Annotated in this window: 53 protein-coding genes and 2 tRNA genes (2 of these 55 running past the window's edge); 31 read left to right on the forward strand and 24 right to left on the reverse strand. The window is 33.7% G+C overall.

The window, feature by feature from the left end; all coding sequences use genetic code 11:
- Positions 1-1,031 carry the 5' portion of an L-glutamate gamma-semialdehyde dehydrogenase gene (gene pruA, locus ASD98_RS11700; protein WP_056204677.1) on the reverse strand. 595 nt of this gene lie to the left of the window's left edge, so 1,031 of the gene's 1,626 nt are visible here — the first part of the coding sequence; it begins with the start codon at positions 1,029-1,031; its stop codon lies beyond the left edge, outside the window.
- A 193-nt stretch (positions 1,032-1,224) separates the two neighbouring features.
- Here pruA and ASD98_RS11705 point away from each other — a divergent pair, with 193 nt between their 5' ends.
- The 4 genes from ASD98_RS11705 (at position 1,225) to pdeM (ending at position 7,120) form a co-directional block, all read left to right on the forward strand.
- Positions 1,225-2,280 (forward strand): ligase-associated DNA damage response exonuclease, encoded by a 1,056-nt coding sequence (locus ASD98_RS11705; protein WP_056204680.1) that lies wholly within the window; start codon positions 1,225-1,227, stop codon positions 2,278-2,280.
- A gap of 6 nt (positions 2,281-2,286) precedes the next feature.
- The gene (locus ASD98_RS11710) at positions 2,287-3,888 is read left to right on the forward strand and encodes an ATP-dependent DNA ligase (RefSeq protein WP_056204683.1); all 1,602 of its coding nucleotides are present in this window, start codon (positions 2,287-2,289) and stop codon (positions 3,886-3,888) included.
- A 103-nt stretch (positions 3,889-3,991) separates the two neighbouring features.
- Positions 3,992-6,481 carry a ligase-associated DNA damage response DEXH box helicase gene (locus ASD98_RS11715; protein ID WP_056204686.1) on the forward strand — a complete coding sequence of 830 codons (2,490 nt, stop codon included), beginning with the start codon at positions 3,992-3,994 and terminating at the stop codon, positions 6,479-6,481.
- Positions 6,482-6,487: 6 nt separating this feature from the next.
- Positions 6,488-7,120 carry a ligase-associated DNA damage response endonuclease PdeM gene (gene pdeM / locus ASD98_RS11720; protein WP_056204689.1) on the forward strand — a complete coding sequence of 211 codons (633 nt, stop codon included), beginning with the start codon at positions 6,488-6,490 and terminating at the stop codon, positions 7,118-7,120.
- A gap of 1 nt (position 7,121) precedes the next feature.
- Here the strand turns inward: pdeM and apaG are convergent, their stop codons facing one another.
- The 6 genes from apaG to map form a co-directional block, all read right to left on the reverse strand.
- Positions 7,122-7,508: a Co2+/Mg2+ efflux protein ApaG gene (gene apaG, locus ASD98_RS11725; protein ID WP_056204692.1), complete on the reverse strand. Its 387-nt coding sequence runs from the start codon at positions 7,506-7,508 to the stop codon at positions 7,122-7,124.
- A 79-nt stretch (positions 7,509-7,587) separates the two neighbouring features.
- Complete coding sequence (locus ASD98_RS11730) at positions 7,588-8,847, reverse strand: DUF5103 domain-containing protein (protein WP_056204694.1); 1,260 nt, start codon at positions 8,845-8,847, stop codon at positions 7,588-7,590.
- 78 nt (positions 8,848-8,925) lie between these two features.
- On the reverse strand, positions 8,926-11,826 hold the full coding sequence (locus tag ASD98_RS11735; protein WP_056204697.1) for a DEAD/DEAH box helicase: 2,901 nt from the start codon (positions 11,824-11,826) through the stop codon (positions 8,926-8,928).
- 125 nt (positions 11,827-11,951) lie between these two features.
- Positions 11,952-12,725, reverse strand: coding sequence for a class I SAM-dependent methyltransferase (locus ASD98_RS11740; protein ID WP_056204700.1), 774 nt, complete (start codon positions 12,723-12,725; stop codon positions 11,952-11,954).
- Between the two features lie 81 nt (positions 12,726-12,806).
- Positions 12,807-13,181: a GxxExxY protein gene (locus ASD98_RS11745; protein ID WP_056204702.1), complete on the reverse strand. Its 375-nt coding sequence runs from the start codon at positions 13,179-13,181 to the stop codon at positions 12,807-12,809.
- Between the two features lie 77 nt (positions 13,182-13,258).
- Positions 13,259-14,077, reverse strand: a complete 819-nt coding sequence (map, locus tag ASD98_RS11750) for a type I methionyl aminopeptidase (RefSeq protein ID WP_053472055.1) — start codon at positions 14,075-14,077, stop codon at positions 13,259-13,261.
- A gap of 255 nt (positions 14,078-14,332) precedes the next feature.
- On the opposite strand from map, the gene ASD98_RS11755 reads away from it, so the two are divergent.
- Positions 14,333-15,586, forward strand: coding sequence for a DUF445 domain-containing protein (locus ASD98_RS11755; RefSeq protein ID WP_056204707.1), 1,254 nt, complete (start codon positions 14,333-14,335; stop codon positions 15,584-15,586).
- Between the two features lie 183 nt (positions 15,587-15,769).
- On the opposite strand, the gene gpmI is transcribed toward ASD98_RS11755, so the two are convergent.
- Entirely contained in the window at positions 15,770-17,287 is a 1,518-nt protein-coding gene (gene gpmI, locus ASD98_RS11760) for a 2,3-bisphosphoglycerate-independent phosphoglycerate mutase (RefSeq protein ID WP_056204710.1), read from the reverse strand.
- Positions 17,288-17,428: 141 nt separating this feature from the next.
- Positions 17,429-19,858 (reverse strand): DUF5916 domain-containing protein, encoded by a 2,430-nt coding sequence (locus ASD98_RS11765; protein WP_056204715.1) that lies wholly within the window; start codon positions 19,856-19,858, stop codon positions 17,429-17,431.
- Positions 19,859-20,158: 300 nt separating this feature from the next.
- Between ASD98_RS11765 and ASD98_RS11770 the strand changes: the two genes are divergently transcribed.
- Complete coding sequence (locus ASD98_RS11770) at positions 20,159-20,884, forward strand: murein L,D-transpeptidase catalytic domain family protein (protein WP_056204718.1); 726 nt, start codon at positions 20,159-20,161, stop codon at positions 20,882-20,884.
- Here the strand turns inward: ASD98_RS11770 and ASD98_RS11775 are convergent.
- Positions 20,873-22,456, reverse strand: a complete 1,584-nt coding sequence (locus ASD98_RS11775; RefSeq protein WP_056204722.1) for a murein L,D-transpeptidase — start codon at positions 22,454-22,456, stop codon at positions 20,873-20,875. The two genes, ASD98_RS11770 and ASD98_RS11775, sit on opposite strands and share 12 nt — an antisense overlap.
- A gap of 1 nt (position 22,457) precedes the next feature.
- Positions 22,458-22,895 carry a GNAT family N-acetyltransferase gene (locus ASD98_RS11780; RefSeq protein ID WP_056204726.1) on the reverse strand — a complete coding sequence of 146 codons (438 nt, stop codon included), beginning with the start codon at positions 22,893-22,895 and terminating at the stop codon, positions 22,458-22,460.
- Between the two features lie 134 nt (positions 22,896-23,029).
- Here ASD98_RS11780 and ASD98_RS11785 point away from each other — a divergent pair.
- A tRNA-Gly gene (locus tag ASD98_RS11785) sits at positions 23,030-23,102 on the forward strand.
- A gap of 106 nt (positions 23,103-23,208) precedes the next feature.
- Positions 23,209-23,281 (forward strand) — tRNA-Gly (locus ASD98_RS11790).
- Between the two features lie 132 nt (positions 23,282-23,413).
- Here the strand turns inward: ASD98_RS11790 and pepE are convergent.
- Positions 23,414-24,121: a dipeptidase PepE gene (pepE, locus tag ASD98_RS11795; protein WP_056204728.1), complete on the reverse strand. Its 708-nt coding sequence runs from the start codon at positions 24,119-24,121 to the stop codon at positions 23,414-23,416.
- A 164-nt stretch (positions 24,122-24,285) separates the two neighbouring features.
- Here pepE and ASD98_RS11800 point away from each other — a divergent pair, with 164 nt between their 5' ends.
- From ASD98_RS11800 to ASD98_RS11830, 7 genes are all read left to right on the forward strand, one after another.
- Positions 24,286-25,053 carry a carboxypeptidase-like regulatory domain-containing protein gene (locus ASD98_RS11800; protein ID WP_056204732.1) on the forward strand — a complete coding sequence of 256 codons (768 nt, stop codon included), beginning with the start codon at positions 24,286-24,288 and terminating at the stop codon, positions 25,051-25,053.
- On the forward strand, positions 25,040-25,768 hold the full coding sequence (locus ASD98_RS11805) for a carboxypeptidase-like regulatory domain-containing protein (RefSeq protein ID WP_056205433.1): 729 nt from the start codon (positions 25,040-25,042) through the stop codon (positions 25,766-25,768). Before ASD98_RS11800 ends, ASD98_RS11805 begins: the two co-directional genes overlap by 14 nt.
- Positions 25,758-26,510 (forward strand): hypothetical protein, encoded by a 753-nt coding sequence (locus ASD98_RS11810; RefSeq protein WP_056204735.1) that lies wholly within the window; start codon positions 25,758-25,760, stop codon positions 26,508-26,510. Before ASD98_RS11805 ends, ASD98_RS11810 begins: the two co-directional genes overlap by 11 nt.
- The gene (locus ASD98_RS11815) at positions 26,510-27,016 is read left to right on the forward strand and encodes a DUF6702 family protein (protein ID WP_056204738.1); all 507 of its coding nucleotides are present in this window, start codon (positions 26,510-26,512) and stop codon (positions 27,014-27,016) included. The genes ASD98_RS11810 and ASD98_RS11815 overlap by 1 nt, the downstream gene beginning before the upstream one ends.
- Before the next feature lie 66 nt (positions 27,017-27,082).
- Positions 27,083-29,320, forward strand: coding sequence for a M1 family metallopeptidase (locus tag ASD98_RS11820; protein WP_056204742.1), 2,238 nt, complete (start codon positions 27,083-27,085; stop codon positions 29,318-29,320).
- 104 nt (positions 29,321-29,424) lie between these two features.
- On the forward strand, positions 29,425-29,784 hold the full coding sequence (locus ASD98_RS11825) for a twin-arginine translocase TatA/TatE family subunit (RefSeq protein ID WP_056204745.1): 360 nt from the start codon (positions 29,425-29,427) through the stop codon (positions 29,782-29,784).
- 1 nt (position 29,785) lies between these two features.
- On the forward strand, positions 29,786-30,349 hold the full coding sequence (locus ASD98_RS11830) for a phosphatase PAP2 family protein (RefSeq protein WP_056204748.1): 564 nt from the start codon (positions 29,786-29,788) through the stop codon (positions 30,347-30,349).
- A gap of 84 nt (positions 30,350-30,433) precedes the next feature.
- Here the strand turns inward: ASD98_RS11830 and ASD98_RS11835 are convergent, their stop codons facing one another.
- From ASD98_RS11835 to ASD98_RS11865, 7 genes are all read right to left on the reverse strand, one after another.
- On the reverse strand, positions 30,434-31,159 hold the full coding sequence (locus ASD98_RS11835; protein WP_056204751.1) for a phytanoyl-CoA dioxygenase family protein: 726 nt from the start codon (positions 31,157-31,159) through the stop codon (positions 30,434-30,436).
- Between the two features lie 60 nt (positions 31,160-31,219).
- Positions 31,220-31,861 carry an O-methyltransferase gene (locus tag ASD98_RS11840; RefSeq protein ID WP_056204754.1) on the reverse strand — a complete coding sequence of 214 codons (642 nt, stop codon included), beginning with the start codon at positions 31,859-31,861 and terminating at the stop codon, positions 31,220-31,222.
- 111 nt (positions 31,862-31,972) lie between these two features.
- Entirely contained in the window at positions 31,973-32,338 is a 366-nt protein-coding gene (locus ASD98_RS11845; protein WP_056204759.1) for a hypothetical protein, read from the reverse strand.
- Between the two features lie 189 nt (positions 32,339-32,527).
- Positions 32,528-33,079 carry a hypothetical protein gene (locus ASD98_RS11850; protein ID WP_056204762.1) on the reverse strand — a complete coding sequence of 184 codons (552 nt, stop codon included), beginning with the start codon at positions 33,077-33,079 and terminating at the stop codon, positions 32,528-32,530.
- Positions 33,080-33,083: 4 nt separating this feature from the next.
- Positions 33,084-34,475 (reverse strand): hypothetical protein, encoded by a 1,392-nt coding sequence (locus tag ASD98_RS11855; RefSeq protein WP_056204765.1) that lies wholly within the window; start codon positions 34,473-34,475, stop codon positions 33,084-33,086.
- A gap of 5 nt (positions 34,476-34,480) precedes the next feature.
- Positions 34,481-35,050, reverse strand: coding sequence for a YceI family protein (locus ASD98_RS11860; protein ID WP_056204769.1), 570 nt, complete (start codon positions 35,048-35,050; stop codon positions 34,481-34,483).
- A 252-nt stretch (positions 35,051-35,302) separates the two neighbouring features.
- A complete protein-coding gene (locus tag ASD98_RS11865; RefSeq protein WP_056204772.1) occupies positions 35,303-35,890 on the reverse strand; it encodes a YceI family protein in 588 nt (195 codons plus the stop codon).
- 255 nt (positions 35,891-36,145) lie between these two features.
- Between ASD98_RS11865 and rlmN the strand changes: the two genes are divergently transcribed.
- A complete protein-coding gene (gene rlmN, locus ASD98_RS11870; protein ID WP_056204775.1) occupies positions 36,146-37,198 on the forward strand; it encodes a 23S rRNA (adenine(2503)-C(2))-methyltransferase RlmN in 1,053 nt (350 codons plus the stop codon).
- A 244-nt stretch (positions 37,199-37,442) separates the two neighbouring features.
- Here the strand turns inward: rlmN and ASD98_RS11875 are convergent, their stop codons facing one another.
- Complete coding sequence (locus ASD98_RS11875; protein WP_056204778.1) at positions 37,443-38,303, reverse strand: hypothetical protein; 861 nt, start codon at positions 38,301-38,303, stop codon at positions 37,443-37,445.
- A 162-nt stretch (positions 38,304-38,465) separates the two neighbouring features.
- Between ASD98_RS11875 and ASD98_RS11880 the strand changes: the two genes are divergently transcribed.
- From ASD98_RS11880 to dnaG, 5 genes are all read left to right on the forward strand, one after another.
- On the forward strand, positions 38,466-39,443 hold the full coding sequence (locus ASD98_RS11880) for a polyprenyl synthetase family protein (RefSeq protein ID WP_056204782.1): 978 nt from the start codon (positions 38,466-38,468) through the stop codon (positions 39,441-39,443).
- Positions 39,444-39,643: 200 nt separating this feature from the next.
- Positions 39,644-40,204 carry an RNA polymerase sigma factor gene (locus ASD98_RS11885; protein ID WP_056204785.1) on the forward strand — a complete coding sequence of 187 codons (561 nt, stop codon included), beginning with the start codon at positions 39,644-39,646 and terminating at the stop codon, positions 40,202-40,204.
- Positions 40,191-40,910, forward strand: coding sequence for a hypothetical protein (locus ASD98_RS11890; protein ID WP_056204788.1), 720 nt, complete (start codon positions 40,191-40,193; stop codon positions 40,908-40,910). The genes ASD98_RS11885 and ASD98_RS11890 overlap by 14 nt, the downstream gene beginning before the upstream one ends.
- 176 nt (positions 40,911-41,086) lie before the next feature.
- Positions 41,087-42,115, forward strand: a complete 1,029-nt coding sequence (locus tag ASD98_RS11895) for a hypothetical protein (protein WP_056204790.1) — start codon at positions 41,087-41,089, stop codon at positions 42,113-42,115.
- Between the two features lie 129 nt (positions 42,116-42,244).
- On the forward strand, positions 42,245-44,317 hold the full coding sequence (dnaG, locus tag ASD98_RS11900; protein ID WP_056204791.1) for a DNA primase: 2,073 nt from the start codon (positions 42,245-42,247) through the stop codon (positions 44,315-44,317).
- Between the two features lie 87 nt (positions 44,318-44,404).
- On the opposite strand, the gene ASD98_RS11905 is transcribed toward dnaG, so the two are convergent.
- The gene (locus tag ASD98_RS11905) at positions 44,405-45,034 is read right to left on the reverse strand and encodes a response regulator transcription factor (protein WP_026730588.1); all 630 of its coding nucleotides are present in this window, start codon (positions 45,032-45,034) and stop codon (positions 44,405-44,407) included.
- Positions 45,035-45,126: 92 nt separating this feature from the next.
- Complete coding sequence (gene nadE / locus ASD98_RS11910) at positions 45,127-45,933, reverse strand: NAD(+) synthase (RefSeq protein ID WP_056204794.1); 807 nt, start codon at positions 45,931-45,933, stop codon at positions 45,127-45,129.
- Between the two features lie 101 nt (positions 45,934-46,034).
- Between nadE and gldB the strand changes: the two genes are divergently transcribed.
- Together gldB and gldC are read left to right on the forward strand one after the other, a co-directional pair.
- Positions 46,035-46,988 carry a gliding motility lipoprotein GldB gene (gldB, locus tag ASD98_RS11915; RefSeq protein ID WP_056204796.1) on the forward strand — a complete coding sequence of 318 codons (954 nt, stop codon included), beginning with the start codon at positions 46,035-46,037 and terminating at the stop codon, positions 46,986-46,988.
- Entirely contained in the window at positions 46,988-47,323 is a 336-nt protein-coding gene (gene gldC / locus ASD98_RS11920) for a gliding motility protein GldC (RefSeq protein ID WP_056204799.1), read from the forward strand. The genes gldB and gldC overlap by 1 nt, the downstream gene beginning before the upstream one ends.
- A 113-nt stretch (positions 47,324-47,436) precedes the next feature.
- Here the strand turns inward: gldC and yihA are convergent, their stop codons facing one another.
- Positions 47,437-48,069: a ribosome biogenesis GTP-binding protein YihA/YsxC gene (gene yihA / locus ASD98_RS11925; protein WP_056204804.1), complete on the reverse strand. Its 633-nt coding sequence runs from the start codon at positions 48,067-48,069 to the stop codon at positions 47,437-47,439.
- Positions 48,070-48,110: 41 nt separating this feature from the next.
- A complete protein-coding gene (locus ASD98_RS11930) occupies positions 48,111-48,875 on the reverse strand; it encodes an alpha/beta fold hydrolase (protein WP_056204807.1) in 765 nt (254 codons plus the stop codon).
- A gap of 378 nt (positions 48,876-49,253) precedes the next feature.
- On the opposite strand from ASD98_RS11930, the gene ASD98_RS11935 reads away from it, so the two are divergent.
- The 8 genes from ASD98_RS11935 to ASD98_RS11970 all read left to right on the forward strand — a co-directional run.
- Positions 49,254-49,727, forward strand: coding sequence for a division/cell wall cluster transcriptional repressor MraZ (locus ASD98_RS11935; RefSeq protein WP_056204812.1), 474 nt, complete (start codon positions 49,254-49,256; stop codon positions 49,725-49,727).
- Positions 49,702-50,610, forward strand: a complete 909-nt coding sequence (gene rsmH, locus ASD98_RS11940) for a 16S rRNA (cytosine(1402)-N(4))-methyltransferase RsmH (protein ID WP_199866289.1) — start codon at positions 49,702-49,704, stop codon at positions 50,608-50,610. The genes ASD98_RS11935 and rsmH overlap by 26 nt, the downstream gene beginning before the upstream one ends.
- Positions 50,611-50,626: 16 nt before the next feature.
- Positions 50,627-50,974 (forward strand): FtsL-like putative cell division protein, encoded by a 348-nt coding sequence (locus tag ASD98_RS11945; protein ID WP_056204815.1) that lies wholly within the window; start codon positions 50,627-50,629, stop codon positions 50,972-50,974.
- Complete coding sequence (locus ASD98_RS11950) at positions 50,965-52,974, forward strand: penicillin-binding protein (protein WP_056204817.1); 2,010 nt, start codon at positions 50,965-50,967, stop codon at positions 52,972-52,974. Before ASD98_RS11945 ends, ASD98_RS11950 begins: the two co-directional genes overlap by 10 nt.
- Positions 52,971-54,434 (forward strand): UDP-N-acetylmuramoyl-L-alanyl-D-glutamate--2,6-diaminopimelate ligase, encoded by a 1,464-nt coding sequence (locus ASD98_RS11955; protein ID WP_056204824.1) that lies wholly within the window; start codon positions 52,971-52,973, stop codon positions 54,432-54,434. The genes ASD98_RS11950 and ASD98_RS11955 overlap by 4 nt, the downstream gene beginning before the upstream one ends.
- 74 nt (positions 54,435-54,508) lie before the next feature.
- Entirely contained in the window at positions 54,509-55,741 is a 1,233-nt protein-coding gene (mraY, locus tag ASD98_RS11960; protein WP_056204827.1) for a phospho-N-acetylmuramoyl-pentapeptide-transferase, read from the forward strand.
- Complete coding sequence (gene murD, locus ASD98_RS11965) at positions 55,742-57,073, forward strand: UDP-N-acetylmuramoyl-L-alanine--D-glutamate ligase (protein ID WP_056204830.1); 1,332 nt, start codon at positions 55,742-55,744, stop codon at positions 57,071-57,073.
- Between the two features lie 72 nt (positions 57,074-57,145).
- Positions 57,146-57,671, forward strand: the start of a protein-coding gene (locus tag ASD98_RS11970) for an FtsW/RodA/SpoVE family cell cycle protein (RefSeq protein WP_056204833.1). It continues 794 nt past the right edge of the window; only the first 526 of its 1,320 coding nucleotides appear in the window; it begins with the start codon at positions 57,146-57,148; its stop codon lies beyond the right edge, outside the window.

Consider the following 57,671-nt stretch of genomic DNA (forward strand, 5'->3'; position numbering starts at 1 on the left):
TTTACAGCTGGCCATAAACTTTGCGGAATATAAGCTCTAGATGCAGCAGAACATTTTTGACCTTGGAATTCAAAAGCACCGCGCGTAATACCAGTAACAACTTGTTTTACGTTTGCGCTTGGGTGAGCAATGATAAAATCTTTACCACCAGTTTCACCAACGATTCTTGGGTATGTTTTATAATTGTGAATGTTTGCTCCAATTTTAGCCCAAATATCTTTAAACACGTGAGTTGAACCTGTAAAGTGAACACCAGCAAAATCACGGCTAGCTAAAACAGTATCTGTAATCATTAAAGCATCTCCAAAAACTACATTGATAACTCCGTCAGGAACTCCAGCTTCTTTGAAAACGTCAAGAATAATTTTTGTAGAAAATACCTGGCTGTCGCTTGGTTTCCAAACTACAACGTTACCCATCATAGCAGCACTTGCAGGAAGATTTGCAGCAATAGCAGTAAAGTTAAAAGGAGTAATTGCGTAAACAAAACCTTCAAGAGGTCTGTATTCTAAACGGTTCCAAACAGTAGAATCTGATTTTGGCTGATCGTTGTAAATCTGCGTCATGAATTCTACGTTGTAACGTAAAAAGTCAATTAATTCACAAGAAGCATCAATTTCTGCCTGGTGAATATTTTTTGATTGACCAATCATAGTTGCTGCGTTAATACGTGCTCTGTAAGGACCAGCGATTAATTCAGCAGCTTTTAAGAAAATAGCAGCACGTTGTTCCCATGCCATATTTGCCCATGCTTTTCTTGATTCAAGTGCATTTGCAATTGCTTTTTCAATATGTTGTTTTTCAGCTAAATGATACTTCCCAACGATGTGTTTGTGATCATGAGGAGCTGTAATATTTCTTGTGTTTCCAGTTTTGATTTCTTCACTTCCAATATATAACGGAACGTCAATTTGAGAGTTCCACATTGTAGTGTAAGCTGCCTGAACAGCTGCTTTTTCTGGTGAGTTCGGTGCGTAGCTTTTTACAGGCTCGTTTACCGCTTTTGGTACATGAAAGAATCCTTTTAACATGGGATAAATTATTTTAAAATTTACGAATTGTTTAATTTTTTACAAAAGTACAAATGATAATTTGATTATATCACAATACAATATTAAAAAGTTGTAATTTAATAATCTAATTGCACGAAGTTGTAAAATATAACTTCTCATAAAGGTTTAAATTTGAGTCACTTCTGAAAAGAATATTTTAAATGCAACATTTATGAAAATACCACTGCTAGCTTTTAATGATAAAGGTATTTACTGTCAGCAGGCAGATGTTTATCTTGATCCGTGGCGTCCTGTAAAGAATGCCATAATTACGCACGGACATTCTGATCACGCACGCTGGGGGCATCAAAATTATATTACACATCATACCAATATTCCCATAATACGCCATCGTTTGGGCGAAATAAATGTTGCCGGAAAAGAGTGGGGAGAAACCTTCGTTATTAATAACGTAAAATTTTCGCTTCACCCCGCCGGACATATTATTGGAAGTTCGCAGATTAGAGTAGAACACAAAGGCGAAGTCTGGGTTTTTACCGGAGATTATAAAACGGAAGACGACGGAATTTCAACTCCTTATGAAGTAATAAAATGCGACACTTTCATAACCGAATGTACTTTCGGATTACCCGCTTTTAACTGGACACCACAAGCTGAAGTTATTTCGGAAATTAATAATTGGTGGGCCGAAAATAAAGCCGAAGGCAGAACGTCAATTCTTTTTGGATATTCTTTAGGAAAAGCACAACGGCTTTTAAAATACTTAGATACCGATATCGGAAAAATATACACGCACGGCGCCATCGAAAACATGACGAATGTTTTACGGCCGATGGTTTACTTTCCTCCAACCGAATTAATTACAAGAGAAACAAAAAGAGAAGCGCTTTTAGGAAATATTGTTCTCGCTCCGCCAAGCGCACATGGAAGCATCTGGATTAGAAAAATGACACCCTTTGTAACCGGATCAGCCAGCGGATGGATGGCTTTTCGAGGCGCAAGACGAAGACGCGCAATTGACAAAGGTTTTGTATTAAGCGATCATTGTGACTGGCATTCTTTATTAGAAAGTGTAAAAGCAACGGGTGCAGAACGAGTAATCTGCACGCACGGTTATACCGATATTTTTGCCAAATATTTAAGAGAATTAGGTTACGATGCCAGAACCGAAAAGACACAATACGAAGGTGAAACTGCCGAAATGGAAAAAGAAGAAAAGGAAGTCGAAGCAGATCAAAACGAAACTTCGATTATTTCTGAAAATTAAATGTAAATGAAAAATTTCGCCCAACTTATAAAAACACTGGACAGTTCCAATAAAACGAACGTAAAAGTCGATGCTTTGACTACGTATTTTAAAAATGCATCGCCGGAAGATAAAGTATGGACTATTGCGATTCTTTCGCACCGTCGCCCTGCCAGACCGGTTAATACTACTTTGCTTAGGCTTTGGGCAAATGAACTGGCCAATATTCCGTTATGGCTTTTTGAAGAAAGTTACCATATCGTCGGCGATTTAGCCGAAACTATTGCTTTGATAATCCCAACGACAAAAGAACATTCTGATAAAAGTTTAACCGAATTTCTACAGGAAATCATCGCCTTAAAAAAGAAAACCGATTCCGAGAAAAAAGAATATCTGCATGAAAACTGGATGGCATTAAATTATTACGAACGTTTTGTTTTTACCAAACTAATTACCGGAAGTTTTAGAATCGGCGTAAGCCAAAAATTAATGACAAGAGCATTGTCAAAAGCAGAAAATGTTGATGAAGATGCATTGGCTTATAAATTAATGGGAAACTGGAATCCGAACACGATTACTTTTCAGGAATTGATTTTGGATGAACAAAGTTCCGATTATTTATCAAAACCTTATCCGTTTTATCTTGCGTACCCAATTGAAGGCGAAGTGGAAGATTTAGGAAATCCCGAAGATTGGTCCATCGAACATAAATGGGACGGAATTCGGTCACAGACAATCATCCGCGAAAGCGAAATTTATATTTGGTCAAGAGGCGAGGAGCTGGTTACGGATAAATATCCTGAGTTTAAATCTTTCGTCGGATTGATTCCAAACGGAACTGTAATTGATGCCGAGATTTTAGCTTTTCCCGAAAATGAAATCGGAACTTTTAATGATTTACAAGCCCGAATCGGACGAAAAACCATATCGGCAAATCTTTTAGAGAAAGTTCCGGTAATTCTTAAAGCGTACGATATTTTAGAATGGGAGGGAAAAGATATTCGAAATTTACCGTATATGGAAAGAAGAAAATTATTGGAAGATTTATACGATGAAATAAAAGATTATACGACTTCGTTTCAGCTTTCAAAACGAGTTGCTTTAACTTCCTGGGAAGATGTAGTAAAAGAAAGAGAATGCGCCCGCGAAATGAAAAGCGAGGGTTTGATGATAAAACGCAACAATTCGCCGTATCAGGTTGGAAGAAAAAAAGGCGATTGGTGGAAATGGAAAATCGAACCTCTAGTAATTGATGCCGTTCTAACGTACGCCATGCGCGGGCACGGACGACGTTCCAATTTATTTACTGATTATACTTTTGCGCTTTGGCAAAACAATGAAAACGGAGAGAAAGAACTCGTCACTTTCGCAAAAGCATATTCCGGTTTAACCGATGCCGAATTTAGAAAAGTAGATGATTTTATAAAGAAGAATACTTTAGAGCGTTTTGGTCCGGTGCGAAGCGTAACGCCGCAATTGGTTTTTGAAATTGGTTTTGAAGGAATTTCACTTTCCAAAAGACATAAAAGCGGAATAGCTACAAGATTCCCAAGAATTTTGAGATGGAGACAAGACAAAAAAATAGAAGAAGCCAATTCTATTGAAGATTTAAAAAATATGATTTCATAAAAGATTCAAAGGGACAAAGTAACAGAGTTTCAAAGAAAAAAACTTTAGGAAACAGCTAGACTTTGTCCCTCTGAGCCTTTGCAACTTTGAACCTTATAAAAAAATGAACAGGGACGAATTATATGTAGTAGCCGAAAACTGGTTTAAAAGTCAGGGTTGGAAATCTTTTCCGTTTCAGACTCAAACCTGGACCGCTTTTCTGCAAGGGAAAAATGGTTTGTTAAACGCGCCAACAGGAAGTGGGAAAACCTATGCTCTGTGGTTTCCTGTAGTTCTCGATTACATAAAAAAAAATCCCGATTATAAAACTACCCGAGGCGAAGCCGAACGGAGCTTAGCTAAACACAAGTCTGGATTAAAAGCCATTTGGATTACGCCATTGCGAGCACTTTCTGTAGAAATAAAACAGGCTGCAGAGCGAATTATTACAGATCTGGATTTGCCTTTAACTGTTGGAATTCGTTCGGGAGATACTTCGCAAAGCGAAAGAACGAAGCAGAAAAACAAAATGCCCGATCTTTTAATTATAACGCCTGAAAGTTTACAGCTTCTTTTGGCTTCAAAACAATACGAAAAAACCTTTGCCAATTGCGGCGCCATTGTAGTAGACGAATGGCACGAATTGATGGGAACCAAACGTGGAGTACAAATGGAGTTGGCGCTTTCGAGATTAAAAACAATCGCTCCAAAAATGCGAATCTGGGGAATTTCGGCAACTATTGGAAATCTCGAATTGGCGCAAGAAGTTTTGTTAGGTCATGATACAGAAGCGTATCAAAATTCAGTTTTGATAAAAGCGCACATCAACAAAAAAATAAAAATAGAATCGATTCTTCCTGAAAAAATGGAAACCTATCCGTGGCGCGGACACATGGGGTTGCATTTGATTGATGAGGTTGCCAAAATCATCCGAAGAAGTAAAACGACTTTAATTTTTACCAATGTACGTTCGGCTTGTGAAATTTGGTTTCAGGCCATTTTAGAAAGATATCCAGAATTTGCCGGGGAAATGGCAATGCATCACGGAAGCATCAGCAGAGAAACTCGTTTGTGGGTTGAAGACGCAATTCGAAACGAAGAATTAAAAGTGGTAGTTTGTACTTCGAGTCTGGATCTTGGTGTCGATTTTGCGCCTGTTGAAACGATTATTCAGGTTGGCGGTCCAAAAGGTGTTGCGCGTTTCTTGCAAAGAGCGGGAAGAAGCGGACACCAGCCCGGAAAAGAAAGTGTGATTTATTTTCTAGCTACTCATGCTATGGAATTAATCGAAGCTTCGGCATTAAAAAAAGCGGTTGCCAAAACAGTTGTCGAAGATCGAATGCCGTATTTAAACAGTTGGGATGTTTTGGTTCAATATTTAAATACTCTGGCAGTTTCTGACGGATTTTTTCCCGATGAAATTTACGAAGAAGTCAAAACAACATTCTGTTATCAAAATATAACCAAAGAAAACTGGAACTGGATTTTAAATTTCATCACCAATGGAAGTCAGAGTCTACAAGCTTACGATGAATTCAAAAAAGTAGAAATCGAAGAAGACGGACGCTATAAAATCAACAGCCGATTTATTGCCATGCATCACCGAATGCAAATGGGAACGATTGTGGGCGACGCAGTTTTGAATGTGAAATTTTTAAGTGGCGGTTTTATCGGAACAATTGAAGAATGGTTTGCCTCAAAATTACAACGAGGAGATGTTTTTACTTTTGCAGGAAGGCGACTCGAATTATTTCAAATTAAAAATATGCAGGTTTTAGTTCGAAAAGCGGATCCGAAGAAAACTGCGAGAGTCGTAAGCTGGATGGGAGGACGAATGACATTATCGGCACAAATGAGTGAATTGCTTCGGGAAGAATTGTATGCAGCAAACACAGACAATTTAACACCCGAATTAAAAGCTTTGAAGCCTATTTTTGACAGACAGCGAAAAGAAAGTATTGTGCCTAATAATGATGAATTTTTAATAGAAACCTTTAAAACACGCGAAGGTTTTCATGCGATTTTTTATCCGTTTGAAGGACGCTATGTTCACGAAGCAATGGCAAGTTTAATTTCGTATCGAATTAGTTTATTATCGCCAATCACATTTTCGCTTGCGTATAATGATTACGGATTTGAGTTGCTTTCGGATCAGGAAATTGATATGCAGTCTGTTTTTGATAATAATTTATTTTCTACAGAATATGTGCATCATGATTTGCAGAAAAGTTTAAATTCAACCGAAATGGCGCGTAGAAAGTTTAGAGATATTGCCGTAATAGCTGGTTTAGTTTTTACAGGAATGCCGGGAAAACCAGTTAAAACAAAACATTTACAAAGCGGTTCGCAATTGCTTTTTGAAGTTTTTAGAGATTATGAACCCGATAATTTACTTTTGCAACAAGCCTTTATCGAAACCTTTGAACATCAGTTAGAAGAAGGACGTTTAATTCAGGCTATGGAAAGAATAAATAACCAGAATATTGTCTGGAAACAATGCAAGAAACCAACGCCATTTAGTTTCCCGATCATTACAGATCGTTTAAGGGAAAAAATATCAAGCGAAACATTACAGGAAAGAATTAAAAAAATGACCGCAAGTTATATAAAATAAGGAATTATGAAAATCAGTATCAACAATCAAAATTTCGTTTTGCATCAATCTGGAGCAGCTTTTTGGGAAGAAAAGAAAATACTTTTTATTTCTGATTTGCACTTGGGGAAAATTGCACATTTCAGAAAACACGGAATGGCAATTCCGGAGAAAGCGGTTTTGGAAAATTTTACGAGATTAAATGAAGTTTTGAGTTTATTCGATGCTGAAACGATTATTTTTCTGGGAGATTTATTCCACAGTAAAATCAATAATGAATGGGATTTTTTTGCAGATTGGACTAAAACAGTTTCTCAGCAGATTATTCTAGTGGAAGGGAATCATGATATTATTTCAAAAAAAAACTACGCCGATTTAAATATCCAAATTTACGAAGAACTGATAATCAATGATTTTCTCTTAACGCATCATCCAACAACAAGAGAAAACTTTTTTAATTTTTGCGGACACATTCATCCCGGAATAAAATTGAAAGGATTGGGCAGACAGTTTTTGAGTTTATCTTGCTTTTTTAGAAAGCCGCATCAATTTATCTTTCCTTCTTTTGGGGAATTTACAGGTAATTTTTATTTAATTCCCGAAGAAAATGACCAAGTATATACCATTACAAAGGAAGAAGTAATAGAAATAAAACGCTGAATTAGTTTAAAGCAAAAGGAGCACACATTCTAAAAGTAGGAACAATTACTTTGAATGTTTTAGTCGTAGTGAAATTAATCATATTAAAATGACCTTTCATAGCACCATAAGGAGATGATAATAAACAACCAGAACTGTAAGTGTGATTTTCACCTGGTTTTAAAACAGGTTTTTTTCCAATAACGCCTTCTCCGTCTACAACATCCAGGTCGTTTAATGAATCATGAATTTCCCAATGACGAGAAGTTAACTGAACAGAATCTTTACTATGATTTTCGATTGTAACCACGTAACTAAAAGCAAAGTGAATCTTATAGTTCTTGAAGTAAGTGCCTTCAAAACTAGTTAAAACCGATATTTTTATGCCTCGTGTAATTTGAGAAACCATATTAACCTAGTAAATCTGTGTGAGTTATAGGCACAAAGCTACGAAAAAAAATTAGGAAACCTAAAACCTTAACAATGTTTTAATTAACGATGTTTATTGAGTTTGCATTACCTTTTCCTATAACTCTTTGATATCGATCTGTACTTTCTCTGTAATAAACTAATATAGTGTACTCGTTTTCTGTTTGATAAAAATTACCATCAATCGCATTTTCATAATCAATATTACCTTTTTTATCGGCAACAGTATATTGAAAATTAGTAAAACCCTGTTTGATCATTACGGCTTTTTCAAAAACGGCTTTATCAGTATTATAATCCAGTTTATATTCTGGTGATAAGCTGTAATTGTTGAACATTCCGGTTACATAAATATCTTTGTTGAGCCTGAAAACCGGAGCCGAAAGTGTAAAATAAACCCAGGCATAATCAGCTTCAATGCTGTTGTCTGAACCGTTTATGTTTTTAACAACAAAATTTCCGTTAACATCCTGATAATTGGTATAAATCTGATTTCCTCTTGCGGCATTGGTGTACAAATAGGCATTGTAAATATCATTGTTAGCGCCCACTCTTCCTACGTTATTATTTGCTGCACGAATGTCTTTATTTTCAAAATATAAAAATTCATTTCCACCCCAAAATTGCGTTTCAGCATCGTATTTATAAACCAGTTGATTTCCAATTGTGTACTGCGGTACAATATTTTTAATACCTGTATTGAAATTTCCGTTTTGGTATAAAAGAACTTTTACATTTTGAATTGGAGTTTGAAAAGTAATATCATTTGAAACAATCGAAAAATCCAAATTCTGTTTGTAATCAATATTGCTAAGGTTTCGGGTTCTTTTTACCTGTGCTGCAACGGTGCAATGATCTTCATATAAAATGAATTTTCGGGAGAAAACAACTTCTTTATCTTCATTTAAAATTTTCAGGATATAATTTCCGGACAATCTTAACTGCGTTGTAAATTGATTTGGAAACGCTAGTCGGTAATGTGAATAAACCTGAAGCGTGTTAAACGAGTTAGAATAATCTGTAATTCTCTGCCCGTCAAAACCTCGAAGATAATCTGTTTTCGGAATATCGGTTGGTTTCCAGTTATAATCGCAATGTGTGATTTCAAAATAATAATTGGCTTCGTTGCCAAATAAGTCATCAAACTGAAATTCAAACGTAGAATTCAATTCAAATACCGGAACAACATTATTGCCATTCTGAACAAAAGTAACGGTTTTGATATTGTATGGAGGAACTACTTCAGTTTGTATTTCCTGAGCTTTCGCGAAAGTAAAAACAAAAAACAAAAGCAAACTTTGATATAAAAATTTTGGCATCTTATTACGTTGTAAGATTGTAAATATAAGAATTTTATTAAACGTAATAAGATGCCATTTATTGGATGAAGCAATTTATTAAGAATTCAAAATGTATTCTAAATTAGCTTCAATCTCATCATTTATATAGCTTTCTTCTAAAAGGGAATCAGATAAAAGCTTTTTATTTTCCTGTAGTTTGATGATTTTTTCTTCTACCGTATTTTTCGAAATAAAACGAATCACGTTGACTTTATTTAATTGTCCAATTCGGTGTGCCCTTCCAACTCCTTGCTTTTCTGCAAAAGGATTCCACCACGGATCTAAAAATAAAACATAAGAAGCCTTCGTAATATTCAAACCAACGCCACCCGCTTTAAGCGAAATAAAAAATAACAAAGGCTCTTCTTTTTCCTGAAACAATTTTACCTGCTGTTCTCTTTTGCTGGCTGGGGTTTCACCTGTAATTTCACAATAGGCTATTTTGTTTTCCTTGCACCAATCGGTATAAAAATTCAAATTAGTAACAAACGAACTGAAAATGATCACTTTCTGTTTTGCTTTGACTAAATTTTCCAGATAATTGGTAACGGCGATATATTTCCCGGAATCAATTTCTGATTCCTGATCTACCATTTTCGGGTGATTACTCAACTGTCTTAATTTCATCAGCGTATTAATAATACTGATTTTGTCTGGACTTGAACCATCCATTTTCAATAAAAAGTTACGCGCTTTTGATTTTTCCTGTTCATATAATTTTTCCTGTTCAGGATCCATTTCGCAATAATAAATCTGCTCTGATAATTCGGGTAAATCTTTTAAAACCTGCTCTTTTGTCCGTCGTAAAATATAAGGCTGAACCAGGTTTTTTAATTCTGATAGAACGTCTTCATTTTGTTTTTTCTCAATCGGAATTTTAAAATTTTCTGCGAAAAAATTATAAGTTCCCAAAATGTCCGGATTTATAAACTGCATTTGCGACCATAAATCGTCAAGCGAGTTTTCGATTGGTGTACCACTTAAAGCGATTTTATGTCCCGTACTTATTTTATTTATGGCTTTAAAAATCTTAGAATTTTTATTTTTGATGTATTGACTTTCATCCAAAATCAAATAGCGGAAATCATATTTTTCTAAAATTGAAATATCACGATGAATAATACTGTAACTGGTAAAAATTAAATCTGTTGTTGCCAATCGGCTTGCTAATTGTTTTCTGTCATTACCCACATATTGCATTTTCGAAAAATGCGGAGTGAACTTTGCAGATTCGTTGTACCAGTTAAAAACCAATGAAGAAGGTAAAACAATCAAGGTTTTAAGCGGTTCTCTTTCTACAGTAGTTTCATTGGCGAATAAATCAAAATTGGTAGTTTTAGTCGTAAATCCTAATTGTTCCTGAACGGCAACCAGAACGGCCAAAGTCTGCAATGTTTTTCCAAGTCCCATATCATCTGCAAGACAAGCGCCCAAATTGGAATTAAAATGCCCTAAAAGCCATTTTACACCTTCAATTTGATACGGTCTTAAAGTTGCTTTTAATAAATCAGAAGCCACATATTCAGCCTTATACGTTACATCGTCTTTGATTTCGGCAATAGCATCAAGGGCAGTGAAATTACTTTTGCGTAAAAGTAAAGTTCCGCTTTCTATTTTGGCCAGTTTTGCCAGCGAACTGTATTTGCTGAACCATTCTAACGGAATCAAAAAATAATTTCCATCTGGCAAAGGAAAAAGCCTTTCTTTACTTTTTATATTCGGAATAATTTCGCTGAAATTAATTGTATATGACCCAATTGTAATGATAATTTTGATGTCAAACCAATCTCCATTTGTGTCTTTTGATGCAGAAACGGTATGATTTGATGTAATAATTTCTTTGCTTTCAAGTTTTAAATTTTGAATGTTAAAACCTAAACTTTCCAGCTTTTCTTTATTATCAATTATCAATTGAATGTTGATATAAGGATCTGAAGTTTCAGCCTCAGAATTTAATCCAAATAACTCGTTTTTGATTTTTATTAAACCAATTTCGGTTAATTTATCGACATACAAATTTTCATCAGCATTTCGTTTAAACTGAATGATTTTAGGTTCATTTGCAACACTGAAATCTACAAACGAATGTGTTTTCTTTGTTTTGCTCCCGTCAAATGAATAGCCGTTATAATCAAAATAAAGGTTGAGGTAATAACAGTTTTTAAAGAAATCGTAAACCGGCTGAATCGAGCAGGAAGTAATTTCATCACGCTGATCAATTTCAAAACCTGTTGCTTCAATATCAATTTTTTTAGCTATTTCGGGAATAAAATTCTTAAAATAATCATCAACTAATTTTGAAGGTATTTCAATTGATTTTTTCTTTAAAAAAGGCATCAGTTTTTTAGCATTAAGGGCCGTTAACTGACCTAATTTTTTATTGATAATTAACCAGCCCGGTTCATCCAAAAGGATATCAACATTGCTTTCCATGGGTAAAAAAGCCTTTTCATTTTCTTTTAAAGAAAGGGTATAGGTAATTCCTTCGGCGTGTTTGTCAAATTGAATTTGAGGTTCAAAATAAAGCGGACTTATATCAACTCTCGAGCGATAAAAATCTTTTTCGGGTCCAATGTTTATTGACAACGGAAATTGTCCTTCAACAATTAAACTGTAAAAAGAAGACAGATTTAATTTTAAATGCTGACGGATTGCAAATTCAATTTTAGAATCTTTTTGTAAATCAGCAATGGTTTTTGCCGATTTGATTTTAACACTGAATTTTTTGAATATAAATTCAGTTTTTAAAGACTCGCAGGCAGTCAGTATTTTTTTTGTATTCGAATCTAAATTGTCAAAAACAATTCCGAAACTTTGAATTATTCCGGCGGTTGCTTTTTTGTCCAGATATTTGATTTCATCGATATTCTCAACGATGTAGGATGTTGGAATATAAACATTCAGATTTTTTTCAAAACTGATGTCAAAACAGAACTGAAATGATTTTGTAGGTTCCAAGGTTTAGGGATTTGGGTTGGCTTGTAAATTAAGAATTGGGCTAAAAAAATAAAGAGTTTTCAAAATATCAATAATTTGAAAACTCTTTTTAAATGAACTTATATCACTTATATGGTGAAAAAAAATTAGTTTTCCTGTTTAAAGCAAAGCGGTATAATCTCGCCTTTTGCCAAACAGTATTTTTCTACCAATTCTGGTGCAATTTTATTGGTGTAATCTTCTTCAATGACAATAAAGCCAATGCTTCTTAACTTGTCGAAATAATCGCGCCCGTAAATACGAACGTGATCGTATTGTCCGAATATTTTAGCACGCTCTTTTTGATCTGTAATTGAATCGTCTGCAAAAGTAACTTCACGGTTTAAATCCTGTGGAATCTGTAAAATCGCCATTCCGCCCGGTTTTAAAACGCGGAATAATTCCTGCATCGCTTTTGTGTCATCCGGAATATGTTCTAAAACGTGATTACATAAAATCACATCATATTCGTTGTCTTTAAAAGGTAAATTGCAAATGTCTGCTTTTACATCGGCCAATGGCGAAAATAAATCAGTTGTGGTGTAATCAAGGTTTTTCTGCTTGCGAAATCTTTTATAAAAAGCTTGTTCCGGAGCAAAATGAAGTACTTTTTTCGGTGCTGTAAAAAAATCAGTCTGATCGTTTAAATACAACCAAAGCAAGCGGTGTCTTTCTAAAGAAAGTGTACTTGGCGAAAGTACATTGTTACGCTGCTTTCCGTATCCGTAAGGTAAAAATGATTTAAAGCTTCTGCCATCAATAGGATCTGTAAATTTATCTCCCTTTAATGAGAAAGCCAAAATGGGACGCGCCACATAACTCAAACGAATTAATAATGGACGCGGGATTGTATTAAGTACTAATTTAAAAAGTTTCTTCACGGTTAAATAAATTTGAACACGAATTTCACAAATTGACACGGATTAATACTGTGGTGAAATTTCACGAACTTTTGATTTGGGTTATAGTATTATTCTTTTGTATTTAAGGCTGTCTTCTCCAAAATTGACTAATAGGCCTAATTTATTTTTTGATGCAGCCAAATAATTTAATGTCTGCTTGATTTCACTTGTTGTTAATGTTGCAATCGCTTTAAGCTCTAAAATAATTTCATCGAAAATAACGAAGTCTGCAAAATAGTAACTTGGTAATACAATGTCTTTGTAAGCGATATTATATCTTAATTCACGATTATAAGGAATCTCATTTCGTTGAAATTCATATTCTAAAGCATCTCCATAAACCTTTTCACTATGTCCTTTTCCTAAAATTTTATGGACCTCCATACAAATCCCAATAATTTTATAGGATTCATCTCTTAAATATAATTCACTCATCATTCATTCTTCATTCAATCTTTCAATCCGTGAAATTTCACCACAGTATTAATCCGTGCAAATTCGTGAAATCCGTGTTATAATACTAACGGCACTTTTCTAAATTCGTCTTCTTCGTTGCTTTCGATTCCTAGAGCTTTGTAGATATATTGGAAAGTCGATAATAATTCTGGTTTGCCATCAATTAATGCCACATCGTGTTCGAAATGCGCACTTGCTTTTCCGTCTGCAGTTGTGATTGTCCAGCCGTCTTTATGCTGTTTGATGTTTCTTGTTCCCATGTTAATCATAGGTTCAATTGCAACCACCATTCCTTCAACGAAAAGTTTTCCCCGGCCGCGTTTTCCGTAGTTTGGCATTTCAGGTTCTTCGTGCATTTTTTGCCCTAAGCCATGTCCGACCAATTCACGAACCACTCCATAACCGTGAGATTCAGTATATTTTTGAATTGCATTTCCAACATCTTCTACGCGATTTCCAGCTTTAAATTCTCTAATTCCAACATAAAGAGATTCTTTAGTTATCTGCAAAAGTTTTTTAACTTCCGGTGCAACTTCTCCAATTTCGAAACTGTAAGCATGATCTCCATGATATCCGTTTTTGAACGCACCGCAGTCTACCGAAATTACATCACCACTTTGTAAAGGCGTATTATTCGGAATTCCGTGTACAACCTGAGAATTCGGACTCATACAAAGTGAATTCGGGAAACCGTACAATCCTAAAAAGCTAGGAACTGCACCGTGATCACGAATGAATTCTTCGGCTAATTTGTCCAGATATAATGTAGTAACTCCTTCTTTAATTTCAGAAGCAATCATTCCTAATGTTTTCGATACGATCAAAGCACTTTCGCGCATTAATTCGATTTCCTCTCTCGTTTTTTGGATAATCATATTTTTCAGATTTTCAGTTCGCAAAAGTACAATTTTAATATTATTTTTTATCTAAAATTTTTTAGCTGTGAATTAGGTTTTTTTGCCACGAATTCACGAATTTATCAAAATGAAAATTGAATTTTACGAATTTTAATATTTTTAATTTTATAGATAAAGTTTTGAATAAAATTCGTGAATTCGTGGCAGTTTAAAGAATCAGAATAACTAAATATTTCAGAAAAAGCCATAAATTAGTAGTAAAATGTGATAATCATGGAAACTGCTACAGATCAAGATATAGTTAAAATAAAAGCTTTAAGGAAAATGCAGGCAAGTGCTTTGGCGCTTTTAGGTTTTGCCGTGCTTCTTTTTATAATTGCTATTTATTTTAAAATTCCGATGCTGCAGGCTTTTAGCGAAGCGGCAATGGTTGGGGGAATTGCCGATTGGTTTGCGGTTGTGGCTTTGTTTCGCCATCCGCTTGGTATTCCGATTTGGCATACAGCTATTATTCCAACAAAGAAAAATGAAATTGGAGAAAATCTCGGAAATTTTGTTTCAGAAGAGTTTTTAAATAGAGAAAAACTGGAAATTAAACTCGATGAATTCAACTTTGCCACAAAAGCTTCGGAGTGGCTTTCCCAGGAAGAAAATGCAGATAAAATTGCCAATGCAGTTGCAGTAAATATTATTCCCGGAATTTTAAAAACGATAAAAGATGAAGATGTCAGAAGATTTATTCAGGTTCAATTCAAAGAAAAATTGGAAGGAATAAATTTTGGAGACTGGGTTGCACTTGCTCTGGAACCTTTACAAAAAGGAAATGTAAAAGATCAATTGCTTACTAATCTTCTGGAAGTTATAAGTTCTGAATTAACAAATAACAAAGATTTGATTCGGAAAAAAGTAAAAGCTTCAACGCCTTTTTTGAGTTTTGGTCTTGCTGATAAAAGTATTACGGAAGGTGTTTTTAATGGTTTGCAAGACTTTTTAAATGAAGCTAAAAAACCGGAAAGTGAAATTAGAATTAAAATTGATGAATACGTTTATAATTTTCTCGAAAAGGTAAAAAACTCCGAAGAAATGCGAATTAAAATCAACGATATGATTTTGAGTTTTGCAGGAAAAAAAGAAGTTCAGGATTATATCAATGGAATTTGGGATGAAATAAAACTTTCGATAACTAATGATTTAAAAAAAGGAGACGAATCTTCTATTAAAAATAGTATTTCGGGTTTAATTCAAACTTTCGGAAATGGTATTAAAGAAGACACGATTATGATTGACAAAATCAATAATTTCATCAAAAACGACCTATTATCGGTTCTTCTAAACAATAAAAAGGTAATTGGAGATTTAATTTCGTCAACCGTAAAAAGCTGGGACGGGAAAGAGGTTTCTGAAAAACTGGAACTAGAAATAGGAAAAGATCTTCAATACATCAGAATCAACGGAACTTTAGTCGGCGGTATAATCGGACTTGTGATTTATGGTGTTGAACAGCTTTATCATTATTTTATAGTTTGATATACACAATCTTGTCATTTCGAGGAACGAGAAATCTTCGTGAGAAGCTCTACAAAGATTGGCGACTTTAGGAATGGAGTTTCTCGCGAAGATTTCTCGTTCCTCGAAATGACAAGAATGTTTAAAAAACAAAAAGAGACTAATTCTAAAATTAGTCTCTTTTTTTATGAATAAAATGATCTATTACAATAATGAATGACAAGTCATTGCGTTTGGCTGCTGCACTCCCATTAATTCTAAAATAGTAGGAGCGATGTCACCAAGAACACCATCTTGAATATTTTTCAATTGTTTGTCAACTAAAATAATCGGCACTGGATTTGTTGTGTGCGCTGTATTTGGGCTTCCATCAGGATTAATCATTGTTTCGCAGTTTCCGTGATCAGCAATTACGATTGTTGTGTAATCGTTAGCAAGAGCCGCTTCGATTACTTTTTTCGCACAAGCGTCAACTGCTTCACAAGCTTTAATAGCAGCACTCATAATTCCGGTATGTCCAACCATATCTCCATTTGCGAAGTTCAAACAAACGAAATCTACTTCACCTTTGTTCAGTTCAGGAACAAGAGCATCAGTAAGTTCGTACGCACTCATTTCCGGCTGTAAATCGTAAGTGGCTACTTTTGGAGAATTTCTTAAAATTCTTGATTCGCCTTCAAAAGGAATTTCTCTACCGCCTGAAAAAAAGAATGTTACGTGAGGGTATTTCTCAGTTTCAGCAATACGTATTTGTTTTTTACCCGCTTTCTCTAAAACTTCACCAAGAGTTTCAGTGATATTATCTTTATTGTAAACCACTTTTACGTTTTGGTACGTTTCGTCGTAGTTTGTAAGCGTTACATAATACAAGTTTAACTTGTGCATGTTTTGCTCGTGGAAATCATGCTGAGAAAGTGCTTCAGTAAGTTCACGACCTCTGTCTGTTCTAAAGTTAAAGAAGATAACAACATCACCTTCAATAATTGTAGCTAAAGGTTTTTGTTCTTCGTTAACAATTACAACCGGCTCGATAAATTCGTCAGTAACATCGTGTGCATAACTATCAAGAACACTCGCTACGGCATTTGTAGACGGAATTCCTACCCCGTTAACTACTAAATCGTAAGCTAGTTTTACACGTTCCCAACGTTTATCACGATCCATCGCATAATAACGGCCAATGATAGAAGCGATTTTTACCGGAGTATCTTTAATATATTCATCTAAATCGTGAATGTATTTTGCTCCAGATTTAGGGTCAACGTCACGTCCGTCTGTAAAAGCGTGAATGTAAACCTGATCTAAACCATATTCTTGAGATGCATCAATTAATCCGCGTAAGTGAGAAGTATGAGAGTGAACACCTCCATCAGAAACTAATCCTAAAAAGTGTACTTTTTTATTATTGTTTTTCGCATAAGTAAATGCGTCGATTAACACTTGTTCTTTAGCAAGCGTTTTATGGGCAACAGCTAAATTAATTTTTGCTAAATCCTGATATACAATTCTTCCGGCACCAAGGTTCATGTGCCCAACCTCACTGTTTCCCATTTGCCCCTCAGGTAAACCAACGTTTAATCCGTCAGTACGCAATTGAGCGCTTGGGTAATTTTTGTAAAGACTATTTATAAATGGAACATTTGCATTGTCTATTGCAGATACTTTAGGGTCAGGAGATTTTCCCCAACCGTCTAAAATCATAAGGATAACTTTTTTGTTCATTACATTTTTGTTTTCTACAAATATAAGGCATTTCTAAAATTTGAAGAGAAAGCTGTATGACATTTATGTTTAATAAAATGAAGTGTAACAAAAAATACTAAATTAATTATAGAACTCTTTATTTTTTAAAATTAATTCACACTAAGCTCTTTTTCTAACCTTATTTTTGACAGCATTATAGTCTATAAAATATTTTACACTCACAGAAAAAATGTGTTTTAGGGCATCGTTAGTCAATAAGCTCGTTACGTTGTTTTTGAAATCCTTATCGATGATACGTTCAAAATTAGAAGCGTTGTTTCTGTACAAAGCCGAAAGCTGACTTCCGGGCGCAAACCACCAGGAATACGATAAATCTGCATTCCAGGAATAAAAACTTGAGTTTTTGTTTTCTGTATATTGCGGATACGGATCTAGAGTTCCATCAGCTTCAAGTTTTAAAATATCTTTATTTTCTGCTGAAGACCAATATTGGCGAACGGCTAAATTAAGTGTCATAGTGCTGTTAATGGCATATTTTCCTGATATGGTATTGGCGTATGTAATCACGTCACGATTAGCAAAAACAATAGTTTCGGGAGTATTCTCATTATCGTCATCATCGTAACCGTCGACATAACCTTTGTTATTGTTTCTTTTAAGAAAACTAAAAGTGTAAACTAATAACAGTTTATCATTAAAGCGATATCTCGGACTAATGTCGGTACCATAAGCTGCTCTTCCGGGTTCATCAGCAACAGATAAGGATGGATTTATATCAATAGCAAATTTGTGGTTGTAATTTGTTGAAATACTTCCCCAAAAATCAAATTTTCTAGGAATTATAACATACCTATTGTCTGCTCTTGGTTCGTAGTAATCATAGGATTCTAATGGTGAAACAGAAAGCCCTGCTCCGTAATAATTGTTTTTTACGGTACTTAAATTTACTTCGGCTTCAATTCGGTTTGCCTGAACTTTTCCAGAATCTTTATTGAATTCAGAATACATTTCATAGTCAATTCTAAAACTATTAAAAAGCTTCGTTGGGTTTAGAATTCTGTAATTCGCATTTCCATAAAAATTGTAATAATTAGTATAGAAATTAATTCCCAAATCATTCGGGTCAAAATCTTTCGAAACAAAATCAGTACCTAAACTATAACGATAATTACCGCTTGTTTCTGCAAAACTAACAGTTGAGAAAACACCTTTTGTATCTTCGGTATCATTTATTGTGCTGTACTTTACATTTCCAAACAAGCTGTAAGTATTCGCTTTAGTATTTAAATCCCAGGCTAAACCCGTTACATTCGCATCTTTATAATGACCATTTCTGGTAACATTTGTATTTATAAAAGTAACTGATGAATTTTTTCTGAAACGCTGATCCAGTACTAAAACATTATAATTTGTGAGCGGTTCTACGACTTCACGTCTCGTTTCGCCGGAAATAGTGTCTTTTATTGTCGCAAAAGTTTTTTCGGTAACGGCATTTAAAATTCCAACTCCCAAACCATTTTTAGTTCTTCCGGAAAGTTTTAATGCATTAATAAGATTGACGTTTTGTACTGTTTCGATAATTTCTTCATCGTCTTTTAAATCGGGTTCAACAGAAGGTTTACCGCCAATTCTTCTCGAATAAAACATGTTCCCTTTATTAAATAAATCCGTTCCTTCGGTAAAAAAAGCTCGGTTTTCATTGAACTGCTGTTCAAACGGGCCTAAATTTAAAATTTGATCATCATATTTTGTCTGCCCAAAATCCGGAATTAAAATAGCATCAACAGTAAAGGCATCTGTAATTCCGTATTTTATATCCATTCCGCCTTTTACGGTTCCGTATGTTTTTTGCCCTTCTCCTGCATTCAAATAATAAGAAGCATAAGGCATAAAAAACAATCGGGTAGGAGGTTTTATGTTTTCAATTCCTTCTAAAACTCCGGCTTGCTGTGTAAAAGTTCCAATTTTTTTATCGACAAAGTTCCAGGTATATTTATAGCGTGTACGTTTTACTTCTCTGAAAAAATTAATTCCCCAGGTTTGTTTGTTTTCCTGCGAAAAACGCAATGCAGAATATGGAATCTTTATTTCAACAACCCATCCGTTTTCGGTAATCGAAGCTTTACTTATCCAAACGGCATCCCACGAATAATCTTCACCGTTTGCATCTGTCATAATACAATCTCCCTGAACATCAGCCGCAGAAACATAAAACATAAAATCCTGCTGACCGTCATTAAAACCATTTATAAAGACACCAAAGATATCCGCAGTTCCAAAATTATCACGCTGTGAAATCTCTTTTAAAATTTTATCAGGTTCATCATCATACATCATTGCACCAATATAAATAGCATCATTATCATATAAAACCTTGATATTAGTTTTTTTATTCTCCGGAGCTGCTTTTCCGTTATCAGGTTCTAATGTGATAAAGTCTGAGGCAATTCCAACATTTTCCCACGCGCTTTCTTCTAGCTTTCCGTCAATAGAAATGTTTTGCGAAATAGACTTCGCCTGTAATGCTTTTTTTTGACTGAAACACAAAAAAGTAGATAAAAGAAACGTTAGAAAAACAAGTTTATTCATGAAAATTTGAGCGAAAAATGATTGTAAAAGTACTTTAATTTAGGAATAATAGACTTCATTTTCTTTCACTTGTTACACTTTAAGTTTCAAAATTTCCACTTTTTTCATCTTTTTTTAAGAAAAAGGGTCAAAACGTTGTGATTTTTTGCGTGAGAAAAAATCTTACATAAATATCGTTTTTATGTTAATAATGTTAAATTTTAAACAAAAAAAGCCTGATTAACAGGGTTTTATTTTGAGGCTTTTCAAAAATTTATACTTTTGCTCTACCCAAATTTATTATTAACCTAAAGAAATTCAATGATTTACAAAATGTATCCGCTGCTTGTGTTTTTTCTATTGTCTTTTGGTAAAGATTCAAAAAACACCACCGAATTAAAATCTGTAACAACAAAGAGTATTGCAAAAGTTGAAACAAACCTTTCTGTTGAAGCAAAAATTGAAAATGTTTATAACACATTAAATTCAAACAATTGTAAACTTCCTGAGTTTAGAACTTTTACAGAAGCAATGAAAGGATTTTATCTTTTGAAAGAAAGAGGAATTATTCAAAAAAACATTCTGACATTAATTGATTTTAGTCTTTCATCAAACACCAAACGTCTTTGGGTAATTGATATGACTACAAATACGGTATTATTTAATTCTTTAGTGGCTCACGGAAGAAATACCGGAGAAGAATTTGCTACAGCATTTTCAAACTTAAACTCTTCATTTAAAAGTAGTTTAGGTTTTTATGCAACAGGCGAAATTTATCAGGGAAAACACGGTGCTTCATTACGTTTAGACGGTCTTGAAAGAGGTCTAAATGACAACGCCCGCGAAAGAGGAGTTGTAATGCATGGAGCAGATTATGTTTCTGAATCATTTATCAGAGATCACAAAAGATTAGGCAGAAGTCAAGGCTGTCCGGCTCTTCCTGTTGAATTGACAGATGAAATAATCAAAACTATTAAAGACAAATCATGTTTGTATATCTATCATCCTTCAAGAAGTTTTACGATGGAAGAGAAGCTAATCTCTTAATTTAGCATACAAATCTGAATCAAGATTATAAATATCAGCTCTGAAAATGAGCTGATTTTTTTTGCTCCAGGCCGTCCAATACCATTGATATAAAGCATATTTTTTGGTGATTTTAAAACTCATTGTTTTTTTAGACGCAATTATGGTGTCAATCTTTACTTTTGAAAACCTCTCGGGATCATCCAAAATATGTTCGGCCAATTCCAACGGATTTTCAACACGAACGCAGCCAGAACTTAATGAACGATTATTGCGTTCAAAATAATTCCTGTGATTGGTATCATGCAGATAGACACTGTGGTGATTTGGAAATAAAATCTTCATTAATCCTAATGAATTATTATAACCCGGACTTTGAACATACCTATAATTATTAGGTTTGTTTTCGTTCCAGGCATGTGGCTCGACAACATTTCCAGATGTATCATAAATCGTTATGTTTTTCTTCGCTAAATAATTTCGGTTGCGTTTCATTGCCGGAACAACATCTTCTTTTAAAATTGTTGGCGGAACGGTCCATGTTGGGTTGAAAACAACCGTTTTTAAAACAGATGTAATAATAGGTGTTTTTCTTTTGCTGGTTCCTACCACAATATTTCGAACTAAAGTTGTATCCTGATTTTCGACAACATTTAAGCTGTAATCCGGAATATTGATAAGGAAATAATTTTCGGCAAATTCATTCGGATACCATCTCCAACGTTCTAAATTGGCAATAATTTGTTGTTTTCTTCTTTCTTTAGAATAGTTTAAAGCGCTGATCGTTCCCGGGCCAATAACGCCATCATCGGCTAAACCATGTCTTGCCTGAAATTTTTTAATCGACTCAAAAGTTTTTTGATCATATTTATCTGTAAGACTGTCTTTTCCAGTCATGTCTTTCCAGAATAAAAGTTTCTTTTTAATGTTGATTACCGCATTGTTTGTATCGTTTAAAGTAATTTTCTTTAAAGATTCAATAGTTGAAATATCTTCATCAGGAAAAGAATTGATTATTTCAAGTGACTTTAGTAACTGTTTGTATACGATAGATTTAGGTTGAATATTTTCAACAATGCTGTCTAATTTGTTTTTATTAAAGGCATTAATCAAAATACTATTTACATCAAATGTTTTTTCGTCTAAATCCCAGTCCGTATATAGTTTTTTAGGATCAAGTTTACCTTTGTATAAATGCTCTAAATATTTCTCAAAATTATAAGTTAGTAAAATATCATACGTTGCTAAGTCGGCATCGTTTAGTTTACCGATGCGTTTTTCTAATTGTTCTAATTTGGAAGCTTTATAATCTTCGGGATTAAGTCCTAATTCTTCCGATTTTTCTAATTGAGATAATACAAATTGTCTCTTTTTTAGATTTCCCCAAACGGTTTTATTTTCAGATGAAGTATAAAACTGCTTAAGAGTTTCACTTTTAAAAGTACTTAAAAGTGCCGTGTCAACTTCTACTTTTCGTTCATCAGTAAGTATAATTGGTGGTGCTTTTTTTACTGTAGCAGGAGCTGGTTTAGGAGCGTCTTTTTTACAGCTAATTAAACTTAATACCAATAAAAAAAAGTAAAGTTTCCTCATTTTATAATTTTTTAAACATTAAATAATGTTCGCCAACATCTTTAATATCAAATGGTTCACCTAGGGGCTGGTATCCCATTTTTCTGTAAAAGCCAACGGCGGCGGTTCTAGCATTAAACCAAATCAAATCGACTTTGTTTTCATTGCAGTAGGTTTCACAATGGTTAACTAAGGCTTCTCCAAATCCTTTTTTCTGATGCGTTTCCAAAACTGCCATCCCTCGAATTTGTGCTTGACTTTTTTCGGCAAATATAGGATTGATTTTATCGAATAACGAAATAATTCCTGTTAAATCTTGATTATTATATAAACCAAAATGATGTGTAGTCTCAAGATCGTCTCCCTCAAAGATACAGCTTTCGATAGGTTTGCCTTTTCTTAGAACAGGCTGACGAACGATATAGGTTTCTTTTGATGGGATTTCGTTAATAATATTCATGATTTTTTAAAAATAATTGATTTTATAACTTTTTAATTTTAAATAGGTTATAAGAAAATGTTGATTTTAATTAATTTTTTTTGCCAAAAAGCTTGTTTTGAACTTAACTTTATTTTTATATTTGCACCAGCAATGCGAAAGTAGCTCAGTTGGTAGAGCTCCAGCCTTCCAAGCTGGTTGTCGCGAGTTCGAGCCTCGTCTTTCGCTCTAAAAAACCGGAACTTAATTGTTTCGGTTTTTTTATCAAACTTAAATAATTTTTGATTTTTGTTTTTTAAAATGAATTAATTATTTATATTTGCACCCTGTTAATGCGAAAGTAGCTCAGTTGGTAGAGCTCCAGCCTTCCAAGCTGGTTGTCGCGAGTTCGAGCCTCGTCTTTCGCTCTTCAAAAGCCTCAAACATTGTTTGAGGCTTTTTTGTTTTTAGACTAATGCAAATTCCAATGTTTTTAAATTCCAAATACCAACTTTGTATTAATCCATTTTAATATTGGAATTTAAAAAATATTTGGAATTTTACTTTAAACTGCTCAAATCGCTTTCTGGTTCTAGTTCTTCCGGAGTTTGGTTTTGTTTAAAAAGTCTTGCTTTTAAAGAACCTTTCAGCGTTATTTTTTCTCCTTTTACCTCAAGCCAGCTTCCTTCTCTTAAACCTAAAACCGGAATTGCATTAAAAGCATGGAATTCTTTAATTCTGGTTTCACGTGTTTCGCCCATGTGCTGTGAATTTGCATCAGGATCTAAATAATGTGGATTTAAATTAAATGGAATTAATCCCAAAGTTTGAAAACTCGGCGGATAAATAATCGGCATATCATTCGTAGTCTGCATTGATAAACCGCAAATATTGCTTCCGGCACTTGTTCCTAAATAAGGAGTTCCGCTTTTAACTTTTTCTGCAAGCAATTGCATAATGTTGTTTTTATAAAGCTGTGAAACAAGCAAAAAAGTATTTCCGCCGCCGGTAAAAAAACCTTCGGCATTTTGTATCACTTTTTCAGGACTTTCAAATTCATGAATTCCCTGAAGTTTAATATTTATAGAGGCAAAAACTTCTGCGGCTTTTTTTGTGTATTCTTCGTGAGATATTCCGCCAGGGCGTGCGTATGGAATAAATAAAATAGTGGTACAGTTTTTAAAATGTAATTGTAGTGCAGGTAATAAATAATCTAAATAACTGCCGCCGTGCAGCGTAGATGTGCTGGCGATGATAATGCTTTTCATAATTCTAAACTCAAATTCTATTGGATAAAGATATTAAAAAAAGTCTGTCTAAGAGAATTCATAATTTGAAGTTTAATTAACATATTTTTACCAACTCATTAATACTAAATTTGGAAGACATTAGGATATTTTTACCTTTTTAATAATTTCCTAAAATTTTCATTTTGACAAAGAATATTGTATTTTTTTTAGTAGCAGTCATAAGTCAGAATTCCTGGTCTCAAAATCAGGAACGTACGATTATAAATGGAAAAATTACTGCAAATACAAATGATTTGGAAGGTGTTTATGTTGTCAATTCTCAAACCGAAGTTATGACAACTACAGATGCATCCGGGGCCTTTTCTATTTTGGCAAAACCAGATGATATGCTTATTTTTTCTTCAATTCAATTTAAAGAAAATAGAATTTCTCTTACCTGCGAAAATTTTACCGATTTGAATTTTACAGTAAGAATGAATTTAGTAGTGCATCAATTACAGGAAGTTATTGTAAAAAGATACGACAATATAAATGCTGTTTCTCTGGGAATTGTTCCGGCGGGACAAAAATCATATACAGAAGCTGAAAGAAAATTACATACCGCAACCGCATTAAATGCAACTGCAAATGCTGGAACTATGGCTGGCGGCTCAATTTCTGCAGATCCTTTACTAAACTTTTTTTCGGGTCGAACTGCAATGCTGAAAAAAGAAGTTGAGGTAGAGAAGAAGGAATTTTTTATGAGACTTTTAGAAAAAATGTTTACTCTGGAGCATTTTGTTGAGCGTTTGAAAATACCAGCTGAATATGTAAAAGGGTTTGAATATTATGCTGTCGAAAATAAACAGTTTACGAATATTTTAAATTCTAAAAATAAAACTTCGACTGAATTTTTGCTAGGCGAACTGGCAGTAAAGTATAAAGAAATAATTGCGAGTGAAGTTAAATAATACCTTACATATAATTTTAATTCTATTTTTTGTTCAAATTGGTTTTGGGCAAAATGTACCTTCTAAAGAAATTTTAGGGCAAATCTTCGAAAAATCTACTTCGGTTGACGGAGTAAATATTATTAATAACACCACACAAGTTTCGACTATTTCTGATGCTGAAGGAAGATTTTCTATTGCGGTTAAAGAAGGTGATGTTTTGGTTTTTTCGGCAGTAAATTTAGAACCTTATAAACGCCGAATTTCGGCTGAAGATTTAACTGTAAGTCTGCTTGTGATTAAAATGACGGCAAAAGAAATTGAATTGAAGGAAGTGAAGGTAAATGATAATTACGGAATTACGACTGAAAATTTAGGAATTGTTCCACATGGACAAAAAACATATACACCTGCAGAAAGAAAAGTGTATACCGCGACTTCGACTTCTATTGATAAAATCCTCAATAAAATTTCCGGACGTACGGCAATGTTAAAAAAAGAGGTAAATGTGGAGAAAAAGGAGATGCTTTTCAGAAAAATTGAGTATCTTTTTGAAGAAAATTATTATACCGAAAGATTAAAAATTCCGGTTGATGATATCAAAGGATTTCAATTATATTGTGTAGATGATGCCGAATTTGCCGTATCTTTGAATACAAAGAATAAAACAATGAGTATGTTTTTAATAACAGAGTTAGCTCGAAAATATCTAATAATTCTCGAAAATGAAAAATAAACTAGGAGTATTCGTTGTTTGCTTATTTTGTCAAATAATGCTTGGGCAAAATGGCTCAAGAAAGTCGCTGCACGGTCAGGTTACAAACAAATCGCTTTCTATAGAGAGTGGCTATGTCATGAATATTAATGCAAAATCCAGAACTTTTATAGGTCCGGGTGGATTGTTTGATATTTTGGCACAGCCAAAAGATACTTTACTTTTTACCGGTTTGGCTTTTCAGTCTAAAAAAATTGTTTTGACTGAGAAAGACTGCGCACAAATACTTTTTTCTGTGCCTTTAGATTTGGTGAGCAATGAATTAAAAGAAGTTGTGGTTCGTAAAGATTTAAAAGTAAAGTCATTAGATAGTAATACGCAGCAATATGTTGATATGCAGTTTGAAGATGATAAACAATCTACCGCAAAAAATACGGTAATGTATTCTGATCAAACTATTAAATACGGAATGGACTTTGTTCGAATTTTTAAAGATGTTAAAAAACTTCTTTCAAAAAATGATGAGGTAAAAGAAGAAGAAATCTCGGATATTGCCTTTGTAGAATATTCTAAAGCCAATTTTAAACCTGATTTCTTTACTAAAACTCTAGGTTTGAAAAAAGACGAAGTTGATTTGTTTTTGATGTTTTGTTCTAACGATCCGGAATCTAAAAGACATCTAAAAGAAGATCAAAAATTTGAGTTGATTGATTTTTTAATCAACAAAAATGCTGAATTTAAAAAAGTGAATGCCTCTCAATAATGAAAAAAATATTGATTTATCCTTTTATCGGGATATTGTTCTTGTCGCTTTCTTCCTTTGCATTTCATAAATTTTATGTTGGTGTTTTTCAGGTTGAATACGCAGCAGAGAAAAAAATGATTCAAATTACATCTCGCATTTTTGTAGATGATTTGAATAATGCACTGGAGAAAAAATACCATAAAAAAGCATTCGTAGGAACAGAAAAAGAAACTCCCGCAGATCTTGATTTGTTTAAAAAGTATCTTGCTGAAAATTTTACCATCAAGATAAACGGGCAGGCAAAACCTATCACTTTTTTGTCGAAAGAAGTGGAAAGCGGCGATGTTTTAATTTGTTATTCCAAAATAAAAGATGTCGATAAATTTAAATCAATCGAAATCTCAAATACTATACTCGTGGACTGGAGTTCTGAACAGCAGAATATTACACATATTTCAGCATTTGGTACTAAAAGAAGTGTCCTCTTTACAGAATCTTCAAGGAAAGAATTGTTAAAGTATTAATTAATATGTTAAATTAATATTTTAATTGTTATTTTCACACCCTGACAAAATTACCATTAGACTTTTATGAAAAAGCTTTCATTATTATTAATTTTTCCTGCAATGTTAGTTGCTCAGGAAAAAGCTGTGACACCTAAGCAGCAAGGCAAGTACGACACTAATAAATTCAGCCAGATGTACGATTTGCTGGCAACACCAAACATGTTTCGTACAGCGTCTGGAGCGCCTGGACCTGCATATTACCAACAGCAGGCAGATTATAAAATTGATGTTGAATTAGATGATAAAAATTCAAAATTAACGGGTGCTGAAACGATCACATATTCTAACAATTCGCCGGATACTTTAGAGTATTTATGGGTTCAGTTAGATCAAAATCAGGCTAGAGCTAATGGACAAACTTCTTTAGCCGAAGGCGAAAAAATAAATCAGGTTTTGGCTCTTGATGGTTTTTCATCTAAATATTTGAAAAAAGATTTAGAGCGTGGTTTTAATATTGAACAGGTAAAAGACGCAAAAGGAACTCCAATGTCTTATACGATCAACGAAACGATGATGCGTATCAATCTGGCTTCACCGTTAAAACCGGGAGAAAAAATTTCATTTTCTGTAAAATGGTGGTATAACATCAACAATTATAGAAAAGAAGGCGGGCGTTCTGGTTATGAATTTTTCGAAAAAGATGGAAATAAATTATATGTAATTGCGCAATTCTATCCTAGAATGGCAGTTTACAACGATGTTGAAGGATGGCAGAATATGCAGTTCTGGGGAAGCGGAGAGTTTGCTCTTCCTTTCGGGAATTTCGACGTAAATATTACAGTTCCTGCAGATCACATTATCGATGCAACAGGAGAATTAACGAACAGAAGCGAAGTTTTTACAGCAGAACAAGTTAAGCGTTACGAACAAGCTCAAAAATCATTTGACAAACCTGTTGTTATTGTAACTCAGGCAGAAGCTGAAGCAGCTGAAAAAGCTTTTTCTGAAAAGAAAAAAACTTGGAAATTCAGTGCGAAAAATGTTCGTGATTTCGGAATTGCCTCTTCAAGAAAATTCATTTATGATGCAATGGCTGTAAAAATTGGAAACAGAACTGTTATGGCAGAATCTGTTTATCCAAAAGAAGCAAACCCACTGTGGGGAGAAACTTCAACACTAACAGTTGCACATACTTTAAAAAGCTATTCTTCTCATACTTTTGATTATCCTTATCCAAAAGCTGTTTCTGTTTCTGCAGAAGATCAGGGAATGGAATATCCAATGATTTGCTGGAATTTTGGTCGTCCGGATGAAAACGGTGTAACGACTAAAGAGGTTAAAAACGGAATGATTGGTGTTATTATTCACGAAGTTGGACACACATTCTTCCCAATGATTGTAAACTCTGACGAGCGTCAATGGACTTGGATGGATGAAGGTTTAAATTCATTTTTAGAATATTTGGCAGAGCAGGAATTAGATCCAGCTTTCCCGTCTAGACGCGGACCTGCAAAAAATATTGTTCCTTATATGAGCGGTGATCAGAAATTTTTAGAGCCAATTATGTCTAACTCTGAAACTATTCACCAATTTGGAAATAACGCTTACGGAAAACCGGCTACTGGTCTTAATATTTTAAGAGAAGTGGTAATGGGGAAAGAATTGTTTGATTATGCTTTTAAAACGTATGCAAACAGATGGAAATTTAAACATCCAACCCCAGAGGATTTCTTTAGAACAATGGAAGATGCTTCGGCTGTAGATTTAGATTGGTTTTTTAGAGGATGGTTTTATTCAACTGATTTTGTAGATATCGGAATTAAAGAGGTGAAACAATATTATGTTTCTGAAACTCCAACTGCTGACATTAAAGATGTAAAAGTGAGAAAAGGTCGTTTTGGATTTGAAAAAGGTCCTTTTGTTTATTTAGTTTCAGGAGATAATCCAGAAGTTAACGCTTCAAGCAAAAAAGCATTAAAATTAGAAGATGTAAAACCATTGGCTGATTATGTTGACCAGACTTTTACTGCAGAGGAAAAAGCAAGCATCAAATCGCCTAAATATTTTTATGAAGTTGAATTCAACAAACCAGGTGGAATGATTATGCCAATACTTGTTGAAATTACTTATGAAGATGGTACAAAAGATAATTACCAATATCCGGCACAAATCTGGAGAAAAAGTAATGAAACTGCCAAAAAAGTTTATGCAACTACAAAAGCTGTAAAAAGCATTCAGATTGACCCAAAATTACTTACGGCTGATATCGATGTAACGAATAATTCATGGCCAAAAGTTGAACAAAAATCAAAATTTGACTAAGAACAAACTAAAAAGACTCTGAAAAGAGTCTTTTTTTTTAAGTAAATTTTAAAACTGTGCGCTTCAAAATTTAATATCTTTGTGGCACAACAAAAATAAAAGATATGTTTGGTATAGGAGGAGGAGAATTAGTTTTCATACTGTTTATAGTACTAATGCTTTTTGGTTCTGATAAAGTGCCGGAAATTGCCCGTACAATGGGTAAAGCGATGGCACAGTTAAAAAATGCAACCAACGATATAAAAAGTGAAATTCAAAAAGGAGCTGAGGCCAATGGTCTTGACACGAAATCTTTAACTGATATTACGGGTAATATTAACGCACAGATTAATGATGCAAAATCTAATTTGTTAGGCGATACTACTAATTTATCCGGTAATCTGTTAGGTGAAACTGCCACAGAAATTGACCAGGTAAAAGAAGATATTGAATCACTTTCTGGACCTATAAAACGCCAAAAATAATATGCTTGAAAAAATTGAAAAATTAGATATCAATTTGCTCGTATATCTAAACGGTTTAGGTTCTGAAACATATGATAAATTCTGGCTGATTATTACCGAACAGGTGTATTGGACACCGTTCTTTTTATTGTTGTTTTATCTTATTTATAAAAAGATAGGAGGAAAGCAAACTTTGTATATATTGCTTTTTGTAGCAATTTTGCTTGCTTTTACAGATCAGACCTGTAATTTGTTTAAACATACTTTTCAGCGTTTACGCCCTTGTAATAATCCCGATATAAAGGCAGATTTAAGAATTCTAATAATTAGAAATTCTTTTAGTTTCTTTTCAGGGCATGCTGCAAATACAATGGCTGTTGCTACTTTTTTATATTTGGCTTTAAAACGCCACTTTAAATATTTAGGCTTTTTATTCTTATGGCCTTTGATTTTCGCTTACAGCCGTATTTACTTAGGATTACATTATCCTGGAGATATTCTAACAGGATATTTCTTTGGAGCTCTTTTCGGTTTCTTAATTTATCTGGCTTATAGAAGATTAAAGCCTCAATATTTTCCGGGATAAGGATTTTTGAAAGGTTATGAGTTTTTAAGATACTAAGTTTCTAAGTTTTTTTTGAGAAAACTTAGAACTTTATTTATTTAATGTTTAATTATTTTCAAGAATTTTTCTTTCACTCCATTCTAATCCTGCAGGGAGTTGCTGTTTGCTGAATTCGATATGAATAACTCTTCTTCTTTTGTTGTTTGTGGTTTTGTTTGAAGCATGAAATAATAAAGGTTTCATAATCATAATACCGCCTTTTTCAACTTCGCAGATTGTTTCTGTTTCTTTTTCAAAATCAAGGTTTTCGATTCTCAAAATTCCTTTTGAATGTGAATTATTGATGACTTTTAAAGCGCCATTGTCTTTTGTAGTGGTATCAATATGAATCCTAATCGTAAAATTATCTTCTAAAATTTCTTTTGGCGGCTGTACCGCAAACTGATTGTGTTTTACAGTCCAGTTTTCAAAATTTTCAGTTTCAATTTTTTTATCTACAGAAATAGTTAAATCCTGATGATAAGCCACAAACCAATTCGACTTTTCAGGCTTGTCAAAATAAATGGATTTGGTTATAAAGTATCCTTTTCCAAAATTAGTCTCAATAATATTTTTTAAATTTTGATTGAAAATAAAATTTAAGGTATCTGGTACTTCTTTATGAAATTGTCTAATTGCAAATAAATCCTGAGATTTTCTAAAAGTTACATTTTCAGAATCATTTTCTGTTACGTTTTCGATTAATGAAATCAGCTTTTCGATCTCATTTTCAGTAAAAACATTGTTTATTATTGCAAAACCTTCATTATTTATCTGATTTAAATAAGTCATTCTAAATTGAGTAAAAGCATGAATAGAAAAAATCTTAGAATATCTTAGCAACTTATAAAATTACAATACTCTAGAAACCGTCAATCCATCACGAATTGGTAATAAAACCGTTTCAACTCTTGGATCATCTTTCAAAAGCTGATTATATTCAACAAGTACTTTTGTACTGACATCATTAGGATGAACCGGTTCAAGAATTTTTCCGCTCCATAAAACATTATCGGATAAAATAATTCCGCCTTTATTCATTTTGGGAACAATCATTTCCCAATAATTGAGGTAATTTTCCTTATCAGCATCAATAAAAACCAAATCAAATTTTACATCTATAGTTGGGATAATATCAACTGCTTCACCTAAATGCTGAAAAATCTGATTTCCCCAAGGCGATGCGTCAAAGTATTTTCTTTGAAAATCAACTAATTCTTCTTTAATATCTATAGTATGCAGTTGCCCGTTTTCCTGCATTCCTTCGCATAAACAAAGTGCGGCATAACCTGTATAAGTCCCGATTTCAAGAATATTTACAGGACGAATTAATTTTGATAACATACTTAAAACACGACCTTGAAAATGCCCGCTTAACATTCTCGGTAAAAGTATTTTTTGGTAGGTTTCTTTATTAAGTTTCGCTAATAATTCTGGTTCATTCTCAGAATGCTGTTCAATATAATCTTCTAATTCTTGTGATATAAAATGCATCTTGTAGTTGTTCTAATTTAAAGCAAAAATACAAAAAATATCCGCTGCCTATTTTGCATAAAAAAAACCATTCGTTTAGGCGAATGGTTTTTAGTTTTAGTTGTAATGAAATTATTTTTTCAAAGCTTCATTTACTTCTTTTGCTGTTTTTACAGTTCCGTCTTTAGCAGCTTTGGCCGCATTTTCAACTTTTTCAGCTCCTTTTTTAGTAGCGTCTTTTACATCAGTTGCCGCTTTTTTAGCTCCGTCTTTTACATCTTGAACTGCATTTTCAGTAGCATCTTTAGCTTTTGCAGCAGCACTTTCTGTTTTGCTTACAGCGCTGTCTTTTACTTCTTCAATATCTGTTGTTAATGAATCTACTTTGTTTCCAAGAGTTAATTCTTCATCTGCAGGTTTAGGCTCTTTCTTCTCACAAGATTGTAATCCCAAAGCTAATAATGCAACAACAGCTAAACTTAAAATTTGTTTTTTCATGATAAATTGTCTTTTTAGGTTATAAAATTTAAAAGGTTATAAAGTGGAATAATAAAAATACAAATTTTAAAACTATGGCGCGCTTTGTAAGATTACTTTTCTGTTGAGTGCAAGACAATTCTTGTGCCAATTTTTTTCAGTTTCTAAAAATTGAAGATTTTTTTGCTGAAATATTTTAGAAGTAAGTTTTTAGTTTTTGTAAAGGCTGAAATTTATCACAATCTCATCTTTTACTTTTATTAATCCAGCCATTTTTACCGGTGGTTCTAAGTCGATATCAGAGAATTTTAAATTTAGTGTTCCCTGAATTTTATCATCGGAATTGTACAGTATAAAATCTTTATATTTTAATGTTTTATCGGTGATATAAAAGTTTAATCTGCATTTGTAATTTTTGCCATTTGGCTTTACATCAGTAATACAAACGGTACTATTTGGAAATTGCTTCACCTTTACGGTTCCTTGTAAATCTTTCGTCATTATTTTGTTACCGCAATCAAAGTTTGACATTTTAATTTCGGTATTGAAAATATTTTTTTTAACTGAATTTATATAAACCGTATCTTTTATTGAAAAGGTATTAGAGCAATTGTACTTGCCAACAGTAGATGTTCCTGTAATTTCTATTTTAATTTTATTTATTACCAAGCTTGTATCTTCTGCTAAAAGAGAGGGTTTAGCACTTCCTAATAAAAAGAAAGCCGCTAAACCCATAATTAAGAAAATAAATCTTTTGTACATTTTATCAAAATGAAATTACTGCTTCGAACATAAGTCCTTTAAAACTTCCTCCGAAAAGATCGTTTGGAGTTGCTCCATTAAATTGAGAGAAGTTTTTATAATTTTGATCTACATATTCTAACTTTGCCAAAACGTTTCTGGTCATAAACCATCCCGTTGCAGCTTCAAATCTGTTTATTTGAATTGCCTGAGCATTTGCATTAGCTAATTTCCCATCAACTAAATTATATTTCCCACCAACATAAAACCTTTCATTCTCTCCGAAACGATAAACTAAATCACCTACATATTGATTCACTTTACGAGTGTCATCAGTACCTTTGTAATCTCCACCGGAAGTAAATTCTAACGTTCCAAAAAATTCAAGGCCTTTGTATTTGATAAATGGGTTTACCATATAGGATGTTGCCCAGTTTCCGTATCCTGGATTAAATCTTCCTGTATCTTTATTGGCTGTTGGATCAAAGTTGTTCGCAACAGTGCTAATAGGTGTTCCGGCAGCCGGATCGATAATATTATACTCAGAATGGCTCATTACACCATAAAATCGGCTTCCTGCTCTATCAGAAGAATATAAATTTCCACTAGAATTTGCTGTATGATAATATGAACCTGTTAATCTAATTCTTAAATCGTCGTTGATTTGTTTGTCCCAGCCTAATTTTGCAAGAATAGAAGGGCTTATAGTTGTATTAGAATCTGGTTTTGATGCCGTTGGTGTTGCAGGTACAATTTCCTGAACATTTTGGTTTAATTTAGAATTCGTTACTCCAATCATGCTTACAAAGCCTGATCTGTTATAATAAACTTCAGCTCCCATTTCTGTAATAAACGCATCCATTATATTATTTCCAACAAACGGATTCATAAACGCATTTCCGTTATCAGATCTCCTAAAGTGTGCATCCCCATAGTTGTTCTCCATTTGACCAATTTTGATCGTTGTATACTGCATGAAATCAGCAAGGAAATCTTTTTTAATGAAATCAAGTTTGTCAATTTGCAAATAACCTCCTTTTACCCAAGTCTCGTTGTGGTGTCTGGAAGCCAGATATACATCTAAGTTTACACGTACACCATCATATAATTGAGCCCCAATTGTGAAGTTTGCATTTGGTAAATTGAAATTATTTTCTAAATTATTTAATCTGTAACCTGGTGCTGTGGTTAAGTTTTTTTGATCATTGAACGAGTTTAAAGCTTGAAATTGAAGTGCAAAAGCGGCTCCCATGTCAACACTTAATCCTTTGTAGGCAACGGTGTCTTTTTTTACATCAAATTGATTAATACCTTTTTGGCTTCGTGGAATCTGGTTTTGAATGTGGCCAAAACTTACCTGAGCATTAACAGCAAACGTACTGACTAATGTTATACATAGAATATAAATTTTTTTCATGGCGCTTATAAATTAAAGTTTAAATTAAATTTTATAGTTAAGTCTTGTCCCGTTTTAATAGTTCCAAGCATTGCAGTTGGTGATTTCATTCCAAAATCTGTAAAAGTGATTTTGTTAGAACCCTGCATGTTTAATCCATCTTTTGTAACAGTTGTTTTTACAGTTGTTTTATAAACTTTGCTAACTCCTGCAATGGTGTAAGTTCCGGTCAATTCCCAAGTGGTTTCATTTACTTTTTCTGCAGATTTTAAAACATATTTGAAGTTTTTATTTTTATCTGTTTTTAAAGTTTCGTAAGCTACTTTATCCATACTTTTTTTCTCACTTTTCACACTTTCAGCCAATAGAGTAACCGATAAGGATTCTATTTCGGTAAGCTTTGAATTAGCTATTGAAAAGTTTGCTGTCCCAGTTCCTGAAGCTGATTTCATTTCCCAATCATGCAGTGTTGAAGTTCCCGCAACTGAAAAGGTAGATTTAGCATCTAAAGCATATGATTTTTGTGCCGTAGCAATTGAAGTAATCCCGAAAAGAGCAACTGCAATTGCAAATAATTTAATTTTATTGATTTTCATTTTGTCATGTTTTATTGTAAAAAATAAGTTAACAAATCGACCGATTTCTTTTTAGTACTAAGAATGTTGTTTTAACTTGTATCAAAGATCTGTCTATATTTTTCGGAGATACATGATAAAAATCATTGTTAAAATTTTATTAAAATGATATTTAAAAACTACAACGTTTTCATTTTTTTGAAGCGAATAATTATGCCCAAAAATGTAATTTGTGTTTTATCAAATATTAATTTTCCAATAATGTAATTGTAGTTACAGATCTGAAATCTGATTTATCTGACTTAACATGATATTGAAAATCACAGTTAAATCTTTACCGGTTTTAACAACACCAAGAGCCGCTTTTGGAGGTGTCATTTCAAAATCGCCAAAAGTGATTTGATTAGAACCCTGAAGAGTAAAGGTTCCATTATCTGCTGTTATTTTTACCTGAGTTTTATACTCTTTGCTGACACCGGCAATGGTATAAGTTCCGGTTAAGATCCAAGTTGATTCATTTATTTTTTCAGCAGATTTTAACGCATACTCAATAGTTTTATGCGTTTCTGTATCTAAGGCTTCATAAGCCACTTGGTCCATGCTTGTTTTGCTGCTTTTTAAACTTTCTGCCAATAAGGTAATAGTTAAGCTGTTTATAGCTGCTAGTTTAGAATCTTGTACCGTTAAGTTGGCGATACCAGTTCCTTCTGTAGATTTCATTATCCAATCGTGAACAGTAGAAGTTCCGGCAACTTCAAAAGTTGATTTAGCAGCTGCTACCGTATAGGTTCTTTGCGCGTTTAGTTGTAATGATACTGCTGTGAAAATTGCTGTTAATAGGATTGATTTAATTGTTTTCATCTTGATAGGTATTTGTTAATTTTAATCGGGAGAGTTCTGTAAGTGGTTGTGAACTGACCTTATTTCTTAGATCAAAATTATCAAGCAGACAGCCGAAATTAAATGATAAAAATCATAGCCAAACTTTAATTAAATCATTATAGTAAAGGTTTGACAGGTAAATAGAGAGATGATTTTGCATAAAATTCAAGAAGAGATAAATTAAGAATGCATCTAAAAATCAAAAAAAATGACAAAAGTGATTAACTTTGCAGCATGCAAATCGAGAAAAAAGACATAAGAGCCTTATCAAAAGATCAGTTACGAGATTTTTTTGTCGCAAATAATGACAAAGCTTTTCGTGGAAATCAAGTTTATGAATGGCTTTGGAGCAAAGGAGCACACAGTTTTGAGGATATGACGAATGTTGCCAAAACAACACGTTCTATGCTTGAAGAAAATTTTGTTATCAATCATATTAAGGTTGATACCATGCAGAGAAGCAGCGACGGAACAGTAAAAAATGCTGTTAGATTACACGATGGATTAGTTGTGGAATCTGTTTTAATTCCAACAGAAACCAGAACAACGGCTTGTGTTTCAAGTCAGGTTGGGTGTAGTCTAGATTGTAATTTCTGTGCAACTGCACGTTTAAAAAGAATGCGAAATTTGGAGCCGGGAGAAATCTACGATCAGATTTTGGCAATTGATAAAGAAAGCCGTTTGTACCACAATCATCCGCTTTCGAATATTGTTTTTATGGGAATGGGCGAACCTTTAATGAATTATAATAATGTCATTAAAGCGATCGATATGGTTACATCGCCGGAAGGATTAGGAATGTCTCCAAAGCGTATTATGCTTTCGACATCAGGAATTCCGAAAATGATCAAAAAAATGGCCGATGATGATGTGAAATTCAAACTGGCAGTTTCCCTGCATTCGGCAATTGATGAAATCCGCGCGAAGATTATGCCTTTCAGCAAAAACTTTCCTCTAAAAGATTTACGAGAAGCATTAGAATATTGGTACAGAAAAACAAAAAGCAAAATTTCATACGAATATGTAGTTTGGAAAGGGATCAACGACGATAAAGCTTCGGTAGACGCCTTGGTAAAATTCTGTAAATATGTACCGTGTAAAGTCAATTTAATTGAATATAACCCAATTGATGACGGAGAATTTCAACAAGCTTCAGAAGAATCTATTTTAGCTTACATTACAGCATTAGAAAATATTGGAGTTGTAGTAAAAGTGCGTCGCAGCCGCGGAAAAGATATTGATGCTGCCTGCGGGCAATTAGCAAACAAAGAAGCTGATTCGGTATAGTCCCTACGGGACAAAAAACGATATTACGAAATGTTGTGTCTACCGATATTTACTCTACGAGATTGCTTTGCTATATAGCTGAAAATTTTTCAGAACATATTCCGCTAGGAATATCTCATCGGTAGAAAACAAATAATGACAATATAAAAATGTCCCATCGGGACATTTGATGGGTAATAAAAAAAGCATTAAAAACGAGGGTGAATCTTGTTTTTAATGCTTTTTTTGTGGGCAAAAAGGGATCTTATTTTTTCAAATCAATTTCTTCTGTTACGCCGTCTTTGGTTACAGAAGCCAGTGTGTCGCAATCACCATTGCCATAATCAATCGTAGCCGAAGCTCCATTTTTAGTTATTTCAACAACTCCTTTTACTGCAAATGATTTTTTGCATGAAGCTTTAAATTCAAGAGGAGTCGTAATTTCTGCAGAGAAGGTATCTCCGTTTGGTAAAGTTGTGGTACCGCTTCCGGTCACTACAAAAACATTGTCTTCCCAATTAAACCAAGTGTTATAACCGGCAGTCATTTCTTTCACTAACGAACCTTTTCTGCTGTAAATACTTCCGTCATCAAAAGTAATAGTCAGATCAATTGCAGCGGTCGAAACAGGATGCACTTCTGCCAGTAAATCAGTTGATTTTACAGTTCTAATAATGCTTTTGCTTCCCTGAAGTAGTTTACCATTGTGGTAAAAACCTTCAAATGTATAACTGATTGTTTGTGTCGAAGCCGAAAAATCATTAGAAAACGAAACCACCATTTTTCCTTTTACCGTATTTCCGTTATCAAGCGTACAGCCGTCAACGCCAAAATCCACCGTTTTTGTAAAAGTATTATTCGTTAAAACTGTTGTAATAACAGCACATTCAGGTAAAAAGTGTTTAATGTTTCCAGAAGGTTTGCTGTTAATGTTTACTTGTGAGTTAAACTGATCTTCAGCAATATTAGTAACATCTTCAATTGAGGCATCTATTTTAGAATTTGCAATTATTTCGTCGTTAGTAATGACCTTAGCAGTTCCGTCGTTTGTGTTTTCATCAGAATTACAACTTGTAAATAGTGATAAAGCGATACAGGTTCCAATTAATAAAAATTTTGTTTTCATAATAAATAGTTTTTTTGGTTTTACTTTTAATCAATGAATTCAAATTAGTTATTAGATTGAGGTGTTTTTGGATTGTTTTTTTTAAATTAGTACATATTTATAGATATACTAACATAAAATAGACAACGTTTTTTTATTTAAAATAGTATATTTGAAATCGAAATGAATATTACTTCACAAATAAAACAGCCTATAATTACCGAGATGGAACTTTTTGAAAAAAAGTTTCATGAATCGATGACTTCCAAGGTTGCTTTGCTAAACAGAATCACCTATTATATTGTAAATAGAAAAGGAAAACAAATGCGTCCGATGTTTGTTTTTTTGACAGCAAAAATGGTTTCTGGCGGCATTGTAAACGAAAGAACCTATCGAGGCGCTTCGGTAATTGAATTGATTCATACGGCAACTTTGGTTCATGATGATGTGGTAGACGACAGTAATCGCCGCCGCGGATTCTTCTCAATAAATGCACTTTGGAAAAATAAAATTGCTGTTCTTGTTGGAGATTATTTGCTTTCAAAAGGATTGCTGCTATCTATTGATAACGGCGATTTTGATTTACTCCGAATCATTTCTGTAGCCGTTCGAGAAATGAGCGAAGGCGAATTACTTCAAATCGAAAAAGCGCGCAGACTCGATATTACCGAAGATGTTTATTACGAAATCATCCGAAAAAAAACTGCAACACTTATTGCAGCTTGTTGTGCACTTGGTGCAAAATCAGTAATTGAAGATGATATTCAGGTTGAAAATATGCGAAAGTTTGGCGAACTTATCGGAATGGCATTTCAAATTAAAGATGACCTGTTTGATTACAGTGAAGAAGCCATCGGAAAACCAACAGGAATCGATATTAAAGAGCAAAAAATGACTTTGCCTTTAATTCATGTTTTAAATACTTGTACTCCGCAGGAAAAAAAGTGGTTGATAAACTCCATCAAAAACCACAACAAAGACAAAAAACGCGTCAAAGAAGTTATTGCCTTTGTAAAAAATAATAATGGTTTGGCTTACGCCGAAGATAAAATGGTGCAATTTCAGCAAGAAGCACTTTCCCTTTTAGAAAATTACCCGGATTCTGAATTCAAAGCGGCGCTTACTTTAATGGTAAATTACGTTATTGAGAGGAAGAAATAATTTCTTTAATTAGATAATCAGAAAATTTATCAATTAGATAATTGGTTTACTTTGTTGTAAATCAGTTGTGTATTTCTATTTGATTGGGATTTGTATTTTTTTTATTGGAATTTTTTACACTTCATGCAACCATTTCAAATCGACATGCGTCTATGTTAATAGAAGTCTGTTTCTAAAACCAAAAACCGAAAAGCGTATTAATGAAAATTATTCATTTACATCAAGAAGAAACCAAAATCATAAAGCTTGCTGTCGAAAATAATCGGCAGGCACAGCAGCAGATTTACAGTAAGTTTTCTTCAAAAATGTTAAGTGTCTGCCGACAATATATAAAAGATATTCAGCTGGCAGAAGATGTAATGATCACGGCTTTTATGAAAGTCTTTACGAATCTAAGAAACTTTGAACATAAAGGAAGCTTTGAAGGCTGGATTCGCCGAATTATGGTTAACGAATGTATTTCTTATTTAAGAGTCCAGAAAAAAGTAAATTTTGCCGAAGATGAATTTTTTGTTGAAGAAAGTTTCAACGAAATCGACAGTCAGTTTACAGTTGATCAAATTCAGTTTTTAATTGATGCTTTGCCGGATGGTTATAAAATGATTTTCAATTTATACGCCATTGAAGGTTATAAACACAATGAAATTGCCAAGATGTTAGGAATTAATGAAGGAACATCAAAATCGCAATTATCGCACGCCAGGAAAATGCTGCAAACACAAATTACTATTCTAAAAAAACAAGATAATGGAACCGAATAATTTTGAAAAGGATTTCCGTGAAAAACTAAACCAACGCAAAATTGAACCAAGCGAAAAAGCCTGGGATCGATTAGATGCTATGTTGAGTGTTGCAGAAACGAAAAAACCAAAGAAAAACAGAAAATGGCTTTATATCGCCGCCAGTATTGTTGGTTTTTTATTAGTGGGAACTTTCTTTTTTAATCAAAAGAAAGAAAAGATCGAAAGCCCTAAAAGTATTGTAATCGAAGAAAATACTAAAAAAGATTCTGCTGCTAAACCAACTATAAATAAAGTTGAATCAGTTCAAACAGAAACGGTGATCGCTGAAAAAACTTCAACTGAAACTGAAGTGCAAAAATCAAATAAACAAGAAAACAACCTTAATCAAATACCAAATAAAACCATTAAAAATGAATCAAATCAAATAGCGGAGTCTTCAGTCATCATCAAAAACAATCAAGAAAAACAATCAAATACAAATCCGGTTGTAGTTATCAAAAATCCTAAAAAAGAAAATACAGATCAATTATTCGAAAAGGCAGAAAAAAGCGTTTTGGCTGAAAGTTCAGTTAAAAAATCAAAAATAAAAATCAATGCTTCTGATTTACTGAATCAGGTCGATGGTGAATTGGAACTTTCATTTAGAGAAAAAGTAATTACCAAAGTCAATAAAAATTACCAAACCGTAAAAGTGGCTTTAGCAAATAGAAATCAGCAGGAGTAGAGAATAAAGAGCAAAGAATAAAGAAGCAAGAATATAGATTTTCAGTTCCGGAGGAACGATTCATATTGTAGCGTCGGGTTTTAACCCGATGTAGATGGAATAAAGCATTCACAATTTACCATTTATAATTCACAATTAATAATCATCAATCAACAATCAAAATTAAAAAATCAATCATGAAAAATTTTACCATTTACCTCGTAATCCTGGTTTTCTTATTCGTAAGCAAAGTTCTGGGACAGGAAACCTTTGAATCAAGAGCAAAGCAAATTGCCAATAAAATCGAAAAGATTACCAAAGAAGAAAAAGAAACCCTGAAACAAGAAATTGAAGCTGTAAATGTTCAATTATCAGAAGGGAAAATCACACAAGAACAGGCTGATAAACGCAAAAAAGAATTAGCAGAAGCCCGTGCCGTAATTATCGAAGAAAAAGTGACTTTGGCACAAAATGAACTGAACGATTTGGTTCAGCAAAAAGTTGACGGAAAAATCAAAGAAGATTCTTCTAAAGTCTACATGATCCGATGGAAATCTAATAGACATGACAAAGATTCGATTCACGGTGAAAAAAGAACAACATCGCAATTTGTATTTGCAATGGGTTTGAATAATACAATGGTTGACGGAAAACTACAAGATTCTAATTACCGTTTTATGGGTTCGCACTTTTATGAATGGGGTTTTACCTATAACTCAAGATTAATGAAAAATGATAATCTGCTTCATGCTAAATACGGACTTTCATTGATGTATAATAATATTCGCCCGACAGATAACAGAAGTTTTGTGGTAGACGGCAATCAAACCAATCTTGTAGAAAATCCGGTTCATTTGACAGAATCTCGTTTTAGAAACGTGTATTTGGTGGCTCCGGTGCATTTAGAATTTGATTTTACAAAAGCAGGAGAAAGCAACGGAAAAAAATATTTCAAAACCCACAAAAATTTCCGTTTTGGAGTAGGAGGTTACGCTGGAATCAATGTGAAATCAAAACAAATTTTAAAATTTGAAGAAGACGATTTAAAGTATAAAACCACAATTAAAGGCGATTATAATGTAAATAATTTTATTTACGGTTTGAGTTCTTACATTGGTTACAGAGAATTGAGTTTGTATTTTAAATACGATTTGAACCCTATATTTCAGGATAATTTAACCAAGGAAAATAATGTTTCTTTAGGTTTACGCCTTGATTTGAATTGAGAATAAAGTTTGAATTTAGTTAGTAAAAAAGTGCTTCGAAAGAGGTACTTTTTTTATTTTAAATTCTAAAAATTCAAGATTGATTTATGTACTTTTACAAGCTATAATTTTTAAAAAAGAATTTACGTTTTGATTTCACAAAGTACAATAGATTCCGTTTTTGAAACTGCTCGCGTTGAGGAGGTTATCGGCGATTTTGTTAATTTAAAGCGTGCAGGAAGTAATTACAAAGGTTTGAGCCCGTTTTCTGATGAGCGCTCGCCTTCGTTTATGGTTTCGCCTGCAAAAGGAATCTGGAAAGATTTTAGTTCCGGAAAAGGAGGGAATTCAGTTGCTTTTTTAATGGAACATTCTCACTTTACCTATCCCGAGGCCATTCGGTATTTAGCCAGAAAATACAATATTGAGATTGAAGAAACCGAACAGACAGATGCTGAAAAAGCAATGACAGATGTTCGTGAAAGTATGTATTTGGTTTCAGAATTTGCCGCAAAGTATTTTGAGGATGTTATGGCCAATACTGAAGAAGGAAAAGCAATTGGTTTGTCTTATTTTAAAGAAAGAGGATTTACCACTGAAAGCATCAAAAAATTTAATTTAGGATATTCACCAGAAACCTGGGATGCACTGACCAAAGAAGCACTCGGAAAAGGCTATAAACTAGAATTTCTGGAAAGTACAGGTTTAACAATTGCCAGAGAAGATCGTCCTTTTGATCGTTTTAAAGGACGTGTGATGTTTCCAATTCACAGTATGTCGGGGCGTGTTTTAGGATTTGGAGGACGTATTTTAACCAACGATAAAAAAGCAGCAAAATACCTGAATTCGCCCGAAAGTGATATTTACCATAAAAGTAAAGTCCTGTACGGAATTTATCAGGCTAAACAATCGATAGCAAAACAAAACAATTGCTATTTGGTAGAAGGTTATACCGATGTTATTCAGTTTAATCAAGCCGGAATTGAAAATGTTGTAGCTTCTTCAGGAACAGCTTTAACACCAGATCAAATACGATTAGTGAATCGTTTGACCAGAAATATTACGGTACTTTTTGACGGAGATGCTGCCGGATTGCGAGCTTCTATTCGAGGAATCGATTTGATTTTGGAAGAAGGTATGAATGTTAGGGTTTGTACTTTTCCTGACGGAGAAGATCCTGATAGTTTTGCGCGCAAAAACTCGTATGACGCATTAGTTGCTTATTTAGAAGAAAACAGTAAAGATTTTATACAGTTTAAGGCTTCGATCTTGATGAATGAAGCTAAAAACGACCCAATCAAAAAAGCAGATTTGATTCGTGATATGGTTACTAGTATTTCTAAAATACCAGACCGTATTCAGCGTGAAGTCTATATTCAGGAATGTGCCCGAATTATGGATATTTCGGAGCAGGTTTTGGTAAGTACGCTGGCACAGCTGATTCAAAAAGATCTTGCAGAAGCTAATAAAAAGCAAAAGCAGGAACAAAAACCTTTTGATGTTGTTAGAAATCAGCCTTCAAAAAATGCTAACTATTCTGGAGGAGATCCAGAAGATCCAAGAACAGGGCCGCCGGATGATTATCCGGGAGAGCCAGGGTTTTATCCGGCAGAACAAACAGAAAAAGTAGATATTCTGTACGGTTTCGAAAGAAAGATCATTGAAATATTGTTGCTTTACGGAAGTGTTTTAGAAGATTTTGAAGATGTTTTTCTAAAAGCCGATGAAGAAGGAAATATAAAAGAAGTATCTGAAAAGAGAAAATATAAAGTTTATGAAAAAGTTTATTTAAGTCTTCAGGAAGATGAAGTAGAACTGTCAAATACATTATTTCAAAATATTTACACCAATATTATTGAATTCTATAATCAAAATGAAGCATTTAGTCTTGATAAATATTTAATGCATCTACAGCCAGAATTTGCACAGGAAGTGACCAATATTTTAATGGAAGATGAAAAAGTGGCTATTCATAACTGGGAAGGACAGAATATTTTTCCGAAACATAAAAACGTAACCATCGAACAAAATGTTTCTGATACTATATTTTCTATGAGATGGTTTTTGGTTTCAAAACTTATTCATGAATTAAAAAATTCACTTATTTCTGACCCGCAAGAAGATAATTCGGAGTTGTTGATGATGGTAGTAGATTATTCTAAACTGCTGAATAACTTCTCTAAAAAGCTCGGAAGGGTAGTAGTTCCTTACCACGGCGGATAAAAGTCAAAAAGCTCTATAGTGATAAACAATATAGAGCTTTTTTTATGGTTGATGATTCTGGCCTAAGCGAATCAGGATACCATCAAATTAAATAATTTCTAAAGTCTTAGCCTTATTTACTAAGTCTACTAAATTAGTAACGTTTAATTTAGTTAATAATCTTAGTTTGTAAGTACTGATCGTTTTCTCGTTCAGATTTAAGATTTTAGAAATCTCATTGTTTTTCTTACCATCACTTAAATAACGTAAAACCTCGATTTCACGGTTAGAAAGTTTTCTGTACAAACGTTCGCTCTTGCTTTGTTTAGCAATAAGGGCCATGTTTTTGCGAACTGTTTCGTTGATGATAATTTTTCCTTCGTGTACTTTAATAATAGAAAGACCTAAAGTTTCAAGTTTTTCTGTTTTGTGCACATACCCGGATACTCCTGCTTTAATAGCATTTGGAGCATACATTTGCTCAGCTAGGTCACTGAAAATTACAATTTTTGTCTTCGGGAAATTTTTCAAGATTGATTTAACTTCGAAGATACTTGAAAGTCCTTCTAATTCTAGATCTAAGATTAGGATGTCGATTTCCTTCGTTTGAAGAATATCTCTAACCATTGAAAAATTGCCTACGTTGGCAACAATTGAAATTTGATCGTGGTCTTTGAAATAAGACTTAACGCCAAAGTGAGTCACAGGATGATTGTCTGCAAGACATACTTTAATCATAATTTTACCTTTTTAGAATTGTTATCATGTTTTTGGAATTGTAAAATTAATAAATAAATTCTGTAATTAATTATTGACAAATGTTAAAAATTTTATTTTAACGTTTTTGGGATTAAACAAACTGGTATTGGATCCATTTTATGCTTGTTGCTGGTGTTTAATCTTTTATAAATTTCAAAGACAGATTTTTCTCTCCCGTTAAAGTCATCCGCCGTTTTTCCTGACTCCGCGGTTAGCATCGCCCATTCTAGTTCGTCATAACTTGCGCCTAATTGATCTTCATCGGTTCTGTTATCTCCAAAAAGTCCATCTGTTGGAGCAGCTGTTAAAATTGAATTTGGGATAGCTAAAAATTCGCCTAAAGCATAAACATCAGATTTCATTAAGTCAGCAATTGGGCTTAGGTCAACACCACCGTCACCATACTTTGTATAGAAACCAACGCCAAAATCTTCTACTTTATTCCCTGTTCCGGCCACTAAAAGCCCGTGAATACCAGCTAGATAGTACAAAGAAGTCATCCTTAAACGTGCTCTTGTGTTGGCTAATGATAAATTAACTTTTGTTGAATCTTTTGAAGTTGGCACAGATGACTTAAATGCTTCAAAAGTGTCAGTTAAATCTGTTTTTACACTCGAAACATTCGGAAAACGTTTTTTTAGTTGTTCAATATGTTCTCTTCCTCTTGATACCTGACTTTCAGCCTGATGAATGGGCATTTCTACACATAAAACTTGTAAACCGGTCTGCGCGCACAAGGTAGAGGTCACTGCAGAGTCAACTCCGCCTGAGATTCCGATTACAAATCCGTTGACTTTTGCATTAGCAGCATAATTTTTTAACCATTCAACAATATGTGTATTTACTTTTTCTGTCTGAATTGTGCTTTTTTTAGCCATAATAGTTCAAGTTTTAAGATGGAGGGATGTATATTTGCAGAATTATTTTTTTAAGTAGAAAAGTACTTAAATTCCAGCAACACAAATCTAAATAAAATAAAATGAAAATTTATCGCTTTGTAGTGGTTCTGTGCTTGTTTTTTTTGTCTTGTGACCAAAAAACAAAGGTTGAAAAAGAGGTTGAAGAAATTCCGGTAGATATTAAAGTAGAGCGTTTTGATAAGGCTTTTTTTGAAACTAAACCTGAAGATCTTGCCAGGCTAAAAAAACAATATCCGTACTTTTTTCCAGGAAATGATGATAACGTCTGGCTTCAAAAAATGAAAGAGCCAATTTGGAGAGAAGTTTACAAAGAGGTTCAAAAAAAATACAGCAATTTCGAACCTGTCCGCGAGGAATTTAATGAGCTTTTCAAACATGTAAAATATTATTTCCCAAAAACGAAAACACCAAAAGTGGTTACTGTAATTGGAGAAATGGATTATACTTCAAAAGCAATTTATGCAGACAGTCTGGTTGTTGTTGCTTTAGAGCTGTATTTGGGAAAAGATCATAAATTCTATGAGTTTCCGGCTTACTTAAAATACAATTTTGAAGAAAAGCAGATTATGCCAGATGTAGTTTCGAGTTTTGCTTACCGAAACATTCCGGCTTATCCGGATAAAAATTTAGTTTCTCAAATGATTTTTGAAGGGAAACAGTTATACGCCAAAGATCTGCTTCTGCCTAATTATACAGATGCAGAAAAAATGGGTTACACACCCGAACAAATAAAATGGTGTGAAGAAAATGAAAGCTATATGTGGCGTTATTTTCTTGAAAGCGAAATGTTGTACAGTTTAGATCCTAAATTAACAACACGATTTATAACTCCAGCTCCATTTTCTAAATTCTATTTAGAAATAGACAACGATTCTCCGGGAAGAGTCGGAGCGTGGATTGGCTGGCAGATTGTTCGTTCGTATATGAAAAACAACAATGTGCCGCTATCAGAATTATTAAAAGTTAATGCAAAAGAAATTTTCGAAAAGTCAAAATATAAACCTAAGAAATAATGTCAAATACAATAAAATCAGAAATTAAGTTCAACGTCGAGTTAGACGAAAACCGTGTTCCGGAAAAATTAACGTGGAGTGCACAAGACGGAGGTGTTCAGGCAGAAGAAGCAAAAGCAATAATGTTGTCAATTTGGGATAGTAAAGCACATGAAACAATGCGTATTGATCTATGGACAAAAGATATGCCGGTAGACGAAATGAAAATTTTCTTTCACCAAACATTGGTTGCAATGGCTGATACTTTTAAACGCGCCACAGACGACGAAAAAATGTCAGATACAATGAAAGATTTCTGCGATTACTTTGCAGAGAAATTGGAGTTAACAAAGTAGTTTTAAATTCCAATAAAAAATCCCAAATTCCAATTTTAAGGTTGGAGTTTGGGATTTTTTATATTTTAATTTTCGTGTTGGAATTTGGATTTTATTTATTGGAATTTAACTTCTTAATTTGAATTTAAAAATCCGCTGTTGTTTTTAAAAACCTCCTGATTTACTTCATCTATATAAGTCAGAAGCTCTTCTTTTCCAATTGATTCTGTTGATGAGGTTACAAAATACTGCGGCATTTCGGCCCAGTTATTAGCATACATTTGTTTGCGATAAGCTGCAATATGCGAATCAATTTTTACTTTACTGATTTTGTCTGCTTTGGTGAAAATAATGCAAAACGGAATTTCGCTTTCTCCCATATAAGACATAAACTCAATGTCAATTTTTTGAGCTTCGTGACGAATATCAATCAAAACAAAAGCGCATACTAACTGCTCTCTGTTTTCAAAATAATCGGTAATAAACTGCTGGAAAATTGATTTTGTTTTTTTTGAAACTTTAGCATAACCATAACCCGGTAAATCGACTAAAAACCAATTATTGTTGATTTTAAAGTGATTTATCAGTTGTGTTTTTCCTGGTCTTCCAGATGTTTTTGCTAAATTTTTATGATTGGTAATCATGTTTATTAAAGATGATTTACCAACATTTGATCTGCCTATAAATGCGTATTCCGGCAGAAAATCTTTCGGGCATTTTGATGCATCAGAATTACTGACAATAAATTCGGCGGTATTAATTTTCATATTCTTGGTTTTTAAAACCTCCTTAAATCGAAAGTTAGAGGCTATAATTTTTGCTCAGTAAGCCATTTTTCAAGAATTTCATTAAATTCCTGAGGATGTTCCATCATAGCTGCGTGTCCACATTTGTCAATCCAATACAAAGTTGAATTTGGCAATAATTTATCAAATTCTTCGGCAACATTTGGCGGCGTTACAGAGTCATTTTTACCCCAAATAATACAGGTTTCAACTGTCATTTTTGGCAAATCTTTGGCCATATTATGACGAATAGCGCTCTTTGCAATCGTTAAAGTTTTAATCAGTTTAATTCGATCGTTAGCCGTTGCGTATACTTCATCAATAAGTTCAGGAGTAGCAATTTTAGGGTCATAAAATACATCTTCAGCTTTCTTTTTGATGTACTCATAATCACCTCTTCTTGGGTAACTGTCTCCCATTGCGCTTTCATAAAGCCCAGAACTTCCGGTAATTACAAGTCCGGCTACTTTTTCAGGATATAATTTTGTGTGGTACAATGCGATATGCCCTCCCAATGAATTTCCTAATAAAATAACCTTGTCAAAACCTTTAAAAGTGATGAAGTCCTTAACGTATTTCGCAAAACTTTTTACATTCGTTTTTAAAATGCTTTGTGTGTATATTGGCAAATCCGGGATAACAACTTTATATCCTTTCGCTGGGAAATATTCTGCTACACCATCAAAGTTACTAAGGCCTCCCATTAACCCGTGTAAAATTACAATAGGGGTTCCTTCGCCAGCTTCAAAATAGCTGTATTTGCCTTCTTTTTTGTAGTTTTTGTCCATCTAGTTTAATGCCAATTTCAATTTCGACAAATATAGGGTTTAATAAATAAAAATGAATTTTTGCCGTCATTTTTTAACTACATAATTTTAGTCGAATATATAAGTGTTTAAAAATCAGCTTTTAGAGTGCGTTTTGTTATATTATGGAATTGTTAAAATCATTGCATTATAATTACTTTTTTAAGAGAAAGACTATTTATTTTTTTTAATTGTTAAAGGATTCGATTCTTAAACTGATTAATATCTAAAGTGTTGATTTGGTAATAATTAAAGGAGGTGGTAGAAAAGTGGTTAAACTTATTAACAAAGTGGTATTTAGTGGTAATATGTGGTAATTTTTTTTATATTTTTGCTGTATAACATGTTAAGTGGATTTTCTTGAATACAATTGTAGGAACATATGAGTGTAAAGTCGATGCTAAAGGGAGGTTAATGATACCTGCGCCTTTGAAAAAGCAATTGGCTTCTTCCCTTCAGGATGGTTTTGTCTTGAAGCGCTCTGTTTTTCAGCAATGTTTGGAATTGTATCCAATGGATGAATGGAATTTGATGATGGCGAAAATTAACAAGTTGAATCGTTTTGTAAAAAAGAACAATGATTTCATTCGCAGATTTACTGCCGGCGTAAAAGTGGTGGAGATTGATGCATTAGGAAGATTGTTAGTCCCAAAAGATTTGGTGGCTTTTTCTGGTATTGCTAAAGATGTCGTTTTTTCATCTGCGGTTAATATTGTGGAAATTTGGGATAAAGATTTATACGAAAAATCAATAAGCGGCGAAGATATGGATTTTGCAGATTTAGCCGAAGAAGTAATGGGAAATATTAATGACGACGACAATGGAATATCATAATCCGGTTTTACTTCATCCAACAGTTGATGGTTTAAATATTAAGCCAGACGGCATTTATGTAGATGTAACGTTTGGCGGCGGCGGTCACTCAAAAGAGATTTTGAGACGATTAGGGCCTAACGGAAAGTTATTCGCCTTTGATCAGGATGAAGATGCTTTAGCGAATGCCCTGCCGGACGAAAGGTTTACTTTGATTAATGAGAATTTCAGATTTATAAAAAGATTTCTTCGTTTTCATGGTATTAAAGGTGTAGATGGGATTTTGGCAGATTTAGGAGTTTCATCACATCAATTTGATGTTCCTGAAAGAGGTTTTTCAACCCGATTTGATGCCGATCTCGATATGCGGATGAGTCAGAAAAATGATTTAAATGCTTATCGTGTGGTTAACGAATATGAAGAACAGGATTTACGTCGTGTTTTTTTTGATTATGGGGAGTTGAAAAACGCACCGGTTTTAGCAAGAACAATTGTAGAAGCCAGAAAAGATTATCCAATCAAAACGACAGATGAACTGAAAGATGTTTTGAAGAAATTTTTACCAGAGAAAGTCCGAAACAAAATATTGGCCCAGATTTATCAAGCCATTCGAATTGAAGTAAATCAGGAAATGGACGTTCTAAAAGAATTTATTGAGCAATCATTAGAAATTCTTAATCCGGGTGGGAGGCTTTCAGTAATCTCCTATCATTCTTTAGAAGACAGACTGGTAAAAAGATTTATTAAAAACGGAATGTTTGAAGGAGAGCCGGAAAGAGATTTTTTCGGAAATTTTTCAGTACCGTTTAAAACAATAGGGAAACTGATTGTTCCGGATGATGAAGAAATAAAAATCAACAACAGAGCAAGAAGTGCAAAATTGAGAATTGCCGAAAAGATATAATATATATAGGTAGAAAATGAAAAGTGGAGTATTCAGCATATTAAAAGCAAGATTTCTAATAAACGACGACGCAGTAAAAAACTGGCGGTTCATTGTTTTTATAATTCTGCTGGCTATTTTGATGATTGCAAATACTCAGCGATATGAACAGAAAGTTTTTGAAATCGCAAAACTAAATAATGAAGTAAAAGAATTACGATCAGAATTTGTAGATCGACGTTCAGAACTGATGAAATTAAAAATGGAATCTACGATATCAGATAAAATGCTTGAAAAACAAATTTATCCATCGACAGTTCCTCCAACAAAAATAGAAGTTAAAAAAGAAGAAGAAAAAAATTTCTTTAAAAGAATATGGCAGTAGACGATAAACATATATCCTACAGAATTTACCTCGTAGCAGTTTTCATCTTTTTGATGGCAATTGCTATTGTTGTTAAATTAACCAATATTCAATGGGTTGAAGGAGATTATTACAGAAAACTGGCAAAACAGCGTACTGTTAGAAATTTTGTAATTCCGGCAAACAAAGGAAATATTTATTCTGCAGATGGAAGTTTACTGGCAACTTCAATTCCGAATTATGAAATTCGTTTTGATGCAAAAGCGCCAAAAACAGAAACTTTTGAAAAACACGTAAAAGCATTATCAGATTCTCTGGCAACTATTTTGGATAAACCGGGAAGTTATTTCCAAAAAGAATTAAGAAAAGCCAGACAAAACAAAAACCGTTATTATTTAATTGCCCGTAATTTAAGTTATACCGAATATGTAAAAATTAAAGGTTTTCCATTATTCAATTTAGGTGCTTTTAAAGGCGGAATTATTGTAGAACAAGAAACCGTTAGAAAACATCCGATAGGAAAAATTGCCGAAAGAACAATTGGTTACGATCGCATTGATCCTGCAACCGGAGTTGAAGTTGGAAAAGGAATTGAATGGGCTTTTAAAAGTTATTTGAACGGAAAAGACGGGAAAATCCTAAAACAAAAAATTGCAAAAGGCCAATGGAAACCAATTCGTGATTTAAATGAAGTAGATCCAATTGACGGTTACGATGTTATTTCGACAATAGATGTTTTCATTCAGGATATTGCACATCATGCTTTACTAAAACAACTGGAAGATTATGAAGCAGATCACGGTTGTGTCGTGGTTATGGAAACAGAAACAGGCCATGTAAAAGCGATTTCAAATTTAGGAAGAGCAGAAGATGGATCATATTATGAAACAACAAACTATGCAATTGCTGAATCTCACGAGCCGGGATCGACTTTTAAATTAGTTGATTTAATGGCAATTTTAGAAGATAAAGTAGCAGATACTAGTACCGTTTACGATAGTCACGGAGGTCAAGTTAAATATTACGGGCGAGCTGTTAATGATTCGCATAAGGGCGGTTATGGGAAAGTTTCATTAGCGCGTGGATTTGAACTTTCGTCAAATACAGTTATGGTTCAGGCGATTTATGAAAATTATAAAAGTAATCCGTCTAAGTTTGTGAATCATATTAATAGTTACGGATTAAACAAGACATTAGGATTGCATTTTAAAGGAGAAGGAAGACCGTATATTCCACAGCCTGGAGACAAACATTGGTCAGGAACAACGCTTCCGTGGATGGCTTTTGGATATAATGTTTCGGTTACGCCAATGCAGACTTTGGCATATTATAATTCAGTTGCCAATAATGGTGTAATGGTAAAACCGCAATTTGTTTCTGAAATTAAAGAATGGAACAAAACCATCAAAAAATTTGATGTTGAAGTTATAAATCCAAGAGTTTGTTCGCCGGAGACTATTAAAAAACTGAAAGCAGTATTGTTGAATGTGGTTAAAAAAGGAACAGGTTCTAAGTTGTATTCGAAAGATTTTTCAATGGCAGGAAAAACAGGAACGGCTCAGATGAATTATGGAGGGAAAGAAGGAAAATCAGCATTGTATTATGCTTCTTCTTTCGTAGGATATTTTCCGGCAGATCATCCTAAATATTCTTGTATTGTGGTAGTTCACAAACCAAATACATCAAAAAACAATTATTACGGAGCAGATGTTGCGGGACCGGTTTTTAAAAGAATTGCCCAAAAAATATTTACAGATGCACCTTCAACAAATAAAATAAAACAACTTGATTCTAAAATTGCAAAACAGGAAATCAGTTATGACAAGTTTGATAAAGAATCAAACAAAAAATTAAATCAAATTCCGAATTTAAAAGGAATGCCGGGAATGGATGCCGTTGCCTTACTTGAGAATTTAGGTTTAAAAGTAAAAGTAAACGGATTTGGAAAAGTTAAGAATCAATCGATTCAGGCGGGACAAAACATAATTAAAAACACAACAATAGTATTAGAATTATCGTGAAAATACTAAAAGACATATTATATAAAGTGGCTATCGAATCTGTAACAGGTTCGACAGAAATTGGTATCCATAAAATTGAATTTGATTCCCGAAAAGTAGAGTCAAATGATATTTTTGTGGCCATTCGCGGTTCATTATCTGACGGGCACGATTATATCGAAAAAGCGATTCAGTTAGGAGCAAAAGCTATTATTTGCGATACACTTCCTCAAAATATTGAGAAAGAAGTAACTTATATTCAAGTAAAAGATACTAATACAGCATTGGCTTTTATTGCTGCTAATTATTTTGAAGATCCATCTTCAAAACTAAAATTAGTCGGCGTAACAGGTACAAACGGAAAAACAACAATTGCATCATTATTATTTCAATTGTTTCAAAAAGCAGGATTTAAAGTTGGTTTATTATCAACTGTAAAAATCATGGTTGATGATACAGAATATCCTGCAACGCATACAACACCAGATTCAATTACAATCAATCATTATTTAAATGAGATGGTTGAAGCTGGAGTAACGCATTGTTTTATGGAAGTGAGTTCGCACGGAATCCATCAAAAACGTACAGAAGCTTTGCATTTTGTAGGTGGAATTTTCACGAACCTTTCGCACGATCATTTGGATTATCACGCAACTTTTGCAGAATATAGAGACGTAAAAAAGTCATTTTTTGATTCTCTGCCAAAAACAGCTTTCGCATTATCAAACATCGATGATAAAAACGGAACTGTAATGCTGCAAAATACTGTGGCAAGAAAGTTTACATATGCTCTAAAATCATATGCTGATTTTAAAGCAACAATTTTAGAAAGTCAATTGTCTGGTTTGTTATTAAAAGTAAACGACAATGAGGTTTGGGTAAAACTAATTGGGACTTTTAATGCATACAATGTTTTGGCGATTTACGGAACTGCAGTCGAGTTAGGTTTAGATAGTTTGGAAGCATTGCGCTTACTGTCTGATTTAGAAAGTGTTTCGGGTCGTTTTCAATATATCGTAACGGATTCAAAAATAACCGCAATTGTGGATTACGCACACACGCCGGATGCTTTAGAAAATGTTCTAAAAACTGTTGATGATATTAGAACAAAAAACGAGCAATTGATTACTGTTGTTGGCTGCGGAGGAAACAGAGATAAAACAAAAAGACCAATTATGGCAAAAATTGCGACAGATCTTAGCGATAAAGCAATTTTAACATCAGACAATCCAAGAAACGAAGATCCTGAAGTAATTCTGGACGAAATGGAACAAGGTGTAGAAGCTCATAATTATAAAAAGATATTGAGAATTACAGATAGGAAACAAGCGATTAAAACAGCTTGTCAATTGGCACAGCCAAATGATATTATTCTGATTGCCGGAAAAGGGCATGAAACCTATCAGGAAATAAATGGTGTTCGCCATCATTTTGATGATATGGAGACTGTAAAAGAAATTTTAGACCAACTAAATAAATAATAAAATTTTTAAGTTCAAATACCACAAGAATTGGAATTTGGAGTTTCAAAATTGGAATTTAAAAAATAGAAAATATGCTATACTATTTATTTGAATATTTTGACAAAACACTTGATTTACCAGGAACAGGAGTATTCCAGTATATCACTTTTAGATCGGCTTTAGCATTTATGCTTTCATTGCTTTTGTCAACTATTTATGGTAAAAGGGTGATTAACTTTTTGCGCCGCCAACAGGTTGGAGAAACAGTTCGTGAACTTGGTCTTGCAGGTCAAAACGAGAAAGCTGGTACACCAACAATGGGGGGATTGATCATCATTTTTGCCACATTAATTCCGGTTTTCTTATTCGCAAGGCTGCACAACATTTATATCGTATTGCTTATTGTAACGACGTTATGGATGGGAACTATTGGTTTTGTTGACGATTATATCAAAATATTCAAAAAAGACAAACAAGGACTAAAAGGAATTTTTAAAGTAATTGGTCAAGTTGGTCTTGGGATAATTGTTGGAGCAGTTCTTTATTTTAATCCTGCTGTGACAGTAAGAACTGATACAGGACGTACAGATGTTTTTAAATCAAATGTTAGCACAACTGTAGTTTTGCCGGCGCCAGTTGAAGAAAAATCGACAGCAACCACAATTCCTTTTGTAAAAAATAATGAATTTGATTATGCCGAAGTTCTATCATTTATGGGAGACGGATATGAAAAATGGGCTTGGTTAGTATTTATTCCAGTGGTAATTTTTATAATCACAGCAGTTTCAAACGGGGCAAATTTAACAGATGGAATCGATGGTCTCGCGGCCGGAACCTCGGCTGTTTCCGTCCTCGCACTCGGAATATTTACATTCGTTTCAGGAAATATCATTTTCTCAAACTACCTAAATATAATGTATATACCCAATTCGGGAGAGATGACCGTCTTTATATCTGCTTTTGTTGGTGCTCTAATTGGATTTCTTTGGTACAATTCATTTCCGGCATCGGTATTTATGGGAGATACAGGAAGTTTGACTATTGGAGGAATCATCGCAGTTTTGGCCATTGCAGTTCGTAAAGAAATATTGATTGTTTTGTTCTGCGGAATTTTCCTTGCCGAAAGTGCTTCAGTAATTATTCAGGTAACTTATTTTAAATATACGAAGAAACGTTTTGGCGAAGGCCGAAGAATTTTCCTGATGTCGCCGCTGCACCATCATTATCAGAAAAAAGGATATCATGAAAGTAAGATTGTGACTCGTTTCTGGATTGTTGCCGTAATGTTAGCCATATTATCAATCGTTACTTTAAAATTAAGATAGATGAGGCTAGTAGTACTTGGTGGAGGAGAAAGCGGTGTTGGAACCGCGATCCTGGGTAAGAAAAAAGGATACGACGTTTTTGTATCTGATTTTGGAAAGATAAAAGAAAGCTATAAAGAAGTTCTTATCATTAATAAAATTGCCTGGGAAGAAGAACAGCATACTGAAGATTTGATTCTGAATGCTGATTTGGTAATGAAAAGTCCGGGAATTCCAGAGAAATCTCCAATAGTTAAAAAGTTGATTGAAAAAGGGGTTAAAGTAATTTCAGAAATCGAATTTGCCGCTCCTTATACAGAAGCAATGACAGTTGGAATTACCGGAAGTAATGGTAAAACCACCACCACAATGCTCACGTATCATTTGCTTAAATCGGCTGGACTCAATGTAGGTTTGGGAGGAAATATAGGAAAGAGTTTTGCCTGGCAGGTAGCCGAAAATAAATACGACGCATACGTTCTTGAATTAAGCAGTTTTCAGTTAGACGGAATAATAGAGTATAGGCCGGATATTGCTATAATAACCAATATCAGCCCGGATCATTTAGATCGATATGAGTATAAATATCAAAATTATATCAATTCGAAGTTCCGAATAACGATGAACCAAACCGAAAGTGATTATCTCATTTATGATGCAGACGACGAGGCAAGCGCAGAATGGTTAAAAAACAACAAAACAAAAGCAAAATTAATTCCTTTTTCATTGACAAAAAGTTTTGACGAAGGAGCTTCTATAAATAACAACAAAATGGAAATAAAGATCAACCAAGAAGAGTTTACAATGGAAACAGAATACATTGCGTTAGAAGGAAAACATAATATGAAAAACGCAATGGCAGCAAGCTCTGTAGCAAAATTGATGCAAATTAGAAATGCAACAATTCGTGAAAGTTTATCTAATTTTCAAGGTGTTGAACACCGTTTAGAAAAAGTATTGAAAATCCAGAATGTACAATACATCAACGATTCAAAAGCAACTAACGTAAACGCTACTTTCTTTGCTTTAGACAGTATGAATGTTCCAACTGTTTGGATCGTAGGTGGAGTAGACAAAGGAAACGATTATAATGAGTTAATGTCGTTGGTTCGTGAAAAAGTAAAAGCCATTATTTGTCTTGGAGTTGATAACCATAAAATTATTAATGCTTTTGGGGATGTAGTAGATATTATGGTCGAAGTGAATAATATGAGTGATGCTGTAAAAACAGCTCAAAAATTAACAGAAAAAGGTGATGCAGTTTTATTGTCTCCAGCCTGCGCAAGTTTCGATTTATTCGAAAACTACGAAGACAGAGGGAAGCAGTTTAAGCAAGCAGTACATAACTTGTAAAAAAAATAGTTTCAGGTTTCACATTATGTGCGAACCTGAAACCTGAAACAAGAAAAACTTGAAACTAAAAACATGAAGGAGTTAGTAAACAAACTAAAAGGAGATAGGGTAATATGGTCATTCGTGGCTTTATTGGCGTTGTTTTCGTTTATGCCTGTTTTTAGTGCGAGTAGTAATCTGGCGTATATTGGCCATGGAACCGGAAATACATTGGGTTATTTAGTAAAACATTTAGCACACGTTTGTATAGGTTTCCTGATCATATATTGGGTTCACAAAGTGCCGTATCATTATTTCAGGGCAATTTCAAAAATTGCACTTCCGGTAGTTTGGCTGTTGTTATTATATACTTTGTTGAAAGGAACTGTAATTGCAGGAGCAAATGCAAGTCGTTGGATTCAGGTACCGTTCATTGGAATTACGTTTCAAACATCAACATTAGCGGCCAGCGTATTGTTTATTTATGTAGCGCGTTATTTGTCGAAAACCAAAGAAGAAAATGAGCCGTTTCAAACCTCATTTATTCAGCTTTGGGTCCCGGTATTTATCACTTTGGCATTGATATTACCAGCCAATTTTTCAACCACAGCGTTGATTT

The organism is Flavobacterium sp. Root186 (assembly GCF_001428525.1).
GTDB lineage: Bacteria > Bacteroidota > Bacteroidia > Flavobacteriales > Flavobacteriaceae > Flavobacterium.

Coding starts and splice junctions, on each gene's coding strand:
- ASD98_RS11950 (WP_056204817.1), top strand. CDS start 50,965: ATGGCAGTAGACGATAAACATATATCCTACAGAATTTACCTCGTAGCA.
- ASD98_RS11715 (WP_056204686.1), top strand. CDS start 3,992: ATGAACAGGGACGAATTATATGTAGTAGCCGAAAACTGGTTTAAAAGT.
- ASD98_RS11880 (WP_056204782.1), top strand. CDS start 38,466: ATGAATATTACTTCACAAATAAAACAGCCTATAATTACCGAGATGGAA.
- ASD98_RS11855 (WP_056204765.1), bottom strand. CDS start 34,475: ATGAAAAAAATTTATATTCTATGTATAACATTAGTCAGTACGTTTGCT.
- ASD98_RS11860 (WP_056204769.1), bottom strand. CDS start 35,050: ATGAAAATCAATAAAATTAAATTATTTGCAATTGCAGTTGCTCTTTTC.
- yihA (WP_056204804.1), bottom strand. CDS start 48,069: ATGAAAATTAATACCGCCGAATTTATTGTCAGTAATTCTGATGCATCA.
- ASD98_RS11930 (WP_056204807.1), bottom strand. CDS start 48,875: ATGGACAAAAACTACAAAAAAGAAGGCAAATACAGCTATTTTGAAGCT.
- apaG (WP_056204692.1), bottom strand. CDS start 7,508: ATGGTTTCTCAAATTACACGAGGCATAAAAATATCGGTTTTAACTAGT.
- ASD98_RS11825 (WP_056204745.1), top strand. CDS start 29,425: ATGTTTGGTATAGGAGGAGGAGAATTAGTTTTCATACTGTTTATAGTA.
- rsmH (WP_199866289.1), top strand. CDS start 49,702: ATGACGACGACAATGGAATATCATAATCCGGTTTTACTTCATCCAACA.
- gpmI (WP_056204710.1), bottom strand. CDS start 17,287: ATGAACAAAAAAGTTATCCTTATGATTTTAGACGGTTGGGGAAAATCT.
- ASD98_RS11745 (WP_056204702.1), bottom strand. CDS start 13,181: ATGAGTGAATTATATTTAAGAGATGAATCCTATAAAATTATTGGGATT.
- ASD98_RS11765 (WP_056204715.1), bottom strand. CDS start 19,858: ATGAATAAACTTGTTTTTCTAACGTTTCTTTTATCTACTTTTTTGTGT.
- ASD98_RS11820 (WP_056204742.1), top strand. CDS start 27,083: ATGAAAAAGCTTTCATTATTATTAATTTTTCCTGCAATGTTAGTTGCT.
- ASD98_RS11830 (WP_056204748.1), top strand. CDS start 29,786: ATGCTTGAAAAAATTGAAAAATTAGATATCAATTTGCTCGTATATCTA.
- ASD98_RS11865 (WP_056204772.1), bottom strand. CDS start 35,890: ATGAAAACAATTAAATCAATCCTATTAACAGCAATTTTCACAGCAGTA.
- pepE (WP_056204728.1), bottom strand. CDS start 24,121: ATGAAAAGCATTATCATCGCCAGCACATCTACGCTGCACGGCGGCAGT.
- map (WP_053472055.1), bottom strand. CDS start 14,077: ATGATTATCCAAAAAACGAGAGAGGAAATCGAATTAATGCGCGAAAGT.
- rlmN (WP_056204775.1), top strand. CDS start 36,146: ATGCAAATCGAGAAAAAAGACATAAGAGCCTTATCAAAAGATCAGTTA.
- ASD98_RS11710 (WP_056204683.1), top strand. CDS start 2,287: ATGAAAAATTTCGCCCAACTTATAAAAACACTGGACAGTTCCAATAAA.
- ASD98_RS11875 (WP_056204778.1), bottom strand. CDS start 38,303: ATGAAAACAAAATTTTTATTAATTGGAACCTGTATCGCTTTATCACTA.
- ASD98_RS11840 (WP_056204754.1), bottom strand. CDS start 31,861: ATGCATTTTATATCACAAGAATTAGAAGATTATATTGAACAGCATTCT.
- gldC (WP_056204799.1), top strand. CDS start 46,988: ATGTCAAATACAATAAAATCAGAAATTAAGTTCAACGTCGAGTTAGAC.
- ASD98_RS11835 (WP_056204751.1), bottom strand. CDS start 31,159: ATGACTTATTTAAATCAGATAAATAATGAAGGTTTTGCAATAATAAAC.
- ASD98_RS11755 (WP_056204707.1), top strand. CDS start 14,333: ATGGAAACTGCTACAGATCAAGATATAGTTAAAATAAAAGCTTTAAGG.
- ASD98_RS11945 (WP_056204815.1), top strand. CDS start 50,627: ATGAAAAGTGGAGTATTCAGCATATTAAAAGCAAGATTTCTAATAAAC.
- gldB (WP_056204796.1), top strand. CDS start 46,035: ATGAAAATTTATCGCTTTGTAGTGGTTCTGTGCTTGTTTTTTTTGTCT.
- mraY (WP_056204827.1), top strand. CDS start 54,509: ATGCTATACTATTTATTTGAATATTTTGACAAAACACTTGATTTACCA.
- ASD98_RS11705 (WP_056204680.1), top strand. CDS start 1,225: ATGAAAATACCACTGCTAGCTTTTAATGATAAAGGTATTTACTGTCAG.
- ASD98_RS11770 (WP_056204718.1), top strand. CDS start 20,159: ATGATTTACAAAATGTATCCGCTGCTTGTGTTTTTTCTATTGTCTTTT.
- ASD98_RS11780 (WP_056204726.1), bottom strand. CDS start 22,895: ATGAATATTATTAACGAAATCCCATCAAAAGAAACCTATATCGTTCGT.
- ASD98_RS11890 (WP_056204788.1), top strand. CDS start 40,191: ATGGAACCGAATAATTTTGAAAAGGATTTCCGTGAAAAACTAAACCAA.
- ASD98_RS11815 (WP_056204738.1), top strand. CDS start 26,510: ATGAAAAAAATATTGATTTATCCTTTTATCGGGATATTGTTCTTGTCG.
- ASD98_RS11895 (WP_056204790.1), top strand. CDS start 41,087: ATGAAAAATTTTACCATTTACCTCGTAATCCTGGTTTTCTTATTCGTA.
- ASD98_RS11775 (WP_056204722.1), bottom strand. CDS start 22,456: ATGAGGAAACTTTACTTTTTTTTATTGGTATTAAGTTTAATTAGCTGT.
- pdeM (WP_056204689.1), top strand. CDS start 6,488: ATGAAAATCAGTATCAACAATCAAAATTTCGTTTTGCATCAATCTGGA.
- murD (WP_056204830.1), top strand. CDS start 55,742: ATGAGGCTAGTAGTACTTGGTGGAGGAGAAAGCGGTGTTGGAACCGCG.
- nadE (WP_056204794.1), bottom strand. CDS start 45,933: ATGGCTAAAAAAAGCACAATTCAGACAGAAAAAGTAAATACACATATT.
- ASD98_RS11810 (WP_056204735.1), top strand. CDS start 25,758: ATGAAAAATAAACTAGGAGTATTCGTTGTTTGCTTATTTTGTCAAATA.
- ASD98_RS11845 (WP_056204759.1), bottom strand. CDS start 32,338: ATGAAAAAACAAATTTTAAGTTTAGCTGTTGTTGCATTATTAGCTTTG.
- ASD98_RS11850 (WP_056204762.1), bottom strand. CDS start 33,079: ATGTACAAAAGATTTATTTTCTTAATTATGGGTTTAGCGGCTTTCTTT.
- ASD98_RS11730 (WP_056204694.1), bottom strand. CDS start 8,847: ATGCCAAAATTTTTATATCAAAGTTTGCTTTTGTTTTTTGTTTTTACT.
- ASD98_RS11905 (WP_026730588.1), bottom strand. CDS start 45,034: ATGATTAAAGTATGTCTTGCAGACAATCATCCTGTGACTCACTTTGGC.
- ASD98_RS11885 (WP_056204785.1), top strand. CDS start 39,644: ATGAAAATTATTCATTTACATCAAGAAGAAACCAAAATCATAAAGCTT.